General features: G+C 69.9%; 53 protein-coding genes and 1 pseudogene (1 of these 54 only partly in view). 22 read left to right on the top strand and 32 right to left on the bottom strand.

The annotated features are described in order from the left end of the window. Positions 1–163 precede the first annotated feature (163 nt). On the bottom strand, positions 164–340 hold the full coding sequence (locus tag ACGFZS_RS26835; protein WP_393797267.1) for a hypothetical protein: 177 nt from the start codon (positions 338–340) through the stop codon (positions 164–166). 392 nt (positions 341–732) lie between these two features. Beyond that, the gene (locus ACGFZS_RS26830) at positions 733–1,305 is read right to left on the bottom strand and encodes a TetR/AcrR family transcriptional regulator (protein ID WP_393659937.1); all 573 of its coding nucleotides are present in this window, start codon (positions 1,303–1,305) and stop codon (positions 733–735) included. A gap of 103 nt (positions 1,306–1,408) precedes the next feature. Here ACGFZS_RS26830 and ACGFZS_RS26825 point away from each other — a divergent pair, with 103 nt between their 5' ends. Continuing rightward, complete coding sequence (locus ACGFZS_RS26825) at positions 1,409–2,176, top strand: SDR family NAD(P)-dependent oxidoreductase (RefSeq protein ID WP_393659935.1); 768 nt, start codon at positions 1,409–1,411, stop codon at positions 2,174–2,176. 329 nt (positions 2,177–2,505) lie between these two features. Here the strand turns inward: ACGFZS_RS26825 and ACGFZS_RS26820 are convergent, their stop codons facing one another. The 5 genes from ACGFZS_RS26820 to ACGFZS_RS26800 all read right to left on the bottom strand — a co-directional run bounded on the left by ACGFZS_RS26820 (position 2,506) and on the right by ACGFZS_RS26800 (position 9,702). After that, complete coding sequence (locus ACGFZS_RS26820) at positions 2,506–4,185, bottom strand: amidohydrolase (protein ID WP_393797266.1); 1,680 nt, start codon at positions 4,183–4,185, stop codon at positions 2,506–2,508. A gap of 24 nt (positions 4,186–4,209) precedes the next feature. Continuing rightward, entirely contained in the window at positions 4,210–5,820 is a 1,611-nt protein-coding gene (locus ACGFZS_RS26815) for a class I adenylate-forming enzyme family protein (RefSeq protein ID WP_393797265.1), read from the bottom strand. A 98-nt stretch (positions 5,821–5,918) separates the two neighbouring features. After that, positions 5,919–7,586 (bottom strand): CocE/NonD family hydrolase, encoded by a 1,668-nt coding sequence (locus tag ACGFZS_RS26810; RefSeq protein WP_393659928.1) that lies wholly within the window; start codon positions 7,584–7,586, stop codon positions 5,919–5,921. Positions 7,587–7,777: 191 nt separating this feature from the next. Next, entirely contained in the window at positions 7,778–9,217 is a 1,440-nt protein-coding gene (locus ACGFZS_RS26805) for an amidase (protein ID WP_393797264.1), read from the bottom strand. A 14-nt stretch (positions 9,218–9,231) separates the two neighbouring features. Next, a complete protein-coding gene (locus ACGFZS_RS26800; RefSeq protein ID WP_393797263.1) occupies positions 9,232–9,702 on the bottom strand; it encodes a hypothetical protein in 471 nt (156 codons plus the stop codon). A gap of 103 nt (positions 9,703–9,805) precedes the next feature. Here ACGFZS_RS26800 and ACGFZS_RS26795 point away from each other — a divergent pair, with 103 nt between their 5' ends. Continuing rightward, the gene (locus ACGFZS_RS26795) at positions 9,806–10,414 is read left to right on the top strand and encodes a TetR/AcrR family transcriptional regulator (RefSeq protein WP_393797262.1); all 609 of its coding nucleotides are present in this window, start codon (positions 9,806–9,808) and stop codon (positions 10,412–10,414) included. Positions 10,415–10,452: 38 nt separating this feature from the next. On the opposite strand, the gene ACGFZS_RS26790 is transcribed toward ACGFZS_RS26795, so the two are convergent. The 7 genes and pseudogenes from ACGFZS_RS26790 to ACGFZS_RS26760 all read right to left on the bottom strand — a co-directional run bounded on the left by ACGFZS_RS26790 (position 10,453) and on the right by ACGFZS_RS26760 (position 17,517). Next, positions 10,453–11,271, bottom strand: a complete 819-nt coding sequence (locus ACGFZS_RS26790; protein ID WP_393797261.1) for an ATP-binding cassette domain-containing protein — start codon at positions 11,269–11,271, stop codon at positions 10,453–10,455. After that, entirely contained in the window at positions 11,268–12,266 is a 999-nt protein-coding gene (locus tag ACGFZS_RS26785) for an ABC transporter ATP-binding protein (protein ID WP_393659917.1), read from the bottom strand. Before ACGFZS_RS26785 ends, ACGFZS_RS26790 begins: the two co-directional genes overlap by 4 nt. After that, a complete protein-coding gene (locus tag ACGFZS_RS26780) occupies positions 12,263–13,114 on the bottom strand; it encodes an ABC transporter permease (protein WP_393659915.1) in 852 nt (283 codons plus the stop codon). Before ACGFZS_RS26780 ends, ACGFZS_RS26785 begins: the two co-directional genes overlap by 4 nt. Further along, positions 13,111–14,043, bottom strand: coding sequence for an ABC transporter permease (locus tag ACGFZS_RS26775; protein WP_393797260.1), 933 nt, complete (start codon positions 14,041–14,043; stop codon positions 13,111–13,113). The genes ACGFZS_RS26780 and ACGFZS_RS26775 overlap by 4 nt, the downstream gene beginning before the upstream one ends. Before the next feature lie 169 nt (positions 14,044–14,212). Next, complete coding sequence (locus ACGFZS_RS26770) at positions 14,213–15,871, bottom strand: ABC transporter substrate-binding protein (protein WP_393659911.1); 1,659 nt, start codon at positions 15,869–15,871, stop codon at positions 14,213–14,215. Positions 15,872–16,098: 227 nt separating this feature from the next. Continuing rightward, positions 16,099–16,275: pseudogene (locus ACGFZS_RS26765) on the bottom strand (FAD-dependent oxidoreductase); the annotation flags it as partial. Positions 16,276–16,812: 537 nt separating this feature from the next. After that, a complete protein-coding gene (locus tag ACGFZS_RS26760) occupies positions 16,813–17,517 on the bottom strand; it encodes a FadR/GntR family transcriptional regulator (RefSeq protein ID WP_393659909.1) in 705 nt (234 codons plus the stop codon). A 104-nt stretch (positions 17,518–17,621) separates the two neighbouring features. Between ACGFZS_RS26760 and ACGFZS_RS26755 the strand changes: the two genes are divergently transcribed. The 4 genes from ACGFZS_RS26755 to ACGFZS_RS26740 all read left to right on the top strand — a co-directional run bounded on the left by ACGFZS_RS26755 (position 17,622) and on the right by ACGFZS_RS26740 (position 22,236). Beyond that, positions 17,622–18,338, top strand: coding sequence for a gamma-glutamyl-gamma-aminobutyrate hydrolase family protein (locus tag ACGFZS_RS26755; RefSeq protein WP_393659907.1), 717 nt, complete (start codon positions 17,622–17,624; stop codon positions 18,336–18,338). A 69-nt stretch (positions 18,339–18,407) separates the two neighbouring features. Continuing rightward, positions 18,408–19,763, top strand: a complete 1,356-nt coding sequence (locus ACGFZS_RS26750; protein ID WP_393659905.1) for a glutamine synthetase family protein — start codon at positions 18,408–18,410, stop codon at positions 19,761–19,763. 8 nt (positions 19,764–19,771) lie between these two features. Beyond that, a complete protein-coding gene (locus tag ACGFZS_RS26745; protein WP_393797259.1) occupies positions 19,772–21,130 on the top strand; it encodes an aldehyde dehydrogenase family protein in 1,359 nt (452 codons plus the stop codon). Positions 21,131–21,156: 26 nt separating this feature from the next. Continuing rightward, a complete protein-coding gene (locus ACGFZS_RS26740) occupies positions 21,157–22,236 on the top strand; it encodes a Zn-dependent alcohol dehydrogenase (RefSeq protein ID WP_393797258.1) in 1,080 nt (359 codons plus the stop codon). Positions 22,237–22,260: 24 nt separating this feature from the next. Here ACGFZS_RS26740 and ACGFZS_RS26735 read toward each other — a convergent pair whose 3' ends face one another. From ACGFZS_RS26735 to ACGFZS_RS26695, 9 genes are all read right to left on the bottom strand, one after another. Further along, positions 22,261–23,532 carry an NAD(P)/FAD-dependent oxidoreductase gene (locus ACGFZS_RS26735; protein ID WP_393797257.1) on the bottom strand — a complete coding sequence of 424 codons (1,272 nt, stop codon included), beginning with the start codon at positions 23,530–23,532 and terminating at the stop codon, positions 22,261–22,263. A 14-nt stretch (positions 23,533–23,546) separates the two neighbouring features. Continuing rightward, positions 23,547–23,873, bottom strand: coding sequence for a 2Fe-2S iron-sulfur cluster-binding protein (locus ACGFZS_RS26730; RefSeq protein WP_393797256.1), 327 nt, complete (start codon positions 23,871–23,873; stop codon positions 23,547–23,549). A gap of 2 nt (positions 23,874–23,875) precedes the next feature. Next, complete coding sequence (locus ACGFZS_RS26725; protein WP_393797255.1) at positions 23,876–25,159, bottom strand: cytochrome P450; 1,284 nt, start codon at positions 25,157–25,159, stop codon at positions 23,876–23,878. Positions 25,160–25,216: 57 nt separating this feature from the next. Further along, positions 25,217–26,224 (bottom strand): LLM class flavin-dependent oxidoreductase, encoded by a 1,008-nt coding sequence (locus ACGFZS_RS26720; protein WP_393797254.1) that lies wholly within the window; start codon positions 26,222–26,224, stop codon positions 25,217–25,219. 37 nt (positions 26,225–26,261) lie between these two features. After that, entirely contained in the window at positions 26,262–27,614 is a 1,353-nt protein-coding gene (locus tag ACGFZS_RS26715) for an MFS transporter (protein WP_393797253.1), read from the bottom strand. A 172-nt stretch (positions 27,615–27,786) separates the two neighbouring features. Further along, positions 27,787–29,217, bottom strand: coding sequence for a bifunctional 3-(3-hydroxy-phenyl)propionate/3-hydroxycinnamic acid hydroxylase (locus ACGFZS_RS26710; RefSeq protein ID WP_393659888.1), 1,431 nt, complete (start codon positions 29,215–29,217; stop codon positions 27,787–27,789). Next, positions 29,214–29,612: a hypothetical protein gene (locus ACGFZS_RS26705; protein ID WP_393659886.1), complete on the bottom strand. Its 399-nt coding sequence runs from the start codon at positions 29,610–29,612 to the stop codon at positions 29,214–29,216. The genes ACGFZS_RS26710 and ACGFZS_RS26705 overlap by 4 nt, the downstream gene beginning before the upstream one ends. 74 nt (positions 29,613–29,686) lie before the next feature. Further along, positions 29,687–30,631 (bottom strand): NADP-dependent oxidoreductase, encoded by a 945-nt coding sequence (locus tag ACGFZS_RS26700; RefSeq protein WP_393659884.1) that lies wholly within the window; start codon positions 30,629–30,631, stop codon positions 29,687–29,689. A gap of 162 nt (positions 30,632–30,793) precedes the next feature. Next, positions 30,794–31,717 (bottom strand): LysR family transcriptional regulator, encoded by a 924-nt coding sequence (locus tag ACGFZS_RS26695; RefSeq protein WP_393659882.1) that lies wholly within the window; start codon positions 31,715–31,717, stop codon positions 30,794–30,796. A 119-nt stretch (positions 31,718–31,836) separates the two neighbouring features. Between ACGFZS_RS26695 and ACGFZS_RS26690 the strand changes: the two genes are divergently transcribed. From ACGFZS_RS26690 to ACGFZS_RS26665, 6 genes are read left to right on the top strand one after another with little or no spacing between them, the layout of a single operon-like run. Continuing rightward, positions 31,837–32,820 (top strand): cyclase family protein, encoded by a 984-nt coding sequence (locus ACGFZS_RS26690; protein WP_393797252.1) that lies wholly within the window; start codon positions 31,837–31,839, stop codon positions 32,818–32,820. A 47-nt stretch (positions 32,821–32,867) separates the two neighbouring features. Next, positions 32,868–33,806: a VOC family protein gene (locus ACGFZS_RS26685; protein ID WP_393797251.1), complete on the top strand. Its 939-nt coding sequence runs from the start codon at positions 32,868–32,870 to the stop codon at positions 33,804–33,806. A 4-nt stretch (positions 33,807–33,810) separates the two neighbouring features. Continuing rightward, on the top strand, positions 33,811–34,782 hold the full coding sequence (locus ACGFZS_RS26680; RefSeq protein WP_393797250.1) for a fumarylacetoacetate hydrolase family protein: 972 nt from the start codon (positions 33,811–33,813) through the stop codon (positions 34,780–34,782). Further along, complete coding sequence (locus ACGFZS_RS26675; RefSeq protein ID WP_393797249.1) at positions 34,776–35,546, top strand: SDR family NAD(P)-dependent oxidoreductase; 771 nt, start codon at positions 34,776–34,778, stop codon at positions 35,544–35,546. Before ACGFZS_RS26680 ends, ACGFZS_RS26675 begins: the two co-directional genes overlap by 7 nt. Then, positions 35,543–36,337 (top strand): SDR family NAD(P)-dependent oxidoreductase, encoded by a 795-nt coding sequence (locus tag ACGFZS_RS26670; protein WP_393797248.1) that lies wholly within the window; start codon positions 35,543–35,545, stop codon positions 36,335–36,337. The genes ACGFZS_RS26675 and ACGFZS_RS26670 overlap by 4 nt, the downstream gene beginning before the upstream one ends. Before the next feature lie 34 nt (positions 36,338–36,371). After that, on the top strand, positions 36,372–37,532 hold the full coding sequence (locus tag ACGFZS_RS26665; protein WP_393659870.1) for an alpha/beta hydrolase family protein: 1,161 nt from the start codon (positions 36,372–36,374) through the stop codon (positions 37,530–37,532). A 72-nt stretch (positions 37,533–37,604) separates the two neighbouring features. On the opposite strand, the gene ACGFZS_RS26660 is transcribed toward ACGFZS_RS26665, so the two are convergent. Further along, complete coding sequence (locus ACGFZS_RS26660) at positions 37,605–38,501, bottom strand: LysR family transcriptional regulator (protein WP_393659868.1); 897 nt, start codon at positions 38,499–38,501, stop codon at positions 37,605–37,607. A 106-nt stretch (positions 38,502–38,607) separates the two neighbouring features. On the opposite strand from ACGFZS_RS26660, the gene ACGFZS_RS26655 reads away from it, so the two are divergent. From ACGFZS_RS26655 to ACGFZS_RS26640, 4 genes are all read left to right on the top strand, one after another. Next, positions 38,608–39,684 carry a YeiH family protein gene (locus ACGFZS_RS26655; protein WP_393659866.1) on the top strand — a complete coding sequence of 359 codons (1,077 nt, stop codon included), beginning with the start codon at positions 38,608–38,610 and terminating at the stop codon, positions 39,682–39,684. A gap of 218 nt (positions 39,685–39,902) precedes the next feature. Further along, positions 39,903–40,637, top strand: coding sequence for a response regulator transcription factor (locus ACGFZS_RS26650; protein ID WP_393659864.1), 735 nt, complete (start codon positions 39,903–39,905; stop codon positions 40,635–40,637). After that, a complete protein-coding gene (locus ACGFZS_RS26645; RefSeq protein WP_393659862.1) occupies positions 40,634–42,145 on the top strand; it encodes an ATP-binding protein in 1,512 nt (503 codons plus the stop codon). The genes ACGFZS_RS26650 and ACGFZS_RS26645 overlap by 4 nt, the downstream gene beginning before the upstream one ends. Before the next feature lie 163 nt (positions 42,146–42,308). Then, entirely contained in the window at positions 42,309–43,628 is a 1,320-nt protein-coding gene (locus ACGFZS_RS26640) for a DUF3500 domain-containing protein (protein ID WP_393797247.1), read from the top strand. Positions 43,629–43,742: 114 nt separating this feature from the next. On the opposite strand, the gene ACGFZS_RS26635 is transcribed toward ACGFZS_RS26640, so the two are convergent. The 8 genes from ACGFZS_RS26635 to ACGFZS_RS26600 form a co-directional block, all read right to left on the bottom strand. Next, positions 43,743–44,201 carry a hypothetical protein gene (locus tag ACGFZS_RS26635; RefSeq protein WP_393659857.1) on the bottom strand — a complete coding sequence of 153 codons (459 nt, stop codon included), beginning with the start codon at positions 44,199–44,201 and terminating at the stop codon, positions 43,743–43,745. 1 nt (position 44,202) lies between these two features. Beyond that, the gene (locus tag ACGFZS_RS26630; RefSeq protein WP_393659855.1) at positions 44,203–45,801 is read right to left on the bottom strand and encodes a long-chain fatty acid--CoA ligase; all 1,599 of its coding nucleotides are present in this window, start codon (positions 45,799–45,801) and stop codon (positions 44,203–44,205) included. Between the two features lie 96 nt (positions 45,802–45,897). Further along, on the bottom strand, positions 45,898–46,734 hold the full coding sequence (locus tag ACGFZS_RS26625; protein ID WP_393659852.1) for an SDR family NAD(P)-dependent oxidoreductase: 837 nt from the start codon (positions 46,732–46,734) through the stop codon (positions 45,898–45,900). Next, positions 46,731–47,591 (bottom strand): alpha/beta fold hydrolase, encoded by an 861-nt coding sequence (locus tag ACGFZS_RS26620; RefSeq protein WP_393659850.1) that lies wholly within the window; start codon positions 47,589–47,591, stop codon positions 46,731–46,733. The genes ACGFZS_RS26625 and ACGFZS_RS26620 overlap by 4 nt, the downstream gene beginning before the upstream one ends. Before the next feature lie 24 nt (positions 47,592–47,615). Further along, the gene (locus ACGFZS_RS26615; RefSeq protein ID WP_393659848.1) at positions 47,616–48,191 is read right to left on the bottom strand and encodes a 3-phenylpropionate/cinnamic acid dioxygenase subunit beta; all 576 of its coding nucleotides are present in this window, start codon (positions 48,189–48,191) and stop codon (positions 47,616–47,618) included. Between the two features lie 59 nt (positions 48,192–48,250). Next, positions 48,251–49,456, bottom strand: coding sequence for an NAD(P)/FAD-dependent oxidoreductase (locus ACGFZS_RS26610; RefSeq protein WP_393797246.1), 1,206 nt, complete (start codon positions 49,454–49,456; stop codon positions 48,251–48,253). Then, a complete protein-coding gene (locus ACGFZS_RS26605; protein WP_393659844.1) occupies positions 49,453–49,788 on the bottom strand; it encodes a non-heme iron oxygenase ferredoxin subunit in 336 nt (111 codons plus the stop codon). Before ACGFZS_RS26605 ends, ACGFZS_RS26610 begins: the two co-directional genes overlap by 4 nt. Next, positions 49,785–51,137: an SRPBCC family protein gene (locus tag ACGFZS_RS26600; RefSeq protein ID WP_393797245.1), complete on the bottom strand. Its 1,353-nt coding sequence runs from the start codon at positions 51,135–51,137 to the stop codon at positions 49,785–49,787. The genes ACGFZS_RS26605 and ACGFZS_RS26600 overlap by 4 nt, the downstream gene beginning before the upstream one ends. A 101-nt stretch (positions 51,138–51,238) precedes the next feature. Here ACGFZS_RS26600 and ACGFZS_RS26595 point away from each other — a divergent pair, with 101 nt between their 5' ends. The 6 genes from ACGFZS_RS26595 to ACGFZS_RS26570 form a co-directional block, all read left to right on the top strand. After that, complete coding sequence (locus tag ACGFZS_RS26595) at positions 51,239–52,222, top strand: zinc-binding dehydrogenase (RefSeq protein WP_393659840.1); 984 nt, start codon at positions 51,239–51,241, stop codon at positions 52,220–52,222. Beyond that, positions 52,219–53,166, top strand: coding sequence for a 3-carboxyethylcatechol 2,3-dioxygenase (locus ACGFZS_RS26590; protein WP_393797244.1), 948 nt, complete (start codon positions 52,219–52,221; stop codon positions 53,164–53,166). Before ACGFZS_RS26595 ends, ACGFZS_RS26590 begins: the two co-directional genes overlap by 4 nt. Beyond that, positions 53,163–53,966, top strand: a complete 804-nt coding sequence (locus tag ACGFZS_RS26585; RefSeq protein ID WP_393659836.1) for a 2-keto-4-pentenoate hydratase — start codon at positions 53,163–53,165, stop codon at positions 53,964–53,966. The genes ACGFZS_RS26590 and ACGFZS_RS26585 overlap by 4 nt, the downstream gene beginning before the upstream one ends. Next, positions 53,963–54,916 carry an acetaldehyde dehydrogenase (acetylating) gene (locus ACGFZS_RS26580; protein ID WP_393659834.1) on the top strand — a complete coding sequence of 318 codons (954 nt, stop codon included), beginning with the start codon at positions 53,963–53,965 and terminating at the stop codon, positions 54,914–54,916. The genes ACGFZS_RS26585 and ACGFZS_RS26580 overlap by 4 nt, the downstream gene beginning before the upstream one ends. After that, entirely contained in the window at positions 54,913–55,920 is a 1,008-nt protein-coding gene (gene dmpG / locus ACGFZS_RS26575) for a 4-hydroxy-2-oxovalerate aldolase (RefSeq protein ID WP_393659832.1), read from the top strand. The genes ACGFZS_RS26580 and dmpG overlap by 4 nt, the downstream gene beginning before the upstream one ends. 167 nt (positions 55,921–56,087) lie before the next feature. Then, positions 56,088–56,225 carry the 5' end (the start) of an IclR family transcriptional regulator gene (locus tag ACGFZS_RS26570; RefSeq protein ID WP_393659830.1) on the top strand. Its footprint extends 654 nt past the window's final position, so the window shows 138 of its 792 coding nt (coding positions 1–138); its start codon is at positions 56,088–56,090; the stop codon falls past the right edge of the window.

Below are 56,225 nucleotides of genomic sequence, written 5' to 3'. Positions count from 1 at the left end.
GCTCCTGCGCCGGCCCGCGGTCAAGCACGGTGCGGGCGCGCGCCTCTCCGTCCACGACGGCGTCCAGGTCCGGCTGCCGCGCGCCGAGTCCGCGGCCGGCTTCCGCCAGTCGCAGGGCGTGGCGAGCCTCGTCACCCCGTGCTGGTGCACCGTCGCCTGCCGCTCACTCCTCCTCGACCGCACCGCCGAGGAGATCACCGCCCTGCTCGACGGCCACGAGCCGATCGGCGTCGGCGGCCCGCACGCGGCTCGCTCCCCCGGGGAAGTCACCGCCGCCGGCGATCCCCGACCGGCTGCACGGCGCCGCCGCCGCGCACGGCGATTTCGAACGCTGCGTCACCGAGTACGCCGTACCCGTGCCCTGACACCGCCGGACACATCAGAGCCGCCATGCCGGTCGTCGGCAGACAGCAGGACCTCACGTCCCGTGAGCGTGCGATCCACACGGACCTCATGGCCGCCGCGACAGCGCCGACGCCATGCATCGACGGCGGCGACACACCGCACCAGGCGCTCGGCCTGGAGTTGCCGTGCCATGCGGTCGTTCGGCCGCCGCACCGTCGTGGCCGGTCGCGTGGTTCCTGCGCACCCCTTTGAAGCGTGCCGGGAGCCGGACTCCCGGACGCCGCCCTGTCCGTCGAGGACCCGCACTTTCCCGGCTACCCACGGAGGACGGCCGGCAGGCGACCGGCTCGGAGCGCGCCGGTTCCCTCCGCGGTCGCGCGGGTCGCGTCAGTCGCGGGACGGAGTGCCCGGCTCAGCGGGCGCGGCTTTGGCCAGCGACAGGAGTGCGAGGTCGAGGGTCTCCCCCGCGCTCTCGGCGGTGTCATGGTCCGCCCACCACACCATCGCGGCGAGCCCGAGCGCGACGAGCGCACGCGCCACCAGCTCGGCGGGCGCCGTCAGGTCCGTCGCCCGCCCGACCGCGACCGTCATCCGTTCCTGAAGCGTCTCGTGCGTGCGATGGCGCAGCAGTGACGGCGAGGTTCCCACCAGCCGGAGCCTGCGGCGCGCGGACTCCACCGACGCCGGGTCCGCCAACTCGGCCGGCGTCCGGAACACCTGCCGGACGATCTCCCGCAGGGTCCTGGGCTCCGGATCCTGCTCGGCCGCCTCGAACGCGGCAAGAAGATTCGCGTCCAACTCGTCCCAGACCAGATCCGTCTTCGACGGGAACAGCCGGAACAGCGTCTGCCGGCTGATGCCCGCCGCCTTCGTGATGGCGTCGATCGTCGTCTGCTCGAAGCCGCGCTCCTCGAACAGTCGCAGCGCATGCTCGCGCACTGCTGAACGGTCGACGGTCACGGGTCGTCCAGGTCTCATGACCTCTATTATGTGACCGGGTACTAAAATAGTCGAGCCATGCGACCCGCATGGCTCGAACAGGAAGAACAGGAAGGACAGGGCTATGAAGCCGCTGGAAGGAAAAGTCGCGATCATCACCGGCGCCCGGCGCGGCATCGGCAGGGCCGAGGCGCTGACGCTGGCATCGGCAGGTGCCACGGTCGTCGTCTCCGACATCGTCCTCGACGATGAGATGCGGTCACTCCAGGACGAGGTCGCCGAGGCCGGCAGCAAGAGCCTGGCGCTGGTGTGCGACGTGACGAAGAAGGAGGACATCGACAACGTCGTCGCGCAGACCGCCGAGCAGTTCGGCCGCATCGACATCCTCGTCAACAACGCCCAGACCGGCCTCACTCCGGTGCCCTGGGAGGAGCTGACCGACGAACTCGTCACCCAGTCCTTCCAGTCCGGGCCGCTGGCCTCCTGGCGGTTCATGCAGGCCGTCTTCCCGTACATGAAGGCGCAGGGCTGGGGCCGGATCATCAACACCTCCTCCGGGGCCTCCCGCGGCGGTGTCGAGAACTTCGGGCACTACGCGATGGCCAAGGGCGCCATCTCCTCCCTGACCTATGCCGCGGCCACGGACTGGGGCAAGTACGGCATCACCGTCAACGTGATCTACCCCGCGATCCTCACCGCGTCGCTGAAGTCCTACCTCGACAGCACGCCCGGGGCGCAGGCCGCGATGGAGGCCCAGATCCCCGTCCACTACGTCGGCGACCCGCTGAAGGACCTCGGCCCGATCGTTCTGTTCCTGGCCAGCGACGCCTCTGGCTACCTCACCGGGCACCCCTTCTTCATCGACGGCGGTGCGGGGCACGGACCCCGCTGACCCGCGGCCTCCGCTCCGACCGGAGGACATCCGCCCCTCGGCGGTGCCGCCTGCCGAAAGCGCGCGGCCGAGGGGCGCCGCCCGTCCCGCTCAGTGGCCCGTGCGACCGATCTCCACCCGGGGCCGCCGCGGCAGCCTCTTGGCCTCACGAACACGGCTGGTCATGGCGGCACCAGCCGTCCCCGGCCGGGGGATGCCGGTGTGCCCGCCGGCGAAGAGGATCCGCATGGAGGTGTTCGGCAGCGCGTCCCGGAATTCCGCATGGCGCGGCACCTTGGGGGTGGCGCGCCCCTGCCTTGAGGATGCGGGCCGGAAATGCCTCTGCGGAATCACAGGGAACCTGAAATCAACTCCCCCTCGAAAACCACGGCAACGGGCACAAGAGACCTCATACTGTCGGGTTCGAGAGTGAATATACTCTCAGGTATCACAACGAAGTTCGCGATCTTTCCGGGTTCCAGCGAGCCCACCCGGTCGTCGATTCTGAGCTGTCGCGCCCCATTTATGGTGTAGCCCTTGATCATGCGTTCGAGCGAGAGGTTCGATGCCTGCCTCGGCCGAACGCTGCCGGGATACCTTCCGGTATCGAGTGGGAACTCCGGATCGACTCTGGAGTTGGCCACCTGCATGCCGAAGAACGGGTTTGCCCGGTGCAGCTCGTAATCGGTCACGACGTCGCTTGCGAACGTCAGGAGGGCACCGTGTTCCGCGATTGAGTTGAATTCATACATGCGATTCCAGCGGCTCTCCCCCAGATAGGTCTTCGACTCCTCACCGAAGTAGCCACCGGACCAGTGGGGTGTCCAGTTGACGATGACGTTCAGTTCCGCCGGGCGCCTCATGTCCTCCGGGTCGACGAGCTCGCAGTGCGCGAAGGTGACCTGTGTCCGCCATTCCTCGTTCGCGTCGGACGTCTGTGCCCGCGCCGCCTCGACAGCGTCGCAGGCTGTACGGAACGCCCGATCCCCGACCATGTGGATATGCAGGTCGAGTCCGGACGCGTTGCACATGAGGAGACACGCGGTCAGCTCGTCCGCGTCCATCTGGATCTCGCCGTGGTTCAGGCCCGAGGGATCGTTGACGCAGGGGTCGAGGAGCGCGCTGTTTCCGTTCTCGTTCGTGCCGTCGAGAAACAGCTTGAGGGTTCCGATTCGAATCCTCCTGCTTCCGTATCTTCTCTGGTACTCCGTCGCCCTCGCTATTGCCGATGGCAGGTCTTCGAGGGTTCGAAATCGAGGTGCACCCTCGTAGTAGAAATGCAGCTCGCCGCTCGCTTCGAGCTGGGAGAGGGCCCTCAGGATCTCTTCGTCCTCCACCAGGGCCTCGAACAGTGATGTCACACCGTGCTCGGACAGGAAACGAAGGACCGGCCGGACGCTCTCGGCGGTGATCTCCTCCGGTGGCTGCCACCCGAGCTTCTCGTACATCTTCTCCAGGAAATGCGCGTGAGCGTTCTCGAACACGAGCCCAGTGGGTTCGCCGGATTCATCGCGGACGAACATCTCAAGGCCGGCAACGGGGTCGGGAGTCGCCGCAGTGATCTCCATCAGTTCGAGCATCTTCGAGTTGACCCAGTGCGAGTGCTCGCTGTGGTCCTGGCAGAGAACCGGCCGGTCGGAAATGGCGCCGTCGAGCAGCTCCTTCGTCGGCTGCCCCGCTCCGAAAAGCGTACTCGGGTAGTACTCGAAATAGATGAAAGGCATCTCCCGGACCGGGTGCTTCTCACCGAACTCCCGGATGAACCGGAGAAGTTCGTTCACGTCGTGCGTCCAGGGCAGGCGTATGTGCCACTGGCTCATGGCGACCCTCGCCGGATGCGTGTGGGAGTCGATCAGTCCTGGCAGGATCATCCTGCCGCCCATGTCGATCTCACCGAGCGCGTCGCTTCGGTCCCATTCGTCCTCCTTCCCGACGAACTTGATCCGGTCGCCCCGCACGACGAGCGTGTCGGCCCAGGGCTGCGCTTCATTCGACGTGTAGATCAAGGCATTCCTGAGTACTGCATCCATGCGCGTCTCCTGGGTAGCGGACGGTCAGCGATCGGCCCTGTCACGCGCCGGGGCCCGCAGGTCGACCACATCCCCGGCGAAGGGCTCGGTCTCGGCTCGGAGCACCGACTTGGCCACCTTTCCGCTGGAGGTGTGCGGCAGTTCCGCCCGGAACTCCACATAGCGCGGCACCTTGAACGCGGCGAGTTCCTGACGGCACCACTCCGCGACCGCCTCGGCCGGCAAGGTCGTCCCCTCCTTGAGGACGAGGATGGCCTTGACCTCCTCGCCCCGGTCGGGATCGGGCACCGGTATCACCCCCGCCTCGGCGACCTCCGCCATCTCCAGGAGGCGCATCTCGACCTCGGCGCAGGAGATGTTCTCCCCGCTGCGCTTGACCATGTCCTTGATCCGGCCCTCGAAGTAGTACAGCCCTTCGGAGTCCCGGCGGACCAGGTCGCCCGTGCGGTACCAGCCGCCGGGAAGGAGGAGTTCGGCGTTGGCTTCGGGGCGGTTGTGGTAGCCCAGCATCATCCCGCTGCCGCGCAGGCAGAGTTCACCGGCGGCGCCGGGTGCCACCTCGTTGCCGTCGGCGTCGATGATCTTCGCCTCCCGGGTGGGCCACAGCAGGCCGATCGTCGACCTGCCCACCAGATCGGTGCGCTCCCAGGGGACGAAGGTGCCGTTACCGGCCTCCGTGCTCGCGTACCAGTCGCGGGCCTGGAGGCCGAAGCGGGCTTCGAGGGCCGCGTGGGCGCTGCCGGCCACCTCCGACATCGGCGACTTCCTGATGGCGAGTTGACTGTCGGTGGCCCGCTCGGGCTCGTCGAGCAGGAAGTCGTCGAGCCAGGCGAAGTCGATCCGGTGGTCGACAAGCCAGCCCATGAATTTACGGCGGCTCAGACCGGCGGTGACACAGAGCGCGCCCCCGCCCGCCATGGCGATCATGAAGTAGGCCTGGTTCTGCATGTAGTAGAAGGGGTGGTCGGCCAGCAGCCGCTGCGGGTCGTCGAAGAGGGCGCTGGAGTAGACACCGAACTCGACCCAGTACTCGTGGGTGAGCAGGCAGCCCTTCGGGAGTCCGGTGGTACCGGAGGTGAACTGGATGTTGACCACGTCCAAGGGGTCGGCCTTGTGGGTCCGCGGAGTGATCTCCGACGTCAGCAGGTCGGCGAAGACCAGCCCGGCGCCCTGGGTGTCGTCGCCGACGGCCACGATCCGGTGCGTGGGTACCGGCCCCACCGCGCCGTCCTCGCGGAGCCGCCCGATCGACCGGGAACCGGCGATCAGCCACCGCGCCCCGGCGTCGCCGAGCACGAAGTCGACCTCGCGCGCGGTGTACTTGGGGTTGAGCGGCACCGCCACCGCGCCCGCCTCGATGACGGCCAGCCAACTGAGGGGGAACTCGATCTGGTTGCCGAGCATGATGCCGATCTTGTCGCCCGGCGCCACACCGGCCGCCTCCAGTCCGGAGCGCACCCGGGCGATGAGTTCACGCAGTTCGGACCAGGTGTGCTCGCCGGGCTCGCCCTCGACCATCCTGATCGCGAGCTGGGCGCCCCAGCGGTCGGCCGCGAGGTCCAGCGCTTCGGGAATGGTCAGACCGAGGAAGCCGCGATGGTGGGGGGCGAGGTCGATCCGCAGTCGGTCGGTCATCAGGACTCACTTACGTCGTCGTGGAAACGCAGAGATACAAGCGGGAAGCGGGAATTCGAGCGGGCGGCGGCGGACCACCGCCCACGGCCGTCCTCGGCTCAGCCGGCCTGGTCCGGCAGCACGGTCAGGGAGATGCGCAGACCGTCGGGGCCGCCGAGGGCGAGAGTCGTGGTGGATGCCGGGACCTTCAGGACGTCCCAGGCGTCCGATCCGTCCCCCGGGTTGAACATGAAGTCGGGGTGGTCGCTGCTCGCGAGGTGGAGCCTGAGCCGGTGTCCCGGCGCCACCCGGTAGGCGGCGTGCAGGAGGCTCACCTGGAAGGGCACGCCGGCCTCGGCGCCGTACAGGCGGACGTTCCCGCGCGCGATCAGCGATCCGGTACCGTCCGGGGCGATGTCGAGGAGCCGTACGTGCAGGTCGGCGCTGGGCTGGTCGGCGCGGAGGCTGCCGTACAGGTCGACCGGTCCGGCGAGGGTGAGGCCGGCGGCGAAGGGCTCGCTGTCGACGGAGGCGACATCGGCGCGCTCGGTGTCCGGGGCCAGGTCACGCTTCCCGTACACCATGGCGAACGGGTCCTTCGCGATCGACGGCACCAGGTCCGTGCCGTCCGAGGTCCAGCGCAGGGCGTGGCCGTCACCGGGGCCCTCCTCCGACTCCGCCGAGAGGCGGGCGTGCCGCTCGTCGTCGCCGGCGGCCGCGTGCAGGACGAGCCCGCGGCTCGACGCGGGCGGCCACTGCTCCGCCGTACCCCAACCCGCCCGGCAGGTCTCGTAGGTGACCCGGGCCGGCTGCTCTCCCTGTGCGCGACCGAGTTCGTGGTCGAAGAAGGCGAGGGCCGGGTCAAGGATGCGGGCGATCATGCGGGCGCGCGCTTCAGCCGACTCCGCGTGGTTGTTCTCCGGGGTGACCGGCGCGTCGGTGAGGGTGAAGTTCTCGTGGTCGATGGCTTCGAGCCGCAGGTACAGCTGTTCCGACCAGCCCGGGTTCGCGAGGAGCCGCTCGATGTCGTGCCAGGACCAGGGCGCGCAGTTGTCGTACCAGCCGACGGTGAACAGGGTCGGTACGGGGCGGGCGTCGACGAGCTGTTCGACGCTGAGCGCCTGGAGCGAGGAGGGCTCCGTCAGGTCCTGGTCGTAGCTGGCGGAGCGCTGTCCGATCTCGCTGAAGAACTCCTCGAACTGGTCCGCGAGCGGGCGCTTCGACCAGTCGACCTCCCACAGGTAGGTGTCCTGGGTGACGTAGTGGAGGGCGAAGTACTCGCGGCGCCACACCGTGTCCACCGACCGGGCGTCGCCGCTTCCGGGCAGGGCGCGGCTGAGCTGTGTGCCGGTGAGCCGCGGGGCGATGGCGCGCAGTGCCGGGTGACCGGAGGCGGCCGCGGCGAGCTGGGTCAGGCCGAAGTAGGAGTCGCCCCACATGACGACCGACCCGTCGCACCATTCCTGCCGGGACACCCAGTCGAGGGTGTCGTAGCCGTCGTCGACCTCGTGGACACCGAACTCGGTGGCGCCCCCGGAGCGGAACTTGCCGCGCACGTCCTGAATGACCGCCGCGTAGCCGCGTTCGACGATGTGGGCCGCGATCTCCGGCATGAAGCAGTAGATGCCGTTCTTGTCGTACGGCAGCCGGACCAGGACCGCGGGTGCCGGGCCGCCGTCCGCCGGGAGGTAGACGTCGGTCGCCAGCTCGACGCCGTCACGCGTGGGGACGCCGGCCTGACGGGCTTGTGCCGGAAGAGGGCCTGGTTCGGCGCGCAGGATGTCCATGAGGAGCCGACTGCCTTTCGGTCTCGGGAAGGGAGCTCAGAGGAGAGGGCGGTGATCACGAGTCGGCTCGGCTGGAGTGACCTGCCACGACATCGTATGAAGCATTCGCTATATAGCGATGACTATAAATCCAGGGCGTGCCGGCGGACAACGGGCCGCCGGCACGCCCGGCCGGCCGCCGGGGCAAGCCGTCAGGCGATCGGTGGCCGCCGCGACGACCAGTCGGTGAGGCCCTCGAAGGCGGCTGCCGCGGCCAGCACGGCGGAGTCCTCGCGCAGCCGGCCGATGATCTGGAGGCCGACGGGCAGCCCCTCCTTGGTAAAGCCGCAGTTGACGCTGATCGCCGGCAGCATCGCGTGGGTCGGTGACTCGGTCATCCGGTGGAAGTCGAGCATGGGATCGCCCACCGGCTTGCCGTTGACGTGGGTGTTGCCCGCCTCCTCACCGGGGTGCGGGAACGCCGTGACCGGCATGGTCGGGGTGACGAGCAGGTCGTACTCGCCGAGGACGGTGAGGAAGGAGCGCAGGATCTCGCCCCGGGTCATCTGCTGGACCATGTGGTACTCGATCGCCGACATCCCCTGCCCCTTCTCGGCCATGCGCAGCACGGCCGGATGCAGGGGCAGGTCACCGAGGCGGCCGGCCGGGGTCGGCATCTCCATGGCCATCGCCACGCCGGGGGCGTAGACGTTGTGGAAGTACTCGATCGGGTCGGGGACGCTCATCTCCACCTGTTCGACCCGCGCGCCGCCGGCGCTCTCCAGGACTCGCACGGCGGCCTCGACGACGGCGAGGACCTCCCGGTCGATCTCGGCACTGCCGAAGTCGGGCGAGAAGGCGATGCGCAGGCCCGCCACCGAGGCGTCGAGCGTGGCCGACTCGAAGCTCTCGGCGGGCAGCGGGGCGCTGAGCGGCAGCGTCGGATGCGGTCCGGCGGTGACGTCGAGGAGCAGTGCCGCGTCACGGACGTTGCGGGTGAGCGGGCCGACGACCGCGGAGGTCTCGAAGGGCGACTCGCCGCCGGGGATCAGGTTCGGCGTGGCCTTGAACCCCACGACACCACAGCACGCGGCCGGCACCCGGATGGAGCCGCCGCCGTCCGAACCCCAGGCGAAGGGCGCGACCCCGCAGGCGACGGAGGCCGCCGCGCCGCCGCTCGAACCGCCGGAGGTGTGGGTGGGGGCGGCCCACGGCGTCGAGGTCCTGCCGGTCAGGTCCGAGTCCGTGATGCCGAGCATGCCGAAGAGCGGGGTCGTGGTCTTGCCGATCAGGATGGCGCCCGCGCCCTTGAGCCGCGCCCAGGCGATGTCGTCGTGCTCCGGGACGTGGTCGCGGAAGGCGGAGCCGCCGAAGGTGGTGCGCACTCCGGCCGTGGCGGTGAGGTCCTTGACCGTGATCGGGACACCGTGCAGCGGTCCGACGTCCTCGCCGCGCGCGATCCGCTCCTCCGCCGCCTTCGCCTGCTCCAGCGCCTGTTCGCCGGTGAGGGTGACGAAGGCGTTGATGTGCGGCTCCACCTTCTCCTGCTGGTCGAGGACCGCGGTGACCGCCTCCGTGGGGGACAGTTCCTTGCCGCGGATGGCGGCGGCCATCTCATGGCCGGACATCCAGACGATGTCTTCGTTGCTCATATCCGTCTCGTTCCTCAGTTCTCAAGCGTCCACAGGACGCGCCACTCGGCGACCATCGCCGGCTTGTCACGGCCCTCGACCTCGTAGGCACAGTCGAGGAGTACGAGATGTCCGTCCCGACGCGGTGTCACCTCACGGAGGGTTCCACGCACCCGGAAGCGGTCCCCGGTGGTCAGTGGGGAGACGAAGCGCACCCGGTCGAGGCCGTAGTTCCAGCCGCTCCATTTCGGGTCCTCGACGTACACCACCTCGTTGACGAGGTGGTCGAGGAGGGCCAGGAGGTAGAAGCCCTCCATCAGCCCTTCGGGAAAGTGCCCGCCGTCCAGTACGTGCTTGTTGTCGAGCACGTACGTCACCTCATCGAAGGCCTCGTTGCGTTCGGGCGAGGCCGTGAACCAGCTCCCGACGAACTCACCTCCGGCGAGCGAAGGCACTTCTGACCAGGGCGCCGAAAGCACCCGGGCCCGCGAAACCGACGTATCCACTCACCATCTCCTTCCCTGTACAGCACCTTCTGCATAAAGCTCGTTACACTAAAAGAGCCGCGTTTCGTCCGGACACGGAAAACCTCGAAGACCGGGAGCCTGGGTGCCTCGCCCGATCGACCACCACGCACGCCGCCTGGAGATCGCCAACGCGGCCATCCGCATTCTTGCCACAGGCGGAACGCAGGCGCTGACGCTGAAGAGCCTCGCCAAGGAACTCGGCGGCTCCATCACTCTCGTGACCCACTTTTTCGCCAACCGCGACGAGCTCTTCGTGGCGGTCACCGACGAACTGATCAGTTCGTACGAGGCCCAGATGGAGGAAGTCGACCACGGGGAGGTCGGCTACGACCGGCTGTTCAACCTGCTCCGCTGGATGGCTCCGACCGAGGCGGACGACGTCACCGCCGAGGCCGGCCGAATCGCGCTCGTCCCCCATCGCGGCGAACACGACTCGGTCACTCATTTCTTCGACGCCATGGAGGAGCGCATGCGCTCCCTGCTGCGCGAACGGCTCCAGGGCCTCGTCTCGGACGACGAACTCGAACCGTCGGTCGGCTATCTGCGGGCACTCACCAACGGCGTCACCCTGTCGGCGGTCGAGCACCCGGACCTGTGGCCGCAGGACCGCGTCGAGTGGGTCCTCGAACGCGGGCTGCGCGGCCTGGGCCTGCTCCACCCGGCCAGTGAACCGGACGTCGCCGCACGGTAATCGGAGGCAACGGCCCCGTCCCGGGAGGTGCGGCACGGTCACTCCCAGGACGGGGTCAGTTCGCCGGTACGTCGGCCGGGGACCCATCCCGGCCTCGGCACCGCGTCGATCAGTGTCCGGGTGTACTCCTCGCGCGGACTGCCCAGCACCTCGGCCGTCCCCCCCTCCTCCACCAGGCGGCCGTTCCGCATGACCGCGCAGTGGTCACTGATCTGCCGGACGACCGCGAGGTCGTGCGAGATGAAGAGGTAGGTGATCCCGGTCTGCCTGCGGATGTCGATGAGCAGATTGAGCACCTGCGCCTGCACGCTGACGTCGAGCGCCGACACAGCCTCGTCCAGAATCAGCAGCTTCGGCTCCATCGACAGGGCCCTGGCGATCGCGACCCGCTGACGCTGCCCCCCGGAGAGGTTCCCGGGGAACTCCCCCGCGTGCCGCTCGTCCAGCCCGACCTGCCCGAGGAGTTCCAGCACCCGCGCGCGCCGCTCGGCCTTGCCCAACTGGTGGTGGATGCGCAGGAGTTCATCGATCGCCGCGCCCACCCGCTGGCGCGGGTCGAGGGAGCCGAACGGGTCCTGGAACACCATCTGGACCGGTCGCGCCGCCCGCCCCCGGCGTCGTACGACCGTCGTCTCGCCGTCCAGGACCACCGTGCCGGTGTCGGCGGTCTCCAGGCCGGCGACGATCCGGGCGGTCGTGGTCTTGCCCGACCCCGACTCCCCCACGATCGCGAGGCACGAGCCGCGCGGCACGTCGAAGGACACGTCGTCGACGGCGACATGCTCGCCGCGGCCCGCCGCGTCGCGGGTGACGAAGGTCTTCCGCAGTCCGCGGACCTCAAGGATGTTGTCGGTCATACGGACTCCTTCACCAGGACGTCGGCCAGTTCGTCGACGCGGTGGCAGGCGACGCTCAGTGCGCCGGTCGTGCTCAGCACCGGCCGTTCCTGACGGCAGCGGTCCGTCGCGAACTCGCAGCGCGACGCGAACACACAGCCCTCCCCGGCCTCGAAGGCCGACAGCGGGCGCCCGGGGATCGGCCGGAGCTCCTCCACCGAGTCCAGGCGGGGGCGTGAGCGCAGCAGGCCGGCGGTGTAGGGGTGGCGGGGGCGGGTGGACAGGGCCGAGGAGGGGCCCTTCTCTACGATCACCCCGGCGTACATCACGGCCAGGGAGTCGTTGATGGCCGCCGCGAGGTCCAGGTCGTGGGTGATGAAGAGCAGGCCGAGGGAGCGTTCGCGGATCTGCTCGGCGAGGATGGCCACCACCTCGGCCTGGACGGTCGGGTCGAGCGCGGTGGTCGGCTCGTCCGCCAGGATCAGCGACGGGTCGGACATCAGCGCCATCACGATCATCATGCGCTGGAGCAGCCCGCCGGAGAGTTCGTGCGGGTACTGCTCCATGCGGCGGGGCGCGTCGGGGATGCCCACCTCGCGCAGCAACGCGCACGCCTTCTCGCGGGCCTCGTCGCGGGTCATCCGCCTGCCGGCGACGACCGACTCGACGAGGAAGTCGCCCATCCTGACGAGGGGGTTGGTGTAGGACCGGGGATCCTGGTGGATCATCGAGACGTCGTGACCGCGATAGGCGGCCCATCGCCGGCGGTCGTAGGTCGAGACGTCCTCACCGCGGAACCGGACCGCGCCGGAGACCTTGGCGCCCTTCGGCAGCAGGCCCATCACGGACTTCGTGGTCATGGACTTGCCCGACCCCGACTCCCCGACCAGGCCGACCGAGGCGCCGGGCGCCACGCTCAGGCTGACGTCGTGGATGACGCGCCGTCGGCCGTCGTTCCGGGCTCGGCCGGGCAGGTCGATGCGGAGGTGCTCGATGTCCAGGAGGGTGCTTGTCATCGCCGTCCTCCAGCGCGTGATCCGAGGCGTTCGCCCAGGGTGTTGAACGCCACCACCGAGATCAGGATCATCAGGCCGGCCGACAGGCTCTGGGCCATGGCCCCGTCGAGCAGGTCCGCCTGCCCCTCGCTGACCATCAGGCCCCACTCGGCCTGTGGCGGCTGGATACCGACGCCCAGGTAGGAGGCGGCGCCGAAGTCCATGAGCGCGGAGCCGAAGCTGATGGTGGCCTGGGCCAGCACGATCGGGAGGAGGTTGCGCAGGATGTGGTGGGTGCAGATACGCCAGGCCGACATGGCGGCGAGCTCGCAGGCCTCGACGTAGGCCATGTTCCGCTCGGTCACCGCCGCGCTGCGCACCACGCGGGCGACGTACGGCGTGTAGACGAGGGACAGCCCGAGCACCGGCGCCCAGAACCCGCCGCCGAAGACGGCGCCCGCGACGATCGCCACGAGGATTCCCGGCAGTGCGAAGACGACGTTGAAGACCTTGGACAGGAGCGAGTCGACGATGCCGCCCCGCCAGGCGGCGAGGATCCCGAGGCCGGTGCCCAGGGTGAGGCTCAGGAGGACGATCAGGCCGGGGCCCATGAAGCTGAGGCGGGCACCGTGCAGGATGCGGGAGAGGATGTCGCGGCCCAGGGAGTCGGTGCCGAACAGATGGTCGGCGCTCGGGCCCTGGCTCGCGGCGAGAAGGTCCGCCTGACTGGGCGGGTAGGGCGAGAGCAGCGGGCCGAAGACGGCCAGCAGGACCAGGAGCGAGCAGACGGTACCGGCCGCGAGGAGGATCGGGTCGGCCCGGCGGACGGAGCCGCCGAGGCGGCCGACCGGGACGGCGAGCGCGGTCACTTGCGGCCTCCTGCGGTGCGGGTGCGCGGGTCGAGAACCGTCTGGGCCAGGTCGAGCAGGGTCGTGACCACCACGAAGATGACGACGATCAGCATCGAGATCGCCATGACGACCGGGTAGTCCTTGTTGGTCACGCTCTTCATCAGCAGCGACCCGATGCCGTCGACGGAGAACGCGGTCTCGACGATGACCGACCCGGCGACCAGTCCGGCCACCGTGAGTCCGGAGGCGGTCAGGACCGGGAGGGCGGCGTTGCGCAGGATGTGCCGCCGGAAGACGAGCCCGCCGCCGAGACCGCGGCCGACGGCGGTGGCCACGTGGTCCTTCCCGGCCTGTTCACGCACGGCGGCCGTGGTCATCTGGGCCACGTAGGCCGTCCAGCCGAGGGAGAGGGCGATGGCCGGAAGCAGGAGGTGGTGCAGCCGGTCGGCGAATCCGTCGCCGGCTCCGAAGGTCGGGAACCAGCCGAGCTTCACGGCGAAGACGCCGATGAGGATGCTGGCCGACACGAACGCGGGGACGGAGAGCCCCACGCCGATGAGCGCGCTGACGAGGGGCCGCCACCGGTCGCTCAGGCCGCCGAACGCGCCCAGGGCGACGCCGAGGACCACGATGATGACGGCGGCCAGCACGACCAGGGTCAGGGTGGTCGTGATCCGGGGCTCGATGAGCCCGGTCACGTCCTGGCGGTAGGTGATCGACCGGCCGAGGTCGCCCTGGACTGCGTCGGTCACCCAGTGGACGTACCGCACGGGCAGCGGGTCGTCGAGCCCGAGCTCGGCGCGGGCCGCCGCACGCTGGGCCATGGTGGCCCGCTGGCCGACGAGCTGGTCGACGGGGTCGCCCGGAGTGAGCGAGAGCGCCGCGTAGACGAGGAACGACGCGGCCAGCACGGTCGCCGCCGCGCCGAGCAGACTGCGCGCGATCACGCGCAGCACGGGCAGGCGGGGCCAGGGAGGGACCCAGCGCCTGGTGTCGCTGGTTACTGAGGTGGATGTCATGTTCTTGCCCTTGCGTTTCCGGTCGGACCGGCGAGGCGTCGAGGGGTTGCGGGTGCCGTGCCCGGGGGAGGCGGGCACGACACCCTGGTGAGGTGGGTCAGGACGGCGAGCCGATGAACGCCATGTTCGGCGTCGACCAGTAGGCGAACGAAGTGACCGCTCCGGTCAGCCGCTTGTTCAGGAAGGTGACGGTGTTGGCGGCGACCAGCGGGATGGTGGTGTTCGCGGCCTCCATGCGCTTCTGGGCCTCGATGAAAATCTGGGCCCGCTTGGCGCCGTCGAAGGTCGCCAGCGCCTCGCTCAGCAGCTTGCTGGTCGTCGCGTCGCTGTAGTCCACATAGTTGTACGGCGAACCCGGTATGTAGCTGAAGAGCGCGGGCTCCAGCGGGTCGGCGACGGAGTTGAAGTTGGCACCGAACACCAAGTCGATTCCCTTGCGCTTGCTCGCGTCGTAGCCCGCCTGCTGGAAGGCGAGGGCGCCCATGCTCTGGAGCTTGATGTTGATGTCCGCTTGCTTGGCCTGCTGCTGCACGAGCTGCACGATCCGGCTGGAGGTGGTGTCACCGGCCTGGTAGGCGAGGACCAGGTCCTGGCCCTGGTAGCCGGACGCGTCGACCAGCTTCTTGGCCGCGGCGAGGTCGTAGGACCTGGACTTCTCGAACTCCTTGTACGCCTTCTCGTATGCGGCGGTCTGGTCCGTCGGCCAGGTGCGTGGGGTGATGACGGTGTACAGGGCCTGTCCTGCCCCGCGGTAGACCGCCTTGGCCAGGGACTCCCGGTCGATCACCCGCTGAAGGGCCTCGGCGAGTTTCGGGTGCTCGGTCAGCACACCCTTGTTCGCCACGTTCAGCACGACGTTCTGCGTCGACGGACCGAAGTAGAGGTTGCCGGTCTTCGACTTCTCCAGCGCCTGGATGGCGGTCGGCGGGAGCTCGTAGGCACCGTCGATCTCGCCCGCGTCGAGCGCCTTCGTCAGCGCCGTGGTGTCGGAGACGAAGGTGAACTTGACCTTCTTGGCCAGCGGCAGACGCTCGGAATCCCAGTAGCTGTCGTTGCGCGAGATGGTGATCGAGTCTCCGGACTTCCAGCTGTCGAGCTTGAACGGCCCGCTGCACATCAGGCCGCCGGCGGCGGTGCCGAAGTCCTTGCCGGCCTTTTCCGTGAACGCCTTCTCCACGATGACACCGGCGATATCCGTCATCTCGGTGTTGAACTTCTCGTCCGGCGTGGCGAAAGTGACCGTGACCTCCTTGCCGCCGGTCGCCTTGACGGACTTCACGGAGGCGAAAAAGCTGCTGACGATGGAGTTCGCCTTCGCTCTTTCCAGGCTGTAGACCACGTCCTCGGCGGTCACCGCCTTGCCGTCCCAGAAATGGGCGTTGCCGCGCAGGGTGTAGACCAGCTTGGTGGGCGACACCTGCTTGTAGTCCGCGAGTCCCGGGGACATGTTGTAGTCGGCGTCGTAGCGGACCAGCGTGTCGCACAGGTTCATCACGACCTGGCCGCCCCCGTAGGTGGCCGCGTTCGGCGGGTCCAGCGTGTCCGGCTCACCCGTGGTGAGGTTCCAGGTCACCTGGTCGACCTTGCCCTTGGCCGTTCCGGAAGTAGAAACGAGTTCACGCTTTTCCTCGCCGGTGTTCCGCGAGGAGTCGTCGGACTTTCCGGAGCAGGCGCTGGCCGTGACGGTCAGTGCGATCGCGAAGCCGACGAGAGATGTCTTGCGCCAAGGGCGACAAGGTGTCACGGCCAGGGACATGAGGGTCTCCTTGGTGTGCGCGGAGCGGCGCTCCGAGATCGCCTCGGACAGCGAGGCGCGCTTTACATAGCGGTCACTGTATAGCGTGCGTTATTCAATAGGCCAGGGTTCACGCAGGATTTACAGGGCCGTTCGACGCGACTGCGGGGAGCGACCGGGCAGGGGTCCCACTCAGGCCGCCGGGGGCCTCAGGAGCCGAAGCCGAGGCCCGGCCGGTCCAGGGCCGGCGGTTCGGGCGGGAACGGCAGGGGGCGTTTGCGCACCATCCTCAGGCGGGCGCGTTCGGCCGGCCGCCCCGAGAGCAGGTCGAGCATGACGTCCGCCGCGAACCGGGAGGCGCCGACGCCGAGTCCGGTGAAACCGGCGGCGCAGGCCGTGCGGCCCCGGTGGGCCGTCCCACAGAAGGGGCGGCACATTGTCCAGAGGCATCCCGCGCCGGTCGCGGACCGCCATCCGGCGACGGCATGTCCCGGCGCCCACCCCCGCACGGTCCGCACCGGCCGGGAGCCGGCGGCCCGCTGGACCGGTCAAGCACCTGCGGGGCCGACGACCTGCCTGCCGGGGCGCTCATTGCCGTCGTCGAACGGCCAGGTGATCGGGGCGACGGGCATCGCAGACGGCTGCCGGGGTCGAACCGGCTCCGACGGCGTTCGCGCGACTGCCATGCGGCTCACACGGGAGCGCGGCGCTGGCGACGCTCCAGCGGCGCCATGCCGTCGTCGCCGGGGAACCCGGCCAGGTGGGTGTGGCCGCCGAGCCGGTGCACATCGTCCGGTCGGCGACGGGAGCGGACGGTGCACACCGAGCCCGCCGGCGGCCTCGCCGGCCCAGGGGCCGCTGTGCGGCGTGTTCTCAGATCGGCGACGCGCCGGTCCGACTCAATGGACCATCATTTGACGAGCCCGTCAGTCCCGCCGCAGAACAGTGCGCCGCCGGGTGCCTCATCCGAGAAAGCTGCGGATCAGTCCGGCCGTCGCGCCCACGTGGTCACTCATCACCTGCCGCGCCCGGTCGGGATCTCCGGCGAGGATGGCCTCCACGATCTCCGTGTGCTGCTGATGGGAATGGTCAAGGGCGGGCCCCATGACGGGAACGACGCGCAGGAGCGTCTCGTTGAGGATGAGCTGGATATCGGCGATCGACTCCGTGAGGGCGTGACAGCCCGACAGCTCGGCCACATAGGCGTGGAAGTCGGCGTCGGCCAGGCGGAAGGCCGGACCGGCCGACGTCACGGCGGCCAGACGGGTGCGCAGTTCCTCCCGCTGCGCTTCACTCACCCCCGTCTCGGCCGCCAGCGCCGCCGCGCCGGGCTCCAGGACAGAGCGGAACTTGAGGGTGTCGCGCAGGCGTTCCTTCATCCGATCGCTCAGGCGATCCACGGAGGAGACCTCACCGTGGGGCTGTTCGGCGACGAAACTGCCCCCCGACCGACCACGCTGCGTGCGGACCAGCCCCGCCTGCTGCAGCGCCCGGATCACCGCCCGCACGGTGGTACGGCTGATCCCGAGCTGCTCGCTCAGTTCCCGCTCGGGAGGAAGCCGCGTCCCCACCGGCAGTCGCCCCGAACGGATCTGGGCGACGAGGTACCCGAGCGTTTCCTCGAACGGATTCCTGCCTGTACCCGGGTCGGATCCGCTGTCCGCCACCTGCGCTCTCCCGTCTCGATCGGATCTTCGGACCGACTTTATTTGCTCACTCCATTGCCAGCAAGGCGCCTGCATGTTTACTTTTTGGTGTGTCCAAATACTCTGTGCCTGACCGCGGGGCTCCGCTCATCGGCATCCCCGTCGCCGTCGAGCGAGCGCGGTGGCGCGTATGGTCCGGGCCCGCGTACCTGCTGGCAGCCGCCTACGCCGACCGGGTGTGGCAGGCCGGCGCGGTGCCCGTCCTTCTGCCCGTCGGAGGTGCGGCCGAGGACGCCGCTCGCGTCGTCGGGTCGTTGGACGGCCTGATACTGGCGGGAGGCGCGGACGTGCACCCGTGTCTGTACCGACAGGACCCCCATCCGTCCGCGGGGCCGTTCGCCCAGGAACGCGACGTGTGGGAGAGCGCCCTGCTTCTCGCGGCTCTCTCCAGCGGTCTGCCGGTGCTGGGCATCTGCCGCGGCATGCAGCTGCTCAACGTCGTTCTCGGCGGCACGCTGACTCAGCATCTACCGGACAGCACCGGAACGGACCTGCACAACCCGGTGCCCGGAGAGTTCGCACTGCACCGGGTGCGCACGGCGCCCGGCAGCCGGATCCGCCGGATTCTCGGTGCCGTGTCGGACGTGCCGACCTACCACCATCAGGCGGTGGAATCGGTCGCGGCCGACCTGGCTCCCGTCGCCTGGGCCGACGACGGCACCGTCGAGGCCCTGGAGGACGGCACCGGCCGAGTGCTCGCCGTCCAGTGGCATCCGGAGACCGGCGAGTCCACCGCGCTGATGGACCACTTCGCCCATCTGTGCTCCCAGCAATGTGTCTAGCGCTCTCCGGAGCCTGCACGCCCCTCCCCAAGCCCGTGGACACCGCCCGTCCGTATGAGAGGAATGCGCGTGAGCGGAACCCTGACCGTCGACGAACTGCGTCAAGCGGTCGCAGACGACACCATCGACACCGTTGTACTGGCCATGCCCGACATGCAGGGACGGCTCCAGGGCAAGCGGCTCGACGCCCGCCATTTCCTCGACGACGTCCTCACCGCCGGCACCGAGGCCTGCTCGTATCTGCTCACCGTGGATGTGGACATGCACGTCGTGGACGGCTACGAGATCTCCGGCTGGGCCAACGGGCTCAACAACTTCGAGCTCGCCCCGGATCTCGGCACGCTGCGTCGTGTGCCGTGGATGCCGGGAACCGCGCTCGTCCTCGCCGACGCCCGTTGGGCGGACGGACGTCCCGTGCCGCAGTCTCCGCGTGAGATCCTCCGGCACCAGCTCGCCAGACTGGCCCGGCGCGGCTGGTCGGCGCTGGTCGCGACGGAGCTGGAGTTCCTGTTGTTCGAGGACGACTACCGGACCGCTCACGACAAGCGCTACCACGGCCTGCAGCCCGCCAGCCCGTTCAATATCGACTACTCGATCCTGGGCACCTCGCAGTCCGAGCCGCTGCTACGGCAGATCCGCCGCAGCATGCGCGGCGCCGGGATGGAGGTCGAGGCCCTCAAGGGCGAGTGCAATCCCGGGCAGTTCGAGCTCGGCTTCAAGTACACCGACGCCCTGGCCACCTGCGACAACCATGTCGTCTACAAGACCGGGGCACGGGAGATCGCGATCCAGAACGACGTCTCGATCACCTTCATGGCCAAGTTCAACGAGCGTGAGGGCAACTCGTGCCATGTCCACCTCTCGCTCGTCGACGAGCACGGCGCCCCCGTCTTCGTGGGCACGGACGGACACCAGCCCTCCCCCGTCTTCCGGCACTTCGTCGCCGGACAGCTCGCCACCGCCCGGGACTTCAGCATCCTGACCGCGCCCAACGTCAACTCCTACAAGCGGTACCAGGCCGGCTCCTTCGCACCGACAGCACTGCGCTGGGGACGCGACAACCGCACGTGCGCGATCCGAGTGGTGGGAGAAGGCAGCAGCCTGCGCCTGGAGAACCGGACGCCGGGCGCCGATGTCAATCCCTACCTGGCGGTCGCCGCCGTCATCGCCGGCGGGCTGTACGGCATCGAGCAGGAACTGGAGCTGGAGCCCGAGGCCGTGGGAAACGCCTACGCACAGAGCGGCGCGCGGATGCCGGCCTCGCTGGCCGAAGCGGCCCGCCTGTGGGAGGACAGCCCCGTCGCCCGCGACGCCTTCGGCAAGGACGTCGTCACCCACTACGCCAACGCCGCGTTCCAGCAGGCGACCGCCTTCGAGTCGGCCGTCACCGACTGGGAACGCGTGCAGGGCTTCGAGAGGATCTGAGTGCCGCGATGATGCTGAAGATAGTCAACCCGGCCACCGAGGAAGAGATCACCTCCGTCGAGGCCCTCGACGAGCCGCGGACCCACGAGCTCGTGGAGCGTTCGGCGCGTGCCTTCGACCGATGGAGCAAGGTGCCTGCGCCTGAGCGGGCCCGGCTCCTGCGGCGGTTCGCCGACGCCGTCGACGCCGACGGTGAACACCTCGCGCAGCTGGAGAGCCGGAACGCGGGCCATCCGATCGTCGAGGCACGGGGCACGGCCGCCCGGGCGCGCGACGTGATCGAGTATTTCGCGGGCGCCCCCGAACGTCTCATCGGCCGGCAGATCCCGGTCGACGGCGGCGTGGACATCACCTTCCACGAGCCGCTCGGCGTCGTCGCCGTGATCACTCCCTGGAACTTCCCGCTCCAGCTGGCCGTCTGGGGCATGGCCCCGGCCCTGGCCGCGGGCAACACCGTGATCCTCAAGCCGTCCGAGCTGACGCCGCTGACCACGATCCGGCTCGCCCGGCTGGCCGTCGAGGCGGGCCTGCCGCCGGACGTCGTCCAGGTCGTCACCGGCACGGGCAGCGTGGCCGGGCAGGCACTGCTGGACCACCCCAGGGTGGCCAAGGTGGTCTTCACCGGATCCACGGACGTCGGTCGCATCGTCATGCGCAGCGCCGCGAACAGCCTCAAGCGCGTGACGCTGGAACTCGGCGGCAAGAGCGCGAACATCGTCTTCAAGGACGCGGACCTGCCCGCCGCCGCGGCGGCGGCCCCCATGGGCGTCTTCTACAACGCCGGCCAGGACTGCTGCGCGCGCTCGCGGCTGCTCGTACAGCGCGAGGTGCTGGACGAGTTCGTGGACCTGCTCCGGCCCGCGGTGCGGGGCGTCAACGTCGGGGACCCCGCGGACGAGACAACCGAGGTCGGCCCTCTGATCAGCGCGGGCCACCGGGACCGCGTGGCGTCGTTCCTCACCCCTGAGGAAGACATCCTCATCCGGGGCAAGGCACCCGAGGGCCCGGGATTCTGGTTCGCCCCCACGGTCCTGCTGTCGAAGGACGGGACATCGCGGTCCTCGGTGCAGGAGATCTTCGGACCGGTGGTCACGCTGATCCCCTTCGACGACGAGGAGGACGCGATCCGTATCGCGAACGACACGGTCTACGGGCTGGCGGGCTCGATCTGGACGCGGGACGTCGCCCGCGCCCTGCGCACCGCCCGAGCCGTGCAGGCCGGAAACCTGTCCGTGAACAACAACACGGCCGTACGCCACCAGACGCCCTTCGGGGGTTTCAAGCAGTCCGGCATCGGACGCGAACTCGGACCGGACGCCCTACGGGAGTTCACCGAGACGAAGAACGTCTTCATCTCCCTGACCTGATCCGGGCCGAGCCAATGGAGAGCTCCGTGAAAGCCGCTGTTCTGCGTGACGGTGAGAAGACCCTGCGCGTCGAGGACGTCGACGTCGACCGGGTCGGACCGCACGAACTCCTCGTCCAGACCTCGGCCGCCGGCCTGTGCCACAGCGACCTCAACCACCTGCACGGGGTGTTCGACATCCCGCGCCCCTCCGTCATGGGACACGAGTCGGCCGGCATCGTCGTGGAAGTCGGCAGCGAGGTCGTGGACTTCGTCGCGGGCGACCATGTCATCACCTGTCTGTCGACGTTCTGCGGGCGCTGCGAGCGGTGCCTGAGCGGGAGTTCCTATCTGTGCGCCGGCTCCCACAGCGTGCGCCCGCCGGGAGCGGGGCCACGACTGCACCAGTCCGGGGACGAGGTCCACCAGTTCCTCAACGTGTCGAGCTTCGCCGAGCGGCTCCTGGTCCATGAGACCGCAGCGGTACGTATCACCAAGGACATGCCCCTGGACCTGGCCGCGCTGATCGGCTGCGGAGTCACCACAGGCCTCGGAGCCGTCTTCCACAGGGCGCGCGTCAGCCCGGGCGAAACCGTCGCCGTACTCGGCTGCGGTGGCATCGGACTGAGCGTCGTCCAAGGCGCCAGGATCGCCGGGGCGTCCCGAATCATCGCCGTCGACCTGCAGCAGGAGAAGCTCGACGCAGCCACGCTGGTGGGCGCGACCGATGTGCTGCGAGCGGACCGGTGCGACACCGCCGAGGCCATCCGCGAACTGACCGACGGTGGAGTCGACCACTGCTTCGAGGCCGCCGGCTCGGTCGCCACCGCCGAGGCCGCCGTGGAATCCCTGGCGGTCGGCGGTACCGCCACCATCGTCGGTCTGATCCCGGCCGGTCGTACGTTCCCCGTGCAGGCGCGGCTCCTCCTCGACGACCGGCGCGTTCAGGGCGCGATGATGGGCGCGCGAAACTTCCGCCTCGCCATGCCGAAGTACGTCGACCTGTTTCTCTCGGGTCGCCTGATGCTTGAGGAGATGGTGAGTTCTCGTATCGGCCTGGACAGCATCAACGACGGGTTCGCCGCGATGGAGGCGGGCGGCTCCCTACGCGATCTGGTCGTCTTCTGATGCCCATCCGACAAGGGCCTGACCTCACTGGCCGGCAGTGGCTCGGCGCGCCTCGGCCGCCTCGCGCGCATGGCTCGGGAGAGTGAATCCCGGGCGAGCGAGATCCCTTGCCCCTGACGGAACAGCCGCGGTCCCGAGGAGCTTGCGAGCCGCGATGTGATCGGCGGGCGAGTTGACCGACTCGACGGACACCAGCCGGTCGTCGACGAGGCGGGCGACGGAGAACCGGCCCGCGCTCGGGTCGCCCAGGAGCCGAAGTTCGGTTTCGGGCCCTGCCAGTCCGGCGATCTGGATCTTGACATCGAACTGGTGGGTCCAGAACCACGGAAGCGCGTCATACGCGCCCGGCTGAACGCCCATGAGCCGTGCGGCGACGAAGCGGCCCTGGTCGACGGCGTTCTGCACGGATTCGAGTCGCGTCCGGCCGCCCCCTGGGAGCGCGCCGGGGAAGTTCGCGCAGTCCCCGATCGCGCTGATGGCGGGGTCGGTTGTACGCAGGTACTGGTCGACGACTATTCCGCCGCCGCAGTCGTCGGCGACGGCCAGCCCGGCCGCCAGAGCCAGCCCGGTACGGGGGCGGACTCCGATCGCCACGACCACCAGGTCCGCGCCGAGTTCCCGGCCGTCCGCGAGCCGTACCCCCGTCACGTGTCCGTCTTCGTCGAGCAGGCCCGCCACCAAAGTCTCGGTCAAGACCGTGACGCCGTGGCTGAGGTGCTCCTGTTCGAGGAAACGGCTGATCAACGGGCTGACCACCCTCGCCAGCACCCGGTCGGCGGCTTCGACCACGCAGACCGACGCACCGGTCTGTGCGGCGCTCGCGGCGACCTCCAGCCCCAGGAACCCTCCCCCGACGACGACCATACGGGAGCGAGACGACAGCCGCGCCCGGATCCGCGCGGCGTCGAGAGCGGTCCGGAGCGTGAGTACGCCGTCCAGCGGACGGTTCAGCGTCGGCAACGGCACGGGTTCGGCGCCGACTGCCAGCACGAGGTGGTCATAGTCGAGCCGACGGCCCGACCCCAGCTCGACGGTACGGAGCCGCCGGTCGACAGCGACGGCGGGTTCGCCCACGCGCACTTCCACGCCGTGGCTGTCGTAGAACGAGGCCGGTCGCAGCTCCGTGTGGTCGTCGGCGGCCGCCGGCAGCTTCTTCGACAGGGGCGGGCGCTCGTACGGCAGCGTGTTCTCCTCGGAGATCAGGCTGAGCGGTCCGGTGAATCCGTTCTCGCGCAGGGATGCCACGGTCTGGAATCCTGCATGACCACCGCCCACGACGACGACCGGGCCGATCATCGGCAATGAGACGCTCATACCTGCTCCGACGGCAGATCGACCTCAAGGTCGTGCAGTTCCGCCCCCATCGTTATCTGGCAGCCCAGCCGTGAACGCCGCGCGTCCCGCGGGGCTGCGGTGAAGTCGAGCATCGCGTGCTCGTCCTCGCCCATCGGGGGCAGGGCGTCGACGAACTCGTCGCGGACGTAGACATGGCAGGTGGCGCACATCGCCTGTCCCCCGCATTCGCCCACGATGCCGTCGACCCCGTCGCTCAGCGCGGCCCGCATCACGGTCGTACCGTCCTTGACGGTGACGGTCCGCGGGGAGCCCGAGCTGTCGTGGTAGGTGATGTGAGGCATGGTCAGCGGGTCTCCGTCCAGGCGATCGGGCACTCGGTCATTCCCCGGAAGAACCAGCCCGCCCAGCGCGTGCGCCGCGACGGATCGATCCTGACGTCGGGGTGGCGTTCGTAGAGGAGCGGCACCGCGATCTGCCCTATCGACCACCGGGCGGCCCACAGGCCCGCGCACATGTGGACACCGGCGCCGAAGGCCAGATGGGCCACCTTGGGCCGGTGCAGGTCGAAGGAGTCGGGGTCGGGGAACCGCGACGGGTCCCGGTTCGCCGCGGAGATCATCAGCCCGACGTCACGGCCCGCGAGGAGACGGACACCGCCGAGTACGGTGTCGCGCTCCAGCGTCTTCGGGATCATGCCGATGGGCGCGACCAGGCGGATCGCCTCGTCGAACGCCGTGCGCCACAGGCGTGGTTCGGCCAGGATCTCGGCACGCTGTTCAGGGTTGCCGTCCAGGGCCCAGAAAAGGGTGGTGAGAGCGTGTTGCGGCTCGTTCACTCCGCCCGAGATGATCAGCTTCACGTTGTGATGGATCTCGGGGACGCCCATACCTCCCGCGGCCAGGGTGGAGACGACCGAGTCGTCGGGGCAGCTGCGCAGACGGGGCACCAGGTCGTCGAGGACGGCGTCAGCCTCGGCACCGGCCTCGGCCGCGCGACGGGTCACGTCCGGGTCCTTGCCGCCGTTGGCCATCTCGCTGATGAACGCCTGTGACCAGCGGGCCAGTTGCTCGGCCGGCACATCCCGCATGCCGAGGAGGTCGGCCAGGTTCCGCGCGGCCAGCGGGACCGCGTAGTCCCGGTGCAGGTCGGCCCGCTCCGGGCCGATGCCGGTCAACACGTCAAGGTAGCGGTGGGCGTTGCGGGTGAAGACCGGCTCCCACACGTCCTGCATGCACTTCGGGCGCAGGGCCGGATTAAGGGCGGCGCGCTCGGCGGTGTGCGCGGCGCCGGTCTTGGCGAGCATCGGGACGCCGCCGAGCGACCGGGTGATGTTCTCCGTACCGGCACGCGGCGATTCCGGGTCGTCCTCCATCGCCTTGCACGCCGCGTAACTCGTGACCAGGTACCTGTTCAGGCGAGGCACCCAGGCGACCGGAGCCTCGGCCCGCAGGCGTCGGTAGGTCGGGTACGGGTCCTGCTGCAGGGCCGTCGGGTCGACCCAGTCGACGACCGGTGCCTCCGGCGCCGCGGTGTCCGCGACGTGCGCGGGCCGAAGTCCCGGCTCGTCGGGTGGTGTGTGGGGGGTGGCCGCCGACGCGGGGCAGCGCGCAGCCGTGGTTTCGTTCACGTCGCCTCGTTTCATTGCTGATGCACGAGCGGGAGCGGCATGGCCGGTGGCGAGCCGCTACCCGGGAAGGTGCGGCATGACCTCGCGGGCGAACAGCTCCATGGAGCGGGCCACTTCCGGCGCGCGCATGCCTGCGTGACGGAAGGCGAGGGCGAACCCGGTGGTGCCGGGCTTCTCCTTGAGGATGCCGAGCAACGTCTCGGTCACCTCGTCGGGCGAGCCGACCGCGGCACGCCCCAGGTGACCGAGGTCCCCCTCGGCGATCCGTGCGGGGGGTATCTCCACCGAGGGGTCTGGGAGTTCCCCTTGTATGTTGCGCCGGAGGCGGTAGAAGTTCGCGAAGTGGTGCAGCCCTTCGAGGCTCGCCTCCAATGCCTCTTCACGGGTCGGCGCCACGCACACCATCTGCAGCGGAATCGCCTGGTGCGCCTCCGGTTCGCGGCCATCCTCGCGCAGGGTCCGGTCGTAGAGCGGCTGGCGCTGGGCGATGAGGTGGTAGCCGTTGCGGGCCGCCAGCTCAAGGCTCTGCGGTCCGATGGCGGCGGCGTAGAAGGGGATCCGTTCCTGCACAGGTCGCGTCGTGAACGTCACCTCGGGGATGTCGAAGTACTTCCCGTGGTGGCTGAAGGTGCCCTCCTCGGTGAAGCAGCGTTCGATGAACCGCGCCGCCTCGTAGGTGATGCCCAGCCGCTTCCCCGACGGGACGCCGAAGGTACGGAACTCCTCGAACTGCGATCCGACGCCGAACCCGAAGTCGACCCGGCCGCCGGAGATGTTGTCCAGGACCACGAGGTCCTCCGCGAGACGGAGGGGGTGGTGGAAGGGCAGGCACATCACGGAGGACCCGAGTCTGATGCGACCGGTCCGCGCGGCTATCGCCGTCAGCACCAGCATCGGTGACGGAGTCCACTGGTCCTCCGTCATACGGTGCTCCCCCACCCACACATGGTCGAATCCCAGGGCCTCCGCCCGTACGGCGTCGGTGATGTACTCCTCGTACACCTCCGGCAGCGGACGGGGGTGGGCCGGATGGTTCCGCACCGCCATCAGCAAGCCGATGTCCACCAGGTTCTCCTCTCGCCAATCCTTTGACGGCTGTTCGTCAGCCGCCGACCGTGGGCTCGCCCAGGACGATGCTCGGAGCCGCATCGCGCAGTGGTGACTCGTCGGGCGACCGCCTGGGGACAGCGAGCGCCGCGGTCATCCCGACGCCGGCCACCGCGGCCAAGACGTAGAAGTTCCACCTCATCCCGCCGCCGGCGGACAGGATGAATCCGCCGATCGCGGGCCCGGCGACGGCTCCGAGTCGGCCGATCGACAGTGCCCAGCCCAGGGCGGAGGTGCGGACCTCGGCCGGCATGCGGTTCACCAGGTACGCGCTGATGAAGCCCTGTTCGCCCAGGAGACCGAAACCACAGACCAGGAGACACGCGTAGAGGAGCCCGACCGGCGGCCCGGCGCTGATCACGAGCAGGCCGCCCGCACCGGCGAGGAACGCCGTCACCACGATGCGCCTGGGGCCGGCCCGGTCGGCGAACACGCCGCCGGGGATCAGACCGCCGGCGGCCCCGATCCAGGCCACGCTGGTGAGGGCGAGCGCGGTGCCGGTCGTGTAGCCGTTCCCCTTCAGGATGGTGGGCAGCCACGTACCCAGGCCGAAGCTCACCAGCTGGGCGCAGAAGGACATGATCCAGAACGGCAGCGTCATCCGTCGGTGCGGGTGCGTGATCAGCGCGGAGAGTCCGAGACGCCCCTGCTTCTCCTGCCGCGCGGGCAGCCCGGGGGCCGGCAGGCCGTAGCGGCGGGCGAGCGCCACGGCCTCGTCCTGCCTGCCCGCGCGCATCAGCCGGAGGGGGCTGTCGGGGAGCCTGAGCAGGCCCCACGGCGCGATCAGGACCAGCGGCAGGGCACCGATCAGGTACATCACGTGGTAGGAGACCTCGGGCATCAGCACCGAGCCCAGCAGGGGGGCGGCGACGGCTCCGAGACAGATGCCCGCCATGGTGCAGGTGATGTTCCGGCTGCGCCGCGTCGGGGGCGACAACTCCGCGAGAGTGCCCTGCAGGACGGGCATGACGGCGCCGAGGCCCGTCCCGGCGAAGAACCGGGTGCCGACGAAGAAGCCCGGCGCCGGAGCGACGGCCGAGCCGAGAGTGCTCAGGGAGTAGGCGACCAGCCCGGTCAGCAGCAGCGTGCGGGGGCTGACACGGCCTCCTGCCGCTCCCACCACGGCCGCGCCCAGCAGCATGCCGATCGACGTGAGGGCGCCGACGGTGCCCAGGCCGGCGGTGGACATGTGCCAGTCCGCCCGGTGGAGGAGCGCCGGAATCGTGGCTCCGTAGACGCTGAGGTCGTAGCCCTCGAACACGGCGATGGCCAGGGCCATGGCGAAGAACTCGCGCAGGTTCCGTTTGGCGTGCGGGGAGGTGAGGCTGGAGGAGGATGTGACTGTCACCGTTGACGTCCTTTTCTCGGCGCGGACGCTTGCCCCTTGGGTCCGCGCTGGTGCGGGGTGACGGATGGCGATGCGGCGAGCCGCCTCATCGGTCATCGGTCGTCGGGCCTTGCGGCACGGTGGGCCCGGGAAGGTGTGGCGAGTGCCGGGGGTCCGGCACTCGCCGACGCTTTCAGCGGTGCGAGAAGCGATCCGCCTCGTCGAGAAGGGCTTGCAGTCCGGCCGGGTCCTCGGCGGTCCCGAGGACGTAGCGGTCCGGCCGGATCACCACGGCGTGCGTGCCGTAGTGGTCGAGGAGCGTCCCGGGTTCGTCGATGATCACGGCGTCGCCCGTGTCGACACCGCGCAGGGTGTCCTCGGTGGCCGCCACCGCGTAGCGGAAGCCGACCACGTCGTCCAGGAGAGCGCCGCCGGCCAGCCACGGCTGGATCGACAGGGTGCCGTCATGCGCGGAACCCGGGTTCTGCCGGACTCCTGGTCCGAGGACCGGGCGGATGGGCCGCAGGGCGCCCCGGTCACCGGCGCGCAGCTTCGCGTCCCGTTCCCGTGCGACGACCGGATCGGTGGTCTGCACGAGGGCGCCGAGGGCGGTTGCTTCCACGATCCATTCGCGGGCGTGCGGGGCGCGCTCGGACTGGTAGGTGTCCAGCAGGGCGTCCGTGGCCTCGCCTCGTACGACCTGGGCGAGCTTCCAGGACAGGTTGGCCACGTCGCGGATACCGGAGCAGAGGCCCTGCCCGTGGAACGGCGGCTGCAAGTGGGCGGCGTCCCCGGCCAGCAGGACCCGTCCCCGGCGCCACTGGTCCGCGAGGAGGGAGTGGAAGACATACACGACGGCCCGTTCGAGGACGATCTGGTCCGGCCCGACCCAGGGCTCCAGCATCCGGTGCACGGTCTCCGGCCGGGTGAGCTCTGCGGTGTCGTCGCCGGGCAGCACCTTGAACTCCCAGCGCAGTGTCGTCCCGGACACGCGCAGGTAGTGCGGGCGGGCGGGGGTGGCGTAGAGGTGGCCGCCGGGCTCCAGCCGCAGGGAGCTGTCCGTGAGCTCGGCGTCGATGACGAGGTAGGGGTCGTCGGGCCCCAGGACCTCGAAGGCGGAACCCATCGACTTGCGGGTGAAGGACGAGCCGCCGTCGCATCCGACCACGTAACCCGCCGTGAGCGAACCGCCGGCATACGTCACCGTCACGCCGTCCGCGTCCTGGTCGATGGCCGTCACCTCGACGCCGACCCGCAGGTCGACCGTGTCGGGCAGACAGCCACGCAGGGCGTGTTCCAGCGTCGGCTGCTTCAGGGAGAAGTCGTGCGGCCAGCCGTACGGGCCGATGCCCGGCGGCACCTTGTACTCCACCAGGATCTCGCCGGCCTCGTCGCGCATGTCGAAACCGACGCTCTCCGACAGGGCGGTCAGAGCTGGCTTCTCCACGCCCGCGGCCTGCCACACGCGCAGCGCCTCGGCGTCCACGTGCCCGGCCCGGGGAAGGTGAGCCGCCTCCGGCTCCCGTTCGAGGCACACGACCTTCAGACCCTGCTTGCCGAGGAGGTGGCTGAGGGTGAGCCCGACGGGACCGCACCCGACGATCGCCACGTCGTACCGGGTCACGGCCGGGTCACCTCCAGCAGCTCCGCCTCGTCGAACAAGGCGTAGTCACTGTCCATCAGCGCGGACGCGTAGAGCTTGTTCTCCTGGAAATCGACGACCAGGGTCACGGCGAAGGTCGGGCGGCCGGCCTCGGGGTCGCCGACGCGGACCCAGCCGATGACGTACTGGTCGTCGCGCAGCCGGCGGGCGCGGTAGCCGATGGACCGGGCCGTCAGATCCTCGCCGTTCAGCATCTGGAAGACGACCCGGTCGGCGTCGAAGGTCAGCAGGTATTCGCGGCCCGTCGAATAGCGATATTTCAGACGCAGGCCCTCAAGGGTTATCAGTTCACCCCCGATCAGATTGCGATCGGGATTCCCTCCGGCGTCGTTCTGGGCGCTGAGAATGGCGGTCACGTCGACCTCCTTGTCATACGTAACGTGTACAGGCGCGGGTAATGGTCGGATCAGTTGGAATTCGCCGCGGTCGGTTACCTGGTGAGGACGATTTTCCCCGTGGTCTTCCCGGCCCCGACGGCCGTGATCGCCTCGATGGCGTCCTCGAAGGGACGGGTGTCGATGCGCTGACGGAGTTCGCCCGCCGCGACCATGGCGAGCACCTGTTCCAGGTCGCCCGGCCGGTGTGCGTCCACGGAGACGTAACTCAGCGTGATGTCTTCACGGACCTGCGGTCCGTGCAGGGTCGACAGCAGTTGACCGCCCGGCTTCACCAGACTCGCGACGTCGGTGAACCGCTCGGTCTGCTGCCAGCCATGGTGCACCAGGTCGATCACGGTGTCGACGTCGTGAACACGACTTTCCCGGAGCGAGGCCGCGGCCGACGCGCCGTCGAGTTCGATCGCGCGGTGGACACCGAGTTCGCTGAGATATGGGGCGGTCCCCGGCAGATCGGCAGTGATGACCTGGGCGCCGGCACGCACGCACAGCTGCGACAGCACCGATCCGACTCCGCCCGCCGCGCCGATGATGAGCACCGTGCTCCCTGCGGTGATCCGCTCCGCTGCGCGCAGTACGGCCGAGGCCATCAGCCCCACCATCGTCACGGCCGCGGCCTGCTCGTACGAGACGGCGGTCGGCAGGGAGGCGACGGTCGAGTCCGGGCCCAGTACGACCCTTTCCGCGAACGCGCCGGCGCGGCGCCCGCAGAAACCGGCCACCCTCGCCCTCACCTCGATCCCGGTCACACCCGGCCCCACGGCCTCGACCACGCCCGCCACGTCGTGCCCGGGCGTCCAGGGGAGGTCCAGTTCCACGAAGGAGCGCATGGACCCGCTCATCAGTTTCAGATCCAGCGGATTGACCGAAGTCGCCGCCGGCCTTACGAGTACTTCGCCCTCTCCGAGCGACGGCTCCGCGATATCCGTGAACTGCAGACCGTCGGGCACCCCGTACTCGCTCAATTGCAGAGCCTTCATGAAGTCCCGCTCTCCTCATTCGAGTGACCGGCTGCCTGAAACCGGTCCGGTGGGGTGGCGGCTTTCAGACTGTGCCAGCCGTCTCGGGCTCGGCAAGAAGGCGGTGCAACTAGGAGGTATCCGTAGGACGAATGCATGGATGCCGTTCGGCTTGGATCCGGCTCAGAGGCTGGGCTGCTCGTCGAGTCCCGAGCAGGCCTCGAAGAGCACACCAAGAAACCACTGCAGCGCTCGGTCGGCCCTGCGGCTCGGATGCCAGTACACCGCTTCGACCAGGGGCCTCTCCGCCGCTCCGGGGATCTCCACGACCGCCCATCGCTCCCTGCCGGGAAGCGCCTGGGCCAACCGGGCCGGTACGAGGGTGATCATCTCTGTGCCGAGGACCATCAGGGGCAGAGCGCTGAGGCCGTAGAGGGAAACGGCGACTTGACGTCGTACGCCGATCAGTTCGACCAACTGATCGGCGGGCGTGGTGATGTTGCCACCGAACTGCCCCACGGCATGCGGCAGTTCGTTGAGCAGCCGCAGCGGGGAACAGTCCTTGGTGAGCGCCGGGTTCTCCGCGTCCAGCATGCACACGAAACGGTCGCGGAACAGGACGTGGTGCATGCCCGGGTAGCCGTAGCCCAGGGGGGCGATGAGCAGGTCGTGCCTGAGGAGTTCACCCAGGATGTCCGGCACCGGCTGGGGAGGCGTGAAGCCGAGACTCACGCCGGGCGCCCGCTCACCGAGGATCCGTTGCAGCCTCGCGTTGATGACCACGCTGGCGTACTCGGAGGCGGTGATCAGGAACCGGCGGTCACTCGCCGCCGCGTCGAAGTCCGAGCGGACGGCGAGCACGCGGTCGACCTGGGTCAGGGCCTCGATGACGAGGGGGAGCAGGAAATGCGCCACCGGCGTCAGTTCCATGACCCGGCCCTGCCGCACCAGGAGCGGGTCGTTGAAATGGCGCCGAAGCTTGGCCAGCGCGGCACTGGTGGCGGGCTGACTCAATTGCAGCCTTTCGCCCGCCCTGGTCACGTTCTGCTCTTCGAGCAGGGCACGCAACGCGATCAGCAGATTCAGATCCAGGCCTCGGACGTCCATCCGCGGACTCTACGACAGCTTGTTCCGTCGATCCCGTGCGGCGCATATTCGCGGGGTGGATAACTGATATATCCAAGTAGGTCTTGCTGCGACATGAAAATGTAACCGACCGTGTAGCCATGATCCCCCCATCCACCGATCTTGATCCGGGCGATCCGGCGGGTGCCATCGCGGCCGCGGCGAAACGCTGCTCGAACTGGTCGCGTTGGGGCTCCGACGACGTCCTGGGCACACTGAATTTCCTGGACGCCGGCAAGCGCCGGGAGGGCGCCGCCCTCGTACGCAGGGGCGTCAGCTTCTCCCTGGCTCAGACCTTCGGCTCGGACGGACCGCAGAAGGGCTGGCGGCGGCGGACGAATCCGGTGCACACCATGCTCGACACGGGCGTCGACGCCGAGCGGGGCGGCCAGGGGTTCCCACACGGGTTCGGCGGCGCCGACGACGTCGTGTTCATGCCGCTCCAGGCGTCCACGCAGTGGGACGGCCTGGGCCACATCTTCGATCACGGAATGGCCTGGAACGGCCGCCGCGCGGGCGACGTGGTCACCTCCGAGGGCGATGGTGTGACCGGCATCGAGACCGCCGCCTCGGCGATCGCCGGCCGCGGTGTCCTCCTCGACGTCGGACACGTGCTCGGCTCCGACGGGGAGCTGCCGGACGGTTTCGCGATCACCGCCGACCATCTGGAGGCGACGATCACCGCCCAGGGCGAGTCCGCGCGCGTCGGACGCGGTGACCTGGTGTGCGTGCGGACCGGAAGGCTCACCCGCGCCCGGCGTGAGGGCTGGGGCGAGTACGCCGGAGGCGACTCCCCCGGTCTGTCGTTCACCACCGCGGACTGGCTGCACGGCACGGAGATCGCCGGTATCGCCATCGACACCTGGGGCTTCGAAGTGCGGCCCAACGAGTTCGACTCCGCGTTCCAACCCCTGCACCAGGTGGCGATCCCGCACATCGGGCTGTTCATCGGCGAGATGTGGGACCTCGACGCGCTGGCCGAGGACTGCGCGGCCGACGGCGTGTGGGAGTTCCTCCTCACCGCGGCTCCCCTGCCCGTGACCGGAGCCGTGGGCGCACCAGTGAACCCCCTCGCCCTCAAGTAACGGGGTTCGACAACCCCGTTCCCCCTCACCACTCAAGGACCATCCACATGGCTGAGCGACTCATCACTCACCTGAGGCACGTCGACCTCGCCGTGCCCGACCACGCCAAGCAGCTGGACTTCTACACCGACATCTGGGGCCTGACGGCCGAGCACTCCGACAGCGGACTCACCTTCCTCGCCGCCGAGGGGTCGCCGGAGCAGTACGTCGTACGGCTGCGCCAGGCCGAGGACAAGCGGATCGATCTGATCGCCTTCGGCGCCGCGGACGCCGCGGCCGTCGACACGCTCGCGGAGCGATTGGGCAGCGCCGGCGTACAGCTGATCAGCGAGCCGGACGCGCTCCGGACCCCGGGGGGCGGCTACGGTTTCCGCTTCTTCGACAACGAGGGCCGCGCGGTGGAGATCAGCTCCGACGTCGCCGTGCGTGCACACCGGGTGATCGAGCCGGGCGAGTCAGTCCCGGTCCGCCTCTCGCACGTCGTGATCAACTCTGCGGTGCCGGAGGAGACGAGGGCCTTCTACGAGAAGCATCTGGCGTTCGCGCTGTCCGACACCCTCATGCATCCCCGCATGGGCGAGATGATGTGGTTCATGCGGGTCAACTCGTGGCATCACAGCATGGCGATCGCCCGCGGCCCGCACCCCTCGCTCCACCACGCCTCGTTCGAACTGCGCGGCATCGACGAGTACATGCGCGGCACCGGGCGGCTGCTGCGGGCGGGCGTGGAGAAGATCTGGGGGCCCGGACGCCATCTGGCCGGGAACAACACCTTCAGCTACTTCCTGGACCCGCACGGCAACACCGCCGAGTACACCACCGAGTTGGAGGTGCTCGACGAGGACACCTGGCACCCCCAGATGTACGACTTCACCCAGCCCGAGGTCAGCGACCAGTGGGGCACCGCCAACGCCATGAACGAGTTCGTCGCCTCCCGCTCGTTCAACGACCCCGACAAGGGCCTGTTCGTGGCCCCGCCGGTGTGAGCCGATGAGATTCGCCACCTGGGAGTCCGATGACCGCGTGCGGTGCGGTGTCGTCAGCGACGCCGGGCTGCACCCCTTGCCCGACGGGACGACGGTTCTCGACCTGGTCCGGGCGGGGCTGCCCGCGGCGCTCGACGCCGGAGAGTCCGCGCTCAAGGAGCCTGCCGTGTCCTGGGATGACGGCGTCCGCCTCCTGCCGCCGCTGGCCCCGCCCACCGTGCGCGACTTCGTCGCGTTCGAGGAGCACGTCGAGGGCGTGGTGAAGAGCGTGGCCGGCGGCGGCACCGTCGTACCGGAGTGGTACGAGGCGCCCACCTTCTACTTCACCAACCCATACGCGCTGACCGGGGCGTTCGACGACGTGCGCATACCGCCCGGTTCTCAGCTGTTCGACTTCGAGTGCGAGGTGGCCGTGGTCGTCGGGCGGGACGGCGCCTCGCTCACGCCGGAGGAGGCTCGCGACCACGTATTCGGGTACACGGTGCTCAACGACTGGTCGGCACGTGATCTCCAGAGCCGGGAGATGCGGGTCAACCTGGGTCCGGCCAAGGGCAAGGACTCGGCGACCACGCTGGGCCCGTGGCTGGTCACCGCGGATGAGTTGGAGCCCTACCGCGACGCATACGGCTTCCTGGCCCTCGGCATGCGCGTCACGGTCAACGGTACGGAGGTCGGCCGCGATCTGCTGTCCAACATGGGCTGGCCGTTCGAGGAGCTGATCGCCTACGCCTCGCGAGGCACCGAGGTCCGTGCCGGAGACGTCCTCGGCTCAGGAACCTGTGGCAACGGCGGCTGCCTCGCCGAACTCTGGGGCCGGGGCGGTCACTTGACTCCTCCGCCGCTGCACCCCGGGGACGTGGTCGAGATGACCGTCGAGGGCATCGGGACCATCCGCAACCGCGTCGTACAGGGACTCGACCTGCCCAAGGTCCGGCCGGCGCGACGCCGCCCACGCGACCGGGAGCGGACATGGTGACGGGGGAGAGCACGGCTCAGGGCCACCGTGTTGTCGTGATCACCGGCGCGGCGCGAGGGCAGGGTGCGGCCGAGGCCCGACTGCTCGCGGCCAGGGGCTTCACCGTGATCGGCTGTGATCTGGACGCACAGCTGCCATGGGACGAATCGGGCGTGGAATACCGCCGGTTGGACGTCACGGACCAAGCCGCCTGGACGGCCCTCGCCGACGACCTGCGCTTACGGTTCGTCCAGGTCCACGGGCTGGTGGCCAACGCCGGCGTCACTTGGCGCGCCCGGCTGCCGGACCTCGCGCCCGGCGACCTGGCACGGGTCGTCGATGTCAACGTCACCGGCACGCTGCTGGGTATCCAGGCTCTGTCACCTCTGATGACCGCCGGAGGTTCCATCGTGGTCGTCGGTTCCGTCGCCGCGGTGACCGCGCACTACCCGGCCGCGTACACCGCCAGCAAGTGGGCGCTGCGAGGGCTGGCGAAGACGGCCTGCCTGGAGCTGGGGCCGCGCGGTATCCGGGTCAACACGGTCCATCCCGGCTACATCGAGACACCGATGACAGCGTCGGCCTCGGCCGCGTTCCGCGACGCCAACATCGCCGAGACCCCCCTTGGCCGCACCGGCACGGCGGAGGAGGTCGCACCACTGGTGGCCTTCCTGCTCGGCGACGGGGCCTCATTCATCACAGGCGCGGAGATCCCGGTGGACGGCGGCATGACCGCCCACGGAGGTGTCAAGTCCATCAGCGACGCACTGCGGGAGCCCGCATGACTCCGACGCCGAGCGGCCGGCTGGCCGGCAAGGTCGCGCTGATCACCGGCACCGCCGGCGGACAGGGGCGTGCCGCGGCGCTGTTGTTCGCCGCGGAGGGCGCCGTCGTCGTCGGTACCGACGTCAACGCCGACGGGGCGAAGGAGACCGTCGAGCTCGTCCGGGCCGCGGGCGGGCGGATGGACAGCACCCACCCTCTCGACCTGTCCGACGAAGCGGGTGCGGCGGCCTGGGTGGACGCCGCCGCGGCCGCGCACGGCGGCATCGACATCGTCTACAACAACGCCGGCGCCACCCGTTTCTCCCCCATCGCCGAGACCAGTTATGCCGACTGGTCGTTCACCGTCCGCAACGAGCTGGACATCGTCTTCCTGGTCACCCGCCAGGCCTGGCCGCACCTGATCGCCCGGGGCGGCGGCAGTGTGCTGCTGGTCGGCTCGACCGCGGGGCTCACCGGCTCCCTCACCAACACCCGCATCGCGCACACCGCGACGAAGGGCGGTGTCGTCGCGATGACCCGCCAGCTCGCGGCCGAAGGCGCGGCCCACGGCATCCGCGCCAACTGCGTCAGCCCCGGCATGATCCGGACGCCCGCCACCGAGGGCGACCTGCTGGCGCCCGACCACCCGATGCGATCCATCGCCCGGGCCATCCCACTCGGCCGGATCGGCACTCCGGAGGACGTCGCCCGGTGCGCGCTCTTCCTCGCCTCGGACGAAGCCGCCTACGTCACCGGCGCCAACCTCGTGGTCGACGGCGGTTGGTCCGCGGTACTGCCCGGCGCCTGCTGACGTCACACGCTGCACATCGAAAGGTAGGACCAACGTGTTCGAATACTTCCCGGGCAACTACGTCTGGAACCTGGGTGTCGTCGCCGCGCTGAACTCCGGGGGCCTGATCGACGAGGTCGACCGCGCATGCCGGCCGATCAGTGACGCTGCGGCCCATGGCGAGGACGCCGGCACGGCGGACTTCCTGCGCGCCTGGACCGCTCTGACGGACCAGCTCGTCAGCCAGGCCCGCCAGGCCGAGCAGGCCGGCCACCTCCGCACCGCCGGACAGCTCTACGCACGCGCCACGAACTACCTGTGCCAGGCCGAGCGCATGCTCTCCAGCTCCGACCCGAGCCGCCTGCCCACCTACCGGCGGGTCCTGGACCTCCAGCAGAAGGCGTTCGACCTCAAGGATCCACGGCTGTCCCGTGTCGCGGTCCCGTACGAGGGCACGACCCTGCCCGGTTACTTCAGCCAGGCGCCCGCCACCGACGACGGCCCCGCGCCGGTCGTCGTCATGTGGAACGGACTGGACTCCACCAAGGAGCACATGTATGCGTCGGGTCACTGGGAGGAACTCGCCGCGCGCGGCATCTCCTGCCTGATGATCGACTGTCCGGGCTCCGGCGAGGCCCTTCGGCTGCAAGGGCTGACGGCACGGGTCGACACCGAGGCCTGGGCCACGGCCTGCGTGGACTGGCTGCTCACCCGGGACGACGTGGATCAGGCGCGGATCGGCCTGGTCGGCTGGTCGCTCGGCGGGTACTACGCCCCGCGTGCCGCCGCGTTCGAGAAGCGCCTCGCCCTGACCGTGGCATGGGGAGCCAACCACGACTGGGGAGCCGTCCAGCGCCGACGGCTCGAACGCGAGGGCGAGCGCCCGGTACCCCACTACTGGGAGCACGTCCTGTGGGTGTGGGGGCACAAGGACGTCGACCATTTCATCGACTTCGCCGACGCGGTGCACCTGGACGGCGTCGTGGAACGAATCACCATGCCCTTCCTCGTCGTGCACGGCGCGAACGACCGGCAGATTCCGGTCGAGTACGCCCACCGCTCGTACGAACAGGCCGTCAACAGCGCCAAACGAGAACTGCGGATCTTCACCGAGGAGGAGGGGGCCTGCGAGCACGTGGGCCTGGACCACCTTCCCCACGTCAGCGCCTTCGTCGCCGACTGGGTCGCCGACACCTTCCGGGACGTCAAGGCATAGCACGCGAACCGCCCGGGCCGGGCGCTGTCGAGGTGCCCCGCGCCGGCGGCGGCACGTCGACGGCGGCCGGCCTCAGCGGCTCCTGGCCACCGCCAACAGTTCCGCGGCGGGCCCGACGAGTTTTCGGCCGGCGGACCAGACGGCCCGCAGCGCGCGGCTGAGCTCCAGGCCGTCCACCGGTACCGCGACCAGCCTGCCGTCGGCGATGTCGGTCCGCACGGAGAGTTCGCTGATCACGGCCGGCCCGGTGGCGGCGATGACGGCGCTACGCACCGCGGTGGCCGAGCCGAGTTCCAACAACGGCTGTGCCTCGCCGACCCCGGCGCGGGTCAGGGCCTCATCCAGCGTCTCCCTCGTTCCGGAACCCCGTTCCCTCACCACCAGAGGCGTTGACGCGAGTTCGCTGACGGAGAGCGGGCGCCGCTTGCGGGCCCATGGATGTCCGGCCGCCACCACCACTACCAACCGGTCGCCGGCCACCTGCCGGGTGGCGAACCCCGCCGGTGCGCGCGGGGACTCGATGAATCCGATGTCCGCGGCACCGGAGGCCAACAGTGCCGGGACGTTCTCGCTGTTGGTGACCTGGAGCCCGACATACAGATCGGGTCGCTGCCTGCGCAGGCGCCCGATCCAGCCGGGCGCCAGGTACTCCGCGACGGTCATGCTCGCGGCCACGCGCAGCTCCGCGTCGCGCCGCGTACGCAACGCCTCGGCCGCCAACAGCAGCTCGTCCAGGTCGTCGAGGACCCGCTGGGACCAGCCCACCACCATCCGGCCGGCGTCGGTGAGTTCCGATCCGCGGCGTGATCGTTCGAGAAGGACGAGACCCAGGCGTCGCTCCAGGGTCGACAGCCGCTTGCTGGCGGCGGGCTGGGAGATGCCGAGCCGCGACGCCGCGGCACCCAGGCTGCCGTGTTTCCCCACCATGACGAGCAACGCCAGGGAGTCCAGATCCGGTGTTCGGGCCATGTCCCAACGTTAGGGTATGACCACGCTCCACGTCATAACCCTTGGGTATGACGTGATCGACAGTCGGGGGCTACCGACCAGGTCAGCAGAGCAGCACAGTCCGTACATGAGCGAGAGAACCCCTCTTCGGCCGCCTCTGGCCGCACCGGACACCCCGCCTGTGACAGAAGCGTCCGACGCTGCCGCGTCACGCGTTCCCGGTCTGGCCATGTCGTTCGCCGTCGCTGTCGCTGCGACGGTCATCGGCAAACTCGTGCCCATCGTGGGCAGCCCCATACCGGGCATCGTCATCGGTGCCCTGCTGGCCGTCGTGGTCAAGCCAGGGAGACGGCTCCGCCCGGGTATGGGCAGCGCGAGCAAGACGGTGCTTCAGATGTCCGTGGTGGTCCTGGGCTGCAACCTCTCCCTGCGGCAGATCGCACGGGCCGGGACGGAGTCGCTGCCCGTCCTGTTCGGCACACTCGTCGTGTGTCTCGCCGCCGCCTTCGCGTTCGGGCGCCGGCTGAAGATCTCCGGCCGTCTGACGACCCTCATCGGAGTGGGTACAGGCATCTGTGGCGCATCCGCCATCGCCGCCGTCACCCCGGTCATCGGCGCGGTGGGCGCGGAGGTGGCCTATGCCGTATCGACCATCTTCGTCTTCAACATCGCCGCCGTGATCGTCTTTCCCGTCGTCGGTCACATGCTGGGCCTCAGCCAGCACTCTTTCGGTCTGTTCGCCGGCACGGCCGTCAACGACACGTCATCGGTAGTCGCCGCTGCGACGACGTACGGGAACGCGGCGGGGTCCTACGCGGTCGTCGTCAAACTCACCCGCACGCTGTGCATCATCCCGGTCTGCCTCACCCTGGCCGCCCTCGAACAACGCCGTGCCCGCCGCGAAGGCACAGTCGCCCAGGACGCGAAGCGGGTGCGCGTGTGGTCCTTGGTGCCGTGGTTCCTCGTGGGCTTCCTGCTGACCGCCACGGCCAACACCCTCGGGCTGATTCCCGATGCGGCACATCCGGTGTTCGGCGAGACCTCCGCGTTCCTCATCACGGTGGCGTTGTCCGCGATCGGACTCTCCACAGACATTCCGAGCATGCGACGCGCCGGTTCCCGCCCAGTCCTCCTGGGCGGCATTCTGTGGGTGGTGGTATCCGGAACCAGCCTCGTGCTCCAGGTCCTGACGGGTTCGCTGTGACAGGGCCGCGCGGGCGGATGACGTCATGTCCGAGGCGTGTCCGCTCAGGGGCAGGGCTCAGCCCGTAGCCGCCGATCGGCGATGTCCGGGCGTGCCGCGGACAGGTCAGCCGGCCGCGACGTGCCCTTCAACTCCCCGGCGGTCTTCAACACCTCGACGGCCGACACTGCCCAGCCCCGGACAGCGTATGTACAGCATCGAAAGGCAAGCTGGGAGTCATGCCCAACCACCCGGCGCCATCTGGCGCCACAGTCCGTGTCCTGATCGTCGATGACGAACCCGAGCTCAGCGGACTGCTGTCCATGGCCGTGACCGAGGCCGGCTGGCAGCCCATTCTGGCCGCGGACGGACACAGCGCCCTGCGGCTCGCCCGCGGATGCGCCCCGCACGCGGTCGTCCTCGACTGGATGCTGCCCGACCTGGACGGACTGCGGGTTCTGCACAGACTTCGCTACGAGAACGAGCGGTTGCCCGTGCTGATGCTCACCGCCCGGGACGGCCTCGACCACCGCATCGACGGGCTGACGGCCGGCGCGGACGACTACGTCACCAAGCCCTTCTCCCTGGAGGAGGTCATGCTACGGCTGCGCGGGCTGTTGCGGCGGTCCGGCGTCGGCAGCGACGGGGCCCACGCGGACGACGACTCCGTACGGACGCTCGGCGACCTGGTGATGTCGGAACGGACCCGCGAGGTGGCGCGCGCCGGAACGCCCGTCACCCTCACGGCCAAGGAGTTCGACCTGCTGTGGTTCCTGGTGAGCCATCCGCGACAGGTGTTCAGCAAGGCCCAGTTGCTCGACCACGTCTGGAACAGCTCGTTCGACGGGGAGGGCAACCTGGTCGAGGTCTACGTCTACAGTCTCCGATCCAAGATCGACAAGGGTCGGGCGCCGATGCTCCACACCGTGCGCGGGGTCGGCTACGTCGTCCGGGCAGCGAACGACGGCGCATGACGTACCGCAAGGGCCCCGGGGCGCCGGCTCACCGGCCGCGGGGCCGGTCCCTGCGGGCACGGCTGGTGCTCTTCATGTCCGTGATCCTGGTCGTCGTCTGCGCGGCCATGGCCCTGGCCACCGTGCTCGTCCAGCGCGTCTACCTGCTCGGCGACCTGGACCAGCGTGTCAAGGACGCCGCCGAACGCAGCCAGGGTGGCCTGCAGCGCCGCACGGGCGGCGCCGCCGATCTGGGCTTCCTCAACGAGCGAGGACAGCCGGTCGGCACGCTCGCGGCGCGGTTCGGCGCGGACGGCCGTGTCCTGGCCGCCGAGATGGTGACCGAGGACGGGCACCAGGACATTCTCACCGCCGCGCAGCGAGCCGCCCTGGCCGGGATCGCGACGGACGGCTCCCTGCACACCCGTACCATTCCCGGCCTCGGCACCTACCGGCTCACCGCCCTCGGCGGCGACGGGGTTCCGGTCCTGGCCGGGCTGCCCATGGCCGACGTACAGCACATGATCGACAGCCTGGTCGTGGTGGAGGCCGTGATCGCGTTCGTCGGTCTCGGCGCGGCGGGCGGTGTCTGCACGGTGGTCGTGCGGCGTCAGCTGCGTCCGCTGGGGCGGGTGGCCGCCACAGCGGTGGAGGTCTCCCGCGCGCCCCTCAACCGGGGCGAGGTGATCGTGCTCGGCCGGGTCCCGCCCCCGGACACCGATCCCGCCACCGAGGTCGGTCAGGTCGGCAGCGCGTTGAACCGTATGATCGACCACGTCGAGGCCTCTCTCGCCGAGCGACAGCGCACCGAGGAGCGCATGCGCCGCTTCCTCGCCGACGCCAGCCATGAACTGCGTACTCCGCTGGCGTCGATCGCCGGATACGCCGAACTCATGGACCGAGGTACCTCGACGCTGGCGCCGCAGCTGGCCTGGCGGCGCGTCTCCGCCCAGTCGGCCCGTATGACCGGACTGGTCGAGGACCTGCTCCTGCTCGCCCGACTGGACGAGGGCCGTCCGCTGCGCTCGGCAGAAGTGAACATGGCGACCCTGGTCGCGGAGGCGGTGTGGGACGCGCGCGCCGCCGGAAGCGGCCATGACTGGCAGGTGGCCCTGCGCCTGGACACACCCGTGACGGTGATCGGCGACCAGGGGCGCCTCCACCAGGTGCTCGCGAACCTCCTCGCCAACGCCCGTACGCACACACCGCGCGGCACGAAAATCACCGTGATCGTGGAGACCACAGCCGCCCACTGCCTGGTCCGGGTCCGTGACGACGGCCCCGGCATTCCCCACGCCCTCCTGCCGTCGGTCTTCGAACGCTTCACGCGCGGCGACGTCTCCCGCTCCCGCACCGCACAGGCGGACGGCGGCACAGGGCTCGGCCTCGCCATCGCCGCGGCCATAACTCAGGCGCACGGCGGCCGGATCGAGGTGCGCAGCGAGCCCGGCGACACCGAGTTCACGGTGACGCTGCCCGCCGCGAGCACCTCGGCGTCCGGAGCGGTCACGGGCATTCGCGAACTCTAAGGGCCTGCACAGAAAGCCAGTTCAGAAGCGCGGAACGCCCTCGCCTCGTTGCCTTCGCACACCGGACCTCGGTCCGATTCAGTTCGGATTCAGTTCGGTCGGACACAGTGGCCCGCGATCGGAGGGCACGATGCGCGTGCCCATGACGAAGGGATCAGCGACGATGACCGAGCTCGACGCCGGGGAGACCGCGGCCGCGGAGCCGCAGCAGGAGACCGGCCGCCACGCCCTGGCGAGCCGCCGCAACTTCATGCGGAAGGTCTTCTTCGCCTCCGGTGCCACGGCGGTCGCGACCATGGGCGGCGCGGGCGCCTGGGCCGCGATGGCCGACGACGCCACGGGCACGGCCGACGCCTCGGCGAGCGCGGCCCCGAGCGGCGCGCCTGGCGGTGGCGGCCCCGGCAACCAGTCGATCACGGAGGAGTTCTTCGGCCTGACGACGGACGGCAAGCGGATCGACGACCTGTTCACGATCCATTCCACGAAGGTCGCCACCGCGCCCGTCATCACCGCCGCGAACGCCTTCCTGGCCGGTCTGACCGACACCCAGAAGACCGCGACCCAGTTCACCGTGCACTCCACGGAGTGGCGGCTGTGGAGCAACATCGACTCCTACACCCGTCAGGGCGTCTCCCTCGCCGACCTGACGGATGACCAGAAGGACTTGGGCAGCGCCCTGTTGAAGGCCGCTCTGAGCGCGGACGGCCTGGAGACCACGGAGAAGATCCGCAAGATCAACCAGGCGGCCGGCGAGGCGATCGGCAACACCACCTCCTTCAACGAGGACGCCTACTACTGGACGTTGATGGGCACCCCGTCCGACACCGAGCCCTGGGGCTTCCAGTTCGACGGCCATCACCTCGTCATCAACTACTTCGTCCTCGGCGACCAGGTCGTCATGAGCCCCTGCTTCTGGGGCTCCGAGCCGACCTCCATGGAGATCGACGGCGCGACGGTCACCGTCTGCCACGAGGAAGTCCTCGCGAGCCTCGCCTTCATCAACTCCCTCGGCTCGGACCAGCAGTCCGTCGCCATCGCCTCCGCGACCAAGACGAGCGAGTCCATGAAGGCCGGTGCCTTCTCCGACAACGCGGTCCAGGCGTACGAGGGCATTCGCGGCAACGTGCTGAACTCCGCCCAGAAGAAGAAGCTCCTCGGCATTGTCGAGGCCTTCGTCAGCCGGGCCAAGCAGGATGCGGCCAAGGTGCGCATGGCCGAGGTCCGTTCGCATCTCGACGACACCTACGTGACGTGGGCCGGCGGCACCGGCGACGACGACGCCTTCTACGTCCGGGTGCACAGCCCGGTGGTCTGGGTCGAGGTCGACTGCCAGGCGCCCGGCCCGCTGCGCGGCGCGTACGGCGGCACCGAGGGCGTCCCCACCCAGATGCACGTGCACTCCATCATCCGCACGCCCAACGGCAACGACTACGGGAAGGAGCTCCTGAGGCAGCACTACCTGACCTCGCCGCACCACCGGTGAGCTGAAACAAGAAGTGGTGTCCGTCATCGCGGAGGCCGTGCCCAGCTGGGCACGGCCTCTGCCGGACGGCAGTCCGGACATGAGATCCGGTCGTGTGTCCGGTCGGATGTCCGGTCACGTACCCGGTACGTGATCCAGATCCATGTCGGTACCGGTGACCCAGCCAGGTTCGTGGACCATGAGACTCAGCCGACGGTCCTTCAGGTCGATGTCGACGACATACCGGAAGCCGGCCGCCTCCGCGTACTCCGTGGCGGTGCGGTCGCCCTCCTCCGCCGCGTAGACGATCCGGCGGCAGCGCGGATCGGCGGCACGGACGGCATCCACCAGGGTCCGGAGCAGGGCGGGAGCCGGGTCCCCGCGCCCGGCCGACTCGACCACCACTTCCACGTCGTGTGCGCCGGCCGGATAGGCGTCCCGGAGCCGCCCCGCCGCGCACCGCTCCACGCGCACCAGGGTGCGGCGGTCGCCGTCGAGCAGGCGCAGTCTGCCCCAGCGGCGGTTCCACGACTCGACGGTCGTCTCCCCCACGCCCTCGACGGTCACCGCGGGCAGCTCGGGCACCGCGAACATGTCAGTTCCCCTCGTCGGCGAGGCGCCGGACGACGGCCTTGTCCAGTTTGCCGGAGGCGTTCCTCGGCACGGCGGGCACGACGGTCAGGCGCCGGGGCAGTTTGTAGCGGGCCAGCCGTCCCTCCGCCCAGGTGTGCACGTCCTCCAGGGTGAGCGCCGAGGTGTCGTCCACGCTGACCACGGCCGCCACGGTCTCGCCCCACTGGTCGTCGGGCACCCCGACGACCGCGACGTCGATCACTCCCGGCATGGCGGACAGGACGCGCTCGACCTCGGCGGGGTAGACGTTCTCACCGCCGCTGATGATCATGTCCTTGAGCCGGTCGACGATGTACAGGCAGCCGTCCTCGTCGAGGTAGCCGATGTCACCGGAGTGGAACCAGCCTTCCTCGTCGAAGGCCGCCAGGTTCGCCTCCGGGTTGTTCCAGTATCCGGCGGTCACGTTCGGGCCGCGGACGACGATCTCCCCGGGCTCGCCCGCCGTCACGGGCCGGTTGGTCACCGTGTCGACGACGCGGACCTCGGTGAAGGGCATCGGGATGCCGGCCGAGCCGACCTTGTCCAGGGTGCGCTCCACCGGCAGGTGGGTGGCGAAGGGGGCGGTCTCGGTGAGTCCCCAGGCCTGCTGGAGCAGCACTCCGTGCCCGGCGTAGAGCTCGATCAGCGACGGCGGGACGGGCGCTCCCGCGACCACCACGGACCGCAGCCCGCTCAGGTCCGCCTCGAAGACGCCGGGCACCCGGGCGAGCGCGGCGAACATCTGGGCCACTCCGAACATGGAGTTGACCCCGTGGGTGACGAGGTCGTCGAGGCACGTCCGAGGGTCGAAGGCCCGGCGTATCACCACTGATCCGCCGCGCACCAGGGTGCGCAGGACGAAGCTGTTCAGGGCGCCGACGTGGAAGAGCGGGGCGGCCGCGTAGGTGACGTCGCCGCGGCGGGTGTCGAGGCGCAGCTCGACGTTCACGGCGTTCCACCAGATGTTGCCGTGGGTCAGCACCACGCCCTTGGGCGTGCCGGTGGTGCCCGAGGTGAACATCAGGACCGCGGGGTCGTCCGCGCTCTTGGCCGCCATGCCGGTGGCGGGCAGGGCGGCGGTGAGCAGCGGCGACCAGGTCTCCCAGCCCGGGGCGCCGTCGGTGGGTGCCTCGGTGTCGTCGTCGACGAGGAGGAAGCGGGCGAGGCTCGTCCGGCCGCGCACCTTGTCGATGCCCTCCCGGTGGCCTTCCTCGCAGACCAGGGCGGTGGCACCACTGCGGCTGAGCACGGCCTCCAGCTCGGCCTCGGCCAGCCGGAAGTTGACCGGTACGAACACGGCGCCGAGCCGGAACGCGGCGAGCATCGCCACCAGGAACGAGCTGCTGTTGAGGCCGAGATAGGCGACCCGGTCCCCGTCCACGACACCGCCGTCCGCCAGGACGGTTGCCAGCCGGGCGGACTTGTCGTCGAGCTGGGCGTAGGTGAGGTCGCCTCCGGCGTAACGGACGACGACGGTGTCCGCGTGGTGGCGGGCGTTGCGTTCGACCGCCACGGCAGGATTGAGGTCGACCCGCAGACCCGAGTTGGCCGGGTGCGGGATCGTGGGGGAGAGCGTGGTCACGAGCGGCTCCTCGTCGAGTCGTCGATGGCGTCGATGGTCCCTGATGGCGTCGATGTCGTCGAACGTGGTCAGGCGTGGTCGAGTGTCGGTCGAAGGTCAGAGGTGGTCGCCGCCGGCGGCGGTCGCGAACCCGCGTACGCCGATACCGCCGTCGACATTGATGGCGTGCCCGGTGATCGGGCCGCTCTGGGCTTGGGAGGCGAGCAGCACGTACGGCCCGGTGAAGTCACGCGGATCGGTGCTGGAGTCGTGCAGCGGGATGGGCGGCGGAGGCGAGTCCGGTGCCTTCTTCGCGAACGACGCCGAGATCGAGCGGTCGGAGAGCGCCAGCGACTCGGGGCCGCGCAGGTCGGTGTTCATACCGCCGCAGGCGACGCCGTTGACCCGGACCTTGGGGGCGAGTTCGTAGGCCAGTTCCTTCATCAGGCCGAGGCAGGCGTGCTTGCTCGCGGTGTAGAGCGGGCCGCCGCCGTTGACGTAGAAGGACGCGTTGGACAGGGTCATGATGATGCTGCCACGGGTCTTGACCAGCTCCCGCCAGGCCGCTTCGGCCGCGAGGACGTATCCCTTGACGTTGACGGAGAAGATCTCGTCGAAGGTGGAGTCGAGTTCCTCGGCGCCGAGCCGGGTGAGCTGGCGCTGGTAGTCCCACAGGCCGGCGTTCGTGACGAGGGTGTCGAGCTTGCCGAAGCGGTCGACGGTCTCGGCGACGGCGGCGTGCAGGGCGGCGGAGTCGCGGACGTCGGCGGCGACGGCGTGGATCCGGGAGGGGTCGGCGGCCGCGTCCACGACCTCGTCGAGCCGTGTCCTGTCCCGGCCGATGATGGTCACCGAGGCGCCTTCGGCCAGGTAACGCTCGGCGACCGCGCGGCCGATGCCGGACCCGCCGCCGGTGATCAGGGCCGCGTAGCCCTCCAGCCATCCGCCGCTCATGACGCGTCCTGTGCGAGGAAGTCGGTGACCATCCGGTCGAACTCCCGCTGCCGCTCCAGCTGGACCCAGTGGCCGCACTTACCGAACACGTGCAGCTGCACGTCCCTGATCTGCTTGAGCATGAGCTGGGCGCCGTCGAGGGTGATCGTACGGTCGTCGCGGCCCCAGAGCAGCAGAGTCGGCGCCTTGATCAGGTGCAGGTCGCGCCAGAGCGGGTCCATGCCGCCGCGCCGGGCGAAGGCCGCGTTGTAGAGGTGGTAGAAGGCGATGTGGCTCTCGTCGAGCGAGGACTCGTAGCGGGCGCGGACCACGTCCTCGCCGAACTGCTTGTGGTCGAAGACCATGGTGCGGATGAACGCGGCCATCTTCTTCTCGGACGGTCCGCCGCCGTTGTAGTAGCGGAACATCTCCTTCTGACCCTCGGTGGGCGTCGGCCCGAAGGGCAGCCAGCCGCCGCCAGGTGCCATCAGGACGAGCCGGGTCACGCGTTCGGGCCGCTGCTGGGCCATCGCGATCGCCGCCGCGCCGCCGAGGCTGTTGCCGAGCAGGTGGAAGGTGTCGATGCCAAGGGCGTCGAGGGCCTGGTAGAGGGCGTCCACCGTGATCCGGGTGATGGAGCGCTCGTCCAGGTCGGCCTCGGTGGGGCGGTAACTGCCGCCGAAGCCGGGCTGGTCGGGCAGGATCACCCGGAAGTGGCGGGCGAGCGCGGGGAGATTCTGCAGGTAGTTGCCGACGCCGGAGGCGCCCGGTCCGCCGCCGTGCAGCATGACCAGCACGGGCCCCTCGCCGGTTTCGGCCACGGCGATCTCACCCAGTGAGGTCTGCACGCGGTGCTGCTTGAGATCGAGGTCGGTCACGAGTGTTCCCATCACGAAGAGCCGTCAGAAGAACGTCGAGATGTTCTTCGCCTGGAGGATGTTCTGGTCGAGCAGGATGGTCCGCCGGGCGACCTGGAGGCGGCCTTCGGCGGTGCGGCGCAGGATGTCGGTGCGGCCGCCGGCGAAGACGTTCTCCTCGCGCTCCAGCCGGTTGCGGTAGACCAGGAACGCCGAGCGCACCCACAGGTCGTTCTCGGTGAACCCGTCGTGCTCGTCCGGGTCCGCGTGCCGGACCATGACGTTGGTGACCAGGTGCCGGGTGCGCGAGGGCGGGTCCTCGGCCCAGGCCATGCCGGAGTCGAAGCGGCGGATGCGCCAGGCGAGGCTCTCCTTGGTCTCGTCGTAGAAGGCGGCCTCGCCGCGCGCCGCGACCGACAGGGCCTGCTGGCGGCGCAGCCGGTTGGTGCGCGTCGGCATCCAGTAGTCGAGGTCGTCGGCCAGCAGGTCGAGCCAGTCGGCGTAGCGGCCGTCGTCGAGGAGGGCGGCCTCCTCGTAGTAGAACTGCTCGACCTCGAAGTGCGTGTCACGGTCGGCGCGTTCGCCCGCGCGTGACCGGATCTGCTCGGTGGCTGTGCTCACGGTGTCATTCGATCCCTTCTCCGCACCGCGGGGTACGGACTGTGCCGCCAGCCGGCACGTCAGCCGCGCAGCAGGTCACGCAGCTTCACGGACGGGTCGGCCAGCCGGGCCGCGTCGGCCGGGATCCGGCGGTCGATCATGCGGCGGGCGGCGCGTACGGCGGCCGGGTCGTCGACGGAGGCCGCCGCGACCACATGTCCGTCGCGCAGGCCGAAGACCGCGCAGGACGGGCCGTCGAAGGACCCCCGCAGGACCGTGTCGGAAGCCGCGTCCATGTGGCCGACCGCCTCGACGTGCCGTGCGTGCCGGTCCGTCCAGAACCAGGACACGGAGGGCTCCGGGGCCGCGCTGCCGAGGAGGGTGGCGGCCGCCCGGGCTCCGTCGTGCTGGGCGGCCTCCCAGTGCTCGGTGCGGTTCTGCCCCCGGGTGCGGGCCGGGTCGCCGACCGCGAGAACGGCCGGATTGGAGGTGACCTGCCCGGCGTCCACCAGGATTCCCCGCTCCACGTCGAGCCCGGCGAGCTGGGCGAGTTCGGTGCACGGCACCATGCCGACGCCGAGCACTACGGCGTCGTACAGCTCGGGTACGGCGGACGAGGTGAACCGCACCTCGATGCCGGTGCGGCGCTCCGTGAAGGACTCCACGACGGACTGGCGGGCGGTGACGCGGTGCCGGGTGTGCAGACCGTGCAGCCAGGCGGCCAGGTCCAGGCCGAGGGCTCCGGCCAGCGGTACGGCCACGGGGTCGACCAGATCGACCTGACAGCCGAGTCGTACGGCGGTGGAGGCGACCTCCGCCCCGATGAGACCGGCGCCGACGACCAGGACGCGGGCGCCTGGGGCGAGCGCGGTGCGCAGCCGGTCGGCGTCGTCGGCGGTGCGCAGGACGTGCACGCGGTCGCTGTCGGCGCCGGGGATCGGGGGGCGGGCCGCGCCGCCGCCGGTCGCGAGGACGACGCGGTCGGCGGGGAGCAGCCGGCCGTCGGCGAGCTCGACCCTGCCTTCGGCGGGGCGCAGCGCGGCGACGACGGTCCGGTTGACCAGCCGGACGTCCTGGTCGTCGTACCACTGGGACGGCTGGAGGGCGATCTGCTTGATGTCCTTGGTGCCGGCCAGGAAGTCCTTCGACAACGGCGGCCGGTCGTACGGGAATTCACCGGCGTCGACGAGGGTCAGCTCGCCGTCGAAGCCGCCCTTGCGCAGGGCTGCGGCCGTGCTGACGCCGGCGATGCCGCCGCCCGCGATCACGATGCGTTCGACGGTCACGGCGCTTCTCCCGGGAAGAGGTAGACCTCGCCGTCGCGGACCTCGACGCGGTGCGGGCAGGCGTTCTTCGTCGCGGGCAGACCCTGGACCTCGCCGCTCTTCAGGCAGAACCTGCTGGAGTGCAGGGGGCATTCGACGAAACCGTCCTCGACCCAGCCCTCGGCGAGGGAGGCGGTCTCGTGGGTGCAGGTGTCGTCGAGGGCGTAGACCGTGTCGTCGGTGTCGCGCAGGAGGGCGATGTCGTCGGCGGTGCCCGTGACGGACCTGTCGATGGCGATGCCCTCGCCCTCGGGGATGTCGTCCAGCGCGGCGACGCGGATGCCATTGCTCATTTCGGGTTCTCCTCGTGCCAGGCCGGGGTGTTCATCAGTTCGCGCCAGCGCCCGTAGAAGGCGCGGCCGGCCGCGTCGCTGTACAGCTCGCTCGTCCTGCCGGGGTAGCGGCCGTCCTCACGCTCGGAGCCCAGGCCCATCTGGTAGTTGAGGGCGACTCCGTTGGTGATGAAGCCGTGCGAGACGGCCTGCACCTCGCTCCAGTTCTCGCCGTCGTCCTGCTCGAAGATGCCGCTGGGGCCGAACGTCCGCAGGTTGTAGAGGCGTTGGGCTTCGCGGACCTCTTCGGGCATGGACTTGTCGACGACGGTCCAGGCCCAGACCTCCATCTTGTCCGGGCCCTTGGGATGCCAGACGCGGATGGAGCCGTTGACCGGGAGGTAGGAGAAGTTGGGGAAGACGGTGGCGTGGCCGTTGGTCAACGGGCCTTCCACGCGGGCGTCTCCGAGGCGCTCGCGCAGGGCGTCGTAGTCCGTCCACCGGTGGACCGTCTGCGCGTCGAAGCGGTTGCGGGGGTGGACCGGGAAACCGGCTCCGTGGCCGTTCGCGTCGGAGTACTGGCGGCCGGTGCGGTGCACGACCTCGTCCTTGGGCTTCTTGCCGGCCGGCGCGAGAACCATCAGCGCCGAGGCGTGGCTCATGTTGACGTGGTACCAGTCGGTGGCGAACTGCTCCGCGGCCAGCTTCCAGTTGCCCTCCAGCACCCACTTGTGGACCCCGCCGACGACGACCGTGCCCTGGTCGTCGTGGTCGAGCATGGCGTCCATGTACCAGGCCATGTCGCCGAGCGACTCGCGCAGCGGGACCGGTGCGGGATTCCAGGTGCCGAAGACCAGGCCGTGGTAGGTCTCCACGTGCGGCACCTCGACCAGGCCCCAGTTCTTCTCGTCGAAGTCGTCCGGGTAGCCGTCCTTGTTGGGCACGCTCACCAGCGAGCCGTCCAGGTTGTAGGACCAACCGTGGTACGTGCAGGTGAAGTTGCGGGTCTGCCCGACGTCGGCGCGGCAGACACGGGCGCCGCGGTGGCGGCAGGAGTTGAGGTAGGCGCGGATCCTGCGGTCGCGGTCGAGGGTGACGATGACCGGGTCCTCGCCCATGTACGTGGTGAAGAAGTCGCCCGGCTTGTGGAACTGGTCGGTGTGCGCGAGGAACAGCCAGCTCGGCGCGAAGACACGGCGCAGTTCCTGCCGGTACAGCTGCTGATCGGTGAAGATCATGCGGTCCAGCAGCCCGCCCTCGGTGTCCACGAGCCCGGCGACATCGAGGTTCCGTGCCAGGTCCGCCGGGCGCCGCAGGGCGCCGCGCGGGGCCGCCGTGGCCGCGCCCTGGGGTTCGTTCGTCGAGGTCATGCGCACAGGCAACAGGGCCGGTGAGGGGGTACGCCATCCGTCGTGCCGCGATGTGGCACACGGACTGTCGGACCTTGCCGCACCCGGGGGAACGTGTCCGCATGCTTGCCGCAACCGCGATCTCCCAGAGCGCGACGGACCCGCTGTCCGGGCTCGTCCTCGGAGACGTTCCCCAGCCCGAGCCGCGCCCCGGATGGTCCACGGTCCGTGTCGTCGCGTCCTCGCTCAACATGCACGACCTGTGGACCCTGCGTGGGGTGGGACATCCGCCCGAGCGGCTGCCCATCGTCCTCGGCTGCGACGCGGCCGGGTACGACGAGGACGGCAACGAGGTGCTGGTCCACCCGGTCATCGCCGATCCGGACGGGGGTCTCGGCGACGAGACCCTGGACCCGGGCCGGGCCCTGCTCTCGGAGCAGCACAACGGCGCCTTCGCCGAGTACCTGTCCGTGCCCACCCGGAACCTGATCCCCAAGCCGTCCTGGCTGACCTTCGACGAAGCGGCCTGCCTGCCCGTCGCCTGGGGCACCGCCTACCGGATGCTCTTCACCCAGGCGCAGCTCCGGGCGGGCGACCGGGTGCTGGTGCAGGGCGCGGGCGGCGGGGTCGCCTCCGCCGCGATCAAGCTCGCGGTCGCCGCCGGGGCCGTCGTCTACGCCACCAGCCGCAGCGCGGACAAGCGGGCACAGGCCGAGTCGTGGGGGGCCCGCAAGGCCGTGGCGACCGGGGAACGGCTGCCCGAGCGGGTGGACGTGGTGATCGAGACCGTCGGTGAGGCGACCTGGTCGCACTCGCTGAAGGCGCTGCGGCCCGGCGGCACGATCGTCATCGCCGGAGCCACCAGCGGCACCAACCCGCCCGCGGACCTCGGCCGGGTCTTCTACCTCCAGCAGCGCATCCTCGGCTCGACCGGCTGCACCCGCAGCGAACTGGTCGGCCTGCTCAAGCTCATGGACGCCACCGGCCTGCGCCCGGTCATCGACCGCGTCCTGCCGCTGGACGAGATCCACAAGGGCTTCCAGCTCATGATCGACGGGCGGCTCACCGGGAAGCTCGTCATCCGCCCCCAGGGAGAGACATCGTGAACGCCGCCGCCGTGGGACTGTCCCACTCCCCCCTGATCGGGAAGAACGACCCGGCCCCGGACGTCCTGCTCGCGGTCGAGGAGGCGGTCGAGCGGGCCCGCTCCTTCGTCCGCGCCTTCGACCCCGAACTGGTCGTCCTGTACGCGCCCGACCATTACAACGGCTTCTTCTACAAGGAGATGCCGCCGTTCTGCCTGGCGACCGGCGCCAACGCGGTGGGCGACTTCGGGTCGACGGCGGGTCCGCTGTCCGTCGACACGGAGGCGGCCGGTGCCCTCGCCCGAGGCGTGCTGGACCGCGGGATCGACCTGACCGTGTCGGCGCGCATGACCGTGGACCACGGCTTCGTCCAGCCCCTGGAAGTCCTCTTCGGCGGCATCGACAAGGTCCCGGTCGTACCGGTCTTCGTCAACGGCGTGGCGACCCCCCTGGGCCCGGTCGGCCGGATCCGCGCGCTCGGCACCGCGCTCGGCGAGGCCGCCGCCGACCTGGACCGCCGGGTGCTGTTCCTGGGCTCCGGCGGGCTCTCCCACGACCCGCCGGTGCCGGTCCTGGACGGCGCTCCGCCCCGGGTCGCCGACGCGCTGATCGAGGGGCGTCCGCCGACGCCCGAGCAGCGGGCCAGGGGCGAGGAGCGAGTCGTGCGGGCGGGGCGGGACTACGCGGCCGGCTCGACGCGGATGATCCCGATCAACCCGGCCTGGGACACCCACGTGCTGGACACCCTGGAGAGCGGCCGGCTGGCGGACGTGGACTCCTGGACCGTGGAGTGGATGGGCGCCGAGGGCGGTGGCTCGGCCCACGAGGTGCGTACGTGGATCGCGGCGTTCGCGTCGCTCGCGGCGAGCGGCGGCTACCGGATGACGTCCCGCTTCTACGCGCCGATCCCCGAGTGGATCGCCGGGTTCGCGGTGGCCACGGCCGAACAGGAGCAGAACCGATGACCGAACGCGACGAAGCGATCCGGGCGGCCACCGAGCGGCTGCTCGTGGCCACCGCCAAGCAGGAGCCCTGCGCCCCGGTACGGGACCTGCTGGGTACGACAGATGTCGACGGCGCCTACCAGGTCCAGCGCCGCCTGACCGAGCTCCGGCTGGCCGAGGGCGCCGTCGTCAGGGGCCGCAAGATCGGCCTCACCTCCCCCGCCGTGCAGCGGCAACTCGGCGTGGACCGGCCGGACTTCGGCGTGCTGTTCGCCGACATGGACGTGTCCGCCGCGGCCGCGGTGCCCATGTCACGGCTGCTCCAGCCCAAGGCCGAGGCGGAGATCGCCTTCGTGCTCGCGGCCGATCTCGACGGCGACGACATCACACAGGACGACGTACGGGCCGCGGTCGCCTACGCGACCCCCGCGCTGGAGATAGTGGACAGCCGCGTCGCCGACTGGGACATCAGCATCACCGACACGGTCGCCGACAACGCCTCCAGCGGGCTGTACGTCCTCGGCGAGGCGCGTCTGCCGCTCAAGGCGTTCGAGCCGCGCGAGGCGACCATGCGGATGTACGTCGACGACGTACTGGTCTCCGAGGGCGACGGCGCCGCCTGCCTCGGCGATCCGCTCGACGCCCTGCTGTGGCTGGCCCGTACCGCCCGCGCGTACGGCGAGCCCCTGCGGGCCGGGCAGGTCGTCCTCTCCGGGGCGCTGGGCCCGATGGCCGGCGTCACTCCCGGCGTCACCGTCCTCGCGGAGATCTCCGGCCTCGGCACGGTCTCCGCCACGTTCAGCGAGAAGGACCCGTCATGACTGCGGTGAAGAAGACCAAGGTGGCCGTGATCGGCTCCGGCAACATCGGCTCCGACCTGATGATCAAGGTCATCCGGCTCTCGGAGACACTTGAGATGGCGGCGATGGCCGGCATCGACCCGGACTCCGACGGCCTGGCCCGCGCCCGCCGCATGGGCGTCCCGGCGACACCCGAGGGCGTGGAGGGCCTGATCGCCCTGGAGGGCTTCGAGGACATCGACATCGTCTTCGACGCCACCTCGGCCAAGGCGCACCTCGCCAACGCCGAGCGGCTGGGGCCCTTCGGCAAGACGCTCATCGACCTGACCCCGGCCGCGGTCGGCCCGTTCGTCGTGCCGCCGGTCAACCTGGACGACAACCTCGGCGCCGCGAACGTCAACATGGTGACCTGCGGGGGCCAGGCGACGATCCCGATCGTGCACGCCGTGTCGCGGGTGACTCCCGTGCCGTACGCGGAGATCGTCGCCTCGATCGCCTCCAAGTCGGCGGGTCCGGGCACCCGGGCGAACATCGACGAGTTCACGGAGACCACCTCGTCGGCCATCGAGAAGGTGGGCGGCGCGGCGCGCGGCAAGGCGATCATCGTCCTCAATCCGGCCGAGCCCCCGCTCATCATGCGGGACACCGTGTTCTGCCTGATCGGCGACGCCGACCACGACGCGATCCGTGCGTCGATCACCGACATGGTGGCGGAGGTCGCCAAGTACGTGCCCGGCTACCGGCTCAAGCAGGACGTCCAGTTCACCGCCGTACAGCCGGACGAGCCGGTGCGCACCCTGCTGCCCGCCGACACACCGGAGGTGACCACCAGGGTCTCGGTGTTCCTTGAGGTGGAGGGCGCCGCCCACTACCTGCCCGCCTACGCCGGCAACCTCGACATCATGACCTCGGCCGCCCTGCGCACCGCCGAGCGCATCGCCCAGCACGCACGACAGGGGGCCTCGGCATGACCACGGACCTGTACATCCAGGACGTCACCCTGCGGGACGGCATGCACGCCGTGCGGCACCGCATCGAGCCGGCGGACGTGTCCCGGATCGTCGCCGCGCTGGACGCGGCCGGCGTGGATGCCATCGAGGTGGCGCACGGCGACGGGCTCGCGGGCGGCTCGCTGAACTACGGCCCCGGCAGTCACACCGACTGGGAGTGGATCGAGGCCGCCGCGTCCGTCCTCGAACGGGCCACGCTCACCACGCTGCTGCTGCCCGGCATCGGCACCATCGCGGAGTTGAAGCACGCCTACAGGCTCGGCGTACGGTCCATCCGCATCGCCACGCACTGCACGGAAGCCGATGTCGCCGCCCAGCACATCAGCACGGCGCGGGAGTTGGGCATGGACGTCTCCGGCTTCCTGATGCTCAGCCACATGGCCCCGGCCGAGAAGCTCGCCGAACAGGCCAAGTTGATGGAGTCGTACGGTGCCCACTGCGTGTACGTCACCGACTCCGGCGGCCGGCTCACCATGGACGGGGTACGCGAACGCGTCCGCGCCTACCGGGACATCCTCGACGCGGACACCCAGATCGGCATCCACGCCCACCAGAACCTCTCCCTGGCCGTGGCGAACTCGGTCGTCGCGGTCGAGGAGGGCGTGACCCGGGTCGACGCGTCCCTCGCCGGCCATGGGGCGGGCGCGGGCAACTGCCCGATCGAACCGTTCGTCGCGGTGGCCGACCTCCAGGGCTGGAAGCACGGCTGCGACCTGTTCGCCCTCCAGGACGCCGCCGACGATCTCGTGCGACCACTGCAGGACCGGCCGGTCCAGGTCGACCGCGAGACCCTCACGCTCGGGTACGCCGGGGTCTACTCCAGCTTCCTGCGGCATGCCGAAGCGGCGTCGCAGCAGTACGGGGTCGACGTGCGCAGCATCCTCATGGAGGTCGGGAAGCGCAGGCTGGTCGGCGGCCAGGAGGACATGATCGTGGACATCACGCTGGATCTGCTCCAGCCGTAGGCGCGGGGTCCGGGGCCCGACAGCAGGGCGGGGAGACGAGGTCTGTGCAACGTGCTTCATGCAACACATCGCACAGGCTTCGTTTCCGTTTACATCGCCGTAGCGGTCATTTACATTGGACACGCGTCCACCAAAATGGCCGCCCGGAAACGTCAGCGGAGCTTGCCATGTCAGTGACCTCAGACCTCCCCGAACAGCAGACCGCCGTCGACAAGGCCCTCGTCCTGCTCAAGTCGCTCGCGGAACTGGACGGCGAGATCGGTGTCAGCGAGCTGGCGCGGCGTACCCAGCTGACCAAGTCCACC

Origin of the sequence: Streptomyces sp. NPDC048288 (assembly GCF_043201555.1) — a bacterium.
GTDB lineage: Bacteria > Actinomycetota > Actinomycetes > Streptomycetales > Streptomycetaceae > Streptomyces.
The sequence above is the reverse complement of the archived record's forward strand: the minus strand, read 5'-3'. Positions and strand labels throughout refer to the sequence as shown.

What these genes read in the sequence shown, in the direction of transcription:
- ACGFZS_RS26825 (WP_393659935.1), top strand. Translation starts at nt 1,409, where the DNA reads ATGAAGCCGCTGGAAGGAAAAGTCGCGATCATCACCGGCGCCCGGCGC.
- ACGFZS_RS26820 (WP_393797266.1), bottom strand. Translation starts at nt 4,185, where the DNA reads ATGGATGCAGTACTCAGGAATGCCTTGATCTACACGTCGAATGAAGCG.
- ACGFZS_RS26815 (WP_393797265.1), bottom strand. Translation starts at nt 5,820, where the DNA reads ATGACCGACCGACTGCGGATCGACCTCGCCCCCCACCATCGCGGCTTC.
- ACGFZS_RS26810 (WP_393659928.1), bottom strand. Translation starts at nt 7,586, where the DNA reads ATGGACATCCTGCGCGCCGAACCAGGCCCTCTTCCGGCACAAGCCCGT.
- ACGFZS_RS26805 (WP_393797264.1), bottom strand. Translation starts at nt 9,217, where the DNA reads ATGAGCAACGAAGACATCGTCTGGATGTCCGGCCATGAGATGGCCGCC.
- ACGFZS_RS26790 (WP_393797261.1), bottom strand. Translation starts at nt 11,271, where the DNA reads ATGACCGACAACATCCTTGAGGTCCGCGGACTGCGGAAGACCTTCGTC.
- ACGFZS_RS26785 (WP_393659917.1), bottom strand. Translation starts at nt 12,266, where the DNA reads ATGACAAGCACCCTCCTGGACATCGAGCACCTCCGCATCGACCTGCCC.
- ACGFZS_RS26770 (WP_393659911.1), bottom strand. Translation starts at nt 15,871, where the DNA reads ATGTCCCTGGCCGTGACACCTTGTCGCCCTTGGCGCAAGACATCTCTC.
- ACGFZS_RS26745 (WP_393797259.1), top strand. Translation starts at nt 19,772, where the DNA reads ATGATGCTGAAGATAGTCAACCCGGCCACCGAGGAAGAGATCACCTCC.
- ACGFZS_RS26735 (WP_393797257.1), bottom strand. Translation starts at nt 23,532, where the DNA reads ATGATCGGCCCGGTCGTCGTCGTGGGCGGTGGTCATGCAGGATTCCAG.
- ACGFZS_RS26730 (WP_393797256.1), bottom strand. Translation starts at nt 23,873, where the DNA reads ATGCCTCACATCACCTACCACGACAGCTCGGGCTCCCCGCGGACCGTC.
- ACGFZS_RS26700 (WP_393659884.1), bottom strand. Translation starts at nt 30,631, where the DNA reads ATGAAGGCTCTGCAATTGAGCGAGTACGGGGTGCCCGACGGTCTGCAG.
- ACGFZS_RS26695 (WP_393659882.1), bottom strand. Translation starts at nt 31,717, where the DNA reads ATGGACGTCCGAGGCCTGGATCTGAATCTGCTGATCGCGTTGCGTGCC.
- ACGFZS_RS26690 (WP_393797252.1), top strand. Translation starts at nt 31,837, where the DNA reads ATGATCCCCCCATCCACCGATCTTGATCCGGGCGATCCGGCGGGTGCC.
- ACGFZS_RS26685 (WP_393797251.1), top strand. Translation starts at nt 32,868, where the DNA reads ATGGCTGAGCGACTCATCACTCACCTGAGGCACGTCGACCTCGCCGTG.
- ACGFZS_RS26680 (WP_393797250.1), top strand. Translation starts at nt 33,811, where the DNA reads ATGAGATTCGCCACCTGGGAGTCCGATGACCGCGTGCGGTGCGGTGTC.
- ACGFZS_RS26675 (WP_393797249.1), top strand. Translation starts at nt 34,776, where the DNA reads ATGGTGACGGGGGAGAGCACGGCTCAGGGCCACCGTGTTGTCGTGATC.
- ACGFZS_RS26670 (WP_393797248.1), top strand. Translation starts at nt 35,543, where the DNA reads ATGACTCCGACGCCGAGCGGCCGGCTGGCCGGCAAGGTCGCGCTGATC.
- ACGFZS_RS26660 (WP_393659868.1), bottom strand. Translation starts at nt 38,501, where the DNA reads ATGGCCCGAACACCGGATCTGGACTCCCTGGCGTTGCTCGTCATGGTG.
- ACGFZS_RS26655 (WP_393659866.1), top strand. Translation starts at nt 38,608, where the DNA reads ATGAGCGAGAGAACCCCTCTTCGGCCGCCTCTGGCCGCACCGGACACC.
- ACGFZS_RS26650 (WP_393659864.1), top strand. Translation starts at nt 39,903, where the DNA reads ATGCCCAACCACCCGGCGCCATCTGGCGCCACAGTCCGTGTCCTGATC.
- ACGFZS_RS26645 (WP_393659862.1), top strand. Translation starts at nt 40,634, where the DNA reads ATGACGTACCGCAAGGGCCCCGGGGCGCCGGCTCACCGGCCGCGGGGC.
- ACGFZS_RS26640 (WP_393797247.1), top strand. Translation starts at nt 42,309, where the DNA reads ATGACCGAGCTCGACGCCGGGGAGACCGCGGCCGCGGAGCCGCAGCAG.
- ACGFZS_RS26635 (WP_393659857.1), bottom strand. Translation starts at nt 44,201, where the DNA reads ATGTTCGCGGTGCCCGAGCTGCCCGCGGTGACCGTCGAGGGCGTGGGG.
- ACGFZS_RS26625 (WP_393659852.1), bottom strand. Translation starts at nt 46,734, where the DNA reads ATGAGCGGCGGATGGCTGGAGGGCTACGCGGCCCTGATCACCGGCGGC.
- ACGFZS_RS26605 (WP_393659844.1), bottom strand. Translation starts at nt 49,788, where the DNA reads ATGAGCAATGGCATCCGCGTCGCCGCGCTGGACGACATCCCCGAGGGC.
- ACGFZS_RS26600 (WP_393797245.1), bottom strand. Translation starts at nt 51,137, where the DNA reads ATGACCTCGACGAACGAACCCCAGGGCGCGGCCACGGCGGCCCCGCGC.
- ACGFZS_RS26595 (WP_393659840.1), top strand. Translation starts at nt 51,239, where the DNA reads ATGCTTGCCGCAACCGCGATCTCCCAGAGCGCGACGGACCCGCTGTCC.
- ACGFZS_RS26585 (WP_393659836.1), top strand. Translation starts at nt 53,163, where the DNA reads ATGACCGAACGCGACGAAGCGATCCGGGCGGCCACCGAGCGGCTGCTC.
- ACGFZS_RS26580 (WP_393659834.1), top strand. Translation starts at nt 53,963, where the DNA reads ATGACTGCGGTGAAGAAGACCAAGGTGGCCGTGATCGGCTCCGGCAAC.
- dmpG (WP_393659832.1), top strand. Translation starts at nt 54,913, where the DNA reads ATGACCACGGACCTGTACATCCAGGACGTCACCCTGCGGGACGGCATG.